Genomic DNA, 57,671 nt, shown 5'->3' on the forward strand with positions numbered 1-57,671 from the left:
ATGATAGTTTACAGTTAAGGCCATTTGGCCAGGTATGCCAAATGGCCTGGAAACAATTATATCATTTGTTTTATGTTGTCAAGGTCGGGTAGTATTTTCTCGCTTACGCTCGAAAATCTCCACCCTTTCCTTGACAACATAAGGTTTTACATTTTAAACAGTAAAAATTTGGATATCTATATCATACTTTCCTTTAAAAAAGTGTTGCATTTAATATTGCAATTTAGAGGCAAAAATAAAATTAAAAGGGTTCTTGACTTAAGAAAGCAAATATCATATAATAATAAGCGTCACTGGGTTGAATATAGGGGAGTAGCTCAATTGGTAGAGTAGCGGTCTCCAAAACCGTTGGTTGCGGGTTCGAGTCCTGCCTCCCCTGCCAAAAAGGAAAGGAGTAACAAAACACTTCTTTCCTTTTTTATTTTTCTAGCGGGAATCGAATGCTAATTTAATGGATTTCCATTACGAACATAAATAGGTATAAACAGCTTTTGACCTACTCTTATATTGCAGCTTTTAAGTCCGTTGGCTTCCCTTATCTGGCGTATGTACTCCCGGATATCGGTGTGCGGCGGCAAGGTGCGCTCAGCAATACGCCAGAGGGTGTCCCCCTCTACTATCTCCACCTCTACCCAATCCATATCGCTGGCAGCTTTTCCTCCGTTCCATACAGCCGCTATGAGCGAAATAAACAGGGCTATAACTGTTGTCAGAAATATGCAAAACCTGGTTTTGGATTTGATCCTGATTTGCCTTGGCACAGCGTTTACCTCCTCATACACGTAAATCCGAACTTATGTTCGTGCTTTTGTCCATATTTTACCCGAACTTATGTTCGTTGTCAAGGAGGTAAAACGCGAATTTGCGAACATGTGTTTGATTTTACGCCACCAGCGTGATATAATAATGACATCCAGCAAACATGGAAAGGGGTTTAGCAACAGTCATGTACCAAAACATCACCGACAAGCAGCGAAAGGTACTGGAGTTTATAAAGAAAGAGCTCAAAACCAAGGGATATCCGCCTTCGGTACGCGAGATATGCGAAGGCTTGGGCATAAGGTCAACATCCACTGTGCATGAATATCTTGAAAGGCTCGAAAAGAACGGTTTTATACGAAGGGATCCCACAAAGCCCAGGGCTATAGAGATCCTGGAGGACACCACCTTTTTATCCAAAAAAGAGGTGGTCAATGTTCCCATTGTAGGCCAGATAACCGCGGGCAGGCCCATACTGGCGGTTGAAAACATCGAGGATACCTTCCCCATTCCAGCAGAAATGCTGCCGAACAGCCATGTCTTTATGCTGAGGGTCAAAGGCCAGAGCATGATTGAGGCGGGGATTTTGGACGGCGATTACGTGATAGTCAAACAGCAGCCGCACGCTGAAAATGGGGATATCGTGGTTGCCTTGATAGGAGACGAAGCCACCGTTAAGAGGTTTTATAAAGAAAAGGACCATATAAGGCTCCAACCCGAGAACCGTTATATGGACCCCATTCTGGTACGTGAATTGACAATCCTGGGCAAAGTAATAGGTGTAATACGATTTTTCAGATGATATCATCAGATGATATATTGAGATACCCACCAATGATATTAAAACGATATCATGTGAGGCTGATAAATCCTTTATGGCACATTTGAGCCAGCACTTTCATCAAGGCAAGTTTTACGTGCTCATAAGTCAAGCCGCCCTGCAGGTACACCACATACGGCGGTACGAGTGGCGCATCTGCGCTCAGTTCAATGGACGCTCCCTGGACAAACGTGCCAGCAGCCATGATTACCTGATGCTGATAGCCAGGCATATCCCAGGGATAAGGGAGCACATGGCTGTCCACCGGCGAAGCCGATTGTATGGCCTGACAGAAAGCGATGAGCTCTTCTGCGCTCCTCAATCGTATTGACTGTATTATGTCGAATCGCGGTTCATCCCAGCTGGGCGATGCCACATAGCCTAGTTGCTGAAACACCTTTGCCGTCAGCACAGCACCTTTTAGTGCTTCTCCCACCACATGGGGAGCAAGAAATAAGCCCTGATAAAACGGCGTATAAGGGGCAGCGTATGAACCCACTTCCCTACCCACTCCCGGGCAGGTTAGGCGATACGACAGTTTCTCAATGGCTTTGCTGGTACCAACTGCATATCCTCCTGTTGGTGCCAGCCCGCCTCCCGGATTTTTTATAAGAGAACCCACAGCCATGTCTGCACCCACATGGCACGGTTCCAGTTCCTCGGTAAACTCACCATAGCAGTTGTCAACCACAACAAAAACGTCGCTTCTCTTGCTCTTTATATCCTGTATGGCCTTTTTGATGTGCTGCACAGACAGCGAAGGCCTCAGGCTGTATCCCCTTGAGCGCTGTATCAAGACCAGCTTAATCTTCTGGTTTTCCAGCAATGACAGCACGGCCGGCATATCGATATTCCCTCCGGGAGTCAAATCAACCTGCTTGTAGCCCACTCCCCACTCAGCCAGTGAACCGTCAGATGGCTGCTTCCCCAGGCCAATGACCTGCTCCAGAGTGTCATATGGCTTTCCGGTAATCGACAGAATGATGTCACCCGGCCTTGTCAGGGCAAACAGGCAGTCGCTTATGACATGGGTTCCAGAAGCCCACTGGGGGCGCACCAAAGCATCCTGACCTCCAAATACTGCCGCGTACAACCTATCCAGCGTATCTCTTCCTTCATCTCCATACCCGTATCCGGTGGAGGGATAAAAGTGCCTCTGGCTGACCTGGCACTCGCCCATAAATTTCAAAATCCTAGCCTGGTGATACTCCCGCAGCGCATCTATTCGTTCAAATATTGCTTTTATCTTGTCATGGGCGTCTTGGACAAATTCGGCCACCTTTTGTGGTATGTCCAGATCATTGTACAGCTGTTGTATCGATTTCAAACTCAAAGCTACAATTCTCCCCCTTTAAAATGCGAAACCCTTTGGCCAAGCCGCAACACGCTGCGCTACAGCTTATAAAGCCAAAGGATTTCGAACCAGACTCACATAAAAACGTCACAAAGCCGATTTTAACCATCAATTTCCAGCTTCAGAAGAATTTGTTTTTTCCTTGCTGACATTGTTAGCGTTATTATTGGACGCATTGTTGTTATTGACGCTCGCAAAGGTAACCTGTCGGGCTGGGGTTACGGTAGAAACAGCATGCTTATATATCATCATCTGTTTGCCTTCGCTCTCAAACAGGATGATGAAATTGTCAAAACCCTTGATCAGCCCTTTGAGCTGAAACCCGTTGATCAGGTGAATAGTAACAGGTATCCGCTCCTTGCGTAGCTGATTGAGATAAGCATCTTGCAAAAGAATCGTAACCTTGTTCGCCATTTCAATTAACCACCCTTCAAAAATAATATGTAAAATTTATACCTTATTTTGTTATTTTGTTAATATTATACACGATTTTTCAATTGTTTAAAAGATGATTTTGGGAATTTATGTTCAACTTTTCTTTTATATAAGCCAAGCACCGCTTGACCAGGGCTTCATGCGATTCAAACTGATCCACATTTACCCATACGATATCCTTTTGGGCCCTGAACCAGGTGAGCTGGCGTTTTGCATACCGACGCGTCTCCCGCTTCAATATGTATATTGCTTCTTCAAGCGATACCTTGCCCTGGAGGTAATCGATCAGCTCTTTATAACCTAGGCCCTGCATGGATATCATATCCCTAGTATAACCCCTGTCAAGCAGCCGCTTTACCTCATCCAGCAACCCCTTTTCTATCATTTCATCCACTCGCTGGTTAATCCTCTCGTACAGCTTTGCCCTGTCCATGGTAAGCCCTATCATGGCCACGTTATATTTATAGTCCATCTTTTCCAGTTCCTGATTGTATTCCGACATGGGCTTCCCTGTCAGATGATATACCTCCAGAGCCCTGATCACCCTGCGCACATCGTTGGGATGAAGCCGTGCTGCCGTTTTGGGATCCACAGCCTGAAGCTTCTTATGAAGGTATTCTTTCCCCATGGTTTCAGCCTGGCGCTGAAGTTCTCTTCTGAACTCTGGATCATAGGAGGCATCGGTAAAATTCATGGGATACAGCAAGGATTTTATGTACAGGCCTGTGCCCCCCACCACTATGGGAAGCTTACTTCTACTGTGTATATCATCAATTGCCTGGATCGCCAATCTCTGGTATTCCGCCACGCTGAACTCCTGACCCGGATCGATGATGTCCATCATGTGATGGGGTATCCCCTGTCGCTCTTCCGCTGTAGGCTTTGCAGTGCCTATATCCATATACCTGTATATCTGCATGGAGTCGGCCGATACGATCTCTCCGTTCAAAGCCTTGGCAAGCTCAATGGACAGCTTGGTCTTTCCTACAGCAGTTGGCCCTACGATCACCACCAAAGGCTTTTTCTCCATCTTTCAATTCCCCCTACTGTATCCTTTTGAACTTCTTTTCCAGCTCGTACTTGGTAATGGTTACTACAATTGGCCTTCCATGCGGACAGGTCAAAGGGATCTTTTTGTCCTGGATATCGTTAAGCAGGGACAGAATTTCCCTGTCTGATAGAGGATCTCGCGCTTTTACAGCGTGCTTGCAGGCTATTTTCATTATATCATGTGGTTTGAATGCGATAGAGAGATGTGCATCTCGCTCCCCCTTCCACTGGTCCAAAACATTGTAAAACAGCTCCTTGATACTCGCCCCACTCACTACAGCCGGTATACCTCTTACGGCCCATGCGTTTCCTCCAAACGGCTCCAGCTCAAATCCCAGCGATTTAAAGGCCTCCAGAGCCTCCTGAAGCAGTATGTGCTCATCGTGTGAAAGCTGGATTACTACGGGAGGCAAAAGCTGCTGGCTGGCCACGTTGTGTTGAGCCATGCTCCTTTTAAGCTGCTCATATATCAGCCGTTCATGGGCCGCGTGCTGGTCTATGAAAAACACGCTGTCTTCACTTTCTACTATGACATAGGTTGAAAAGATCCTTCCAACAATCTTAAAATTTACCAGCCCATTTATATTATGCTCATAAATTTTTCGGTCTAAACCTTCACTGGCATATTTTTTCTCCTGTTGCTCAAAACGGTCGTCATATACATAGACATGCCTGACCTGCTCCGGCCTTGTTAAAAACGATACCTGTTCCTGCTTAAGTTTTAGCTCTTGAGAGCTCACATCAACCTGATCAATTTCCTTGCCATCTTGATTTGGGGCATCAGGATGGCTTGCTTCTTGAATGTCCTCGTGTTTTATATCAGGAATATATGGGTGTGCATCTAGTGCTTCCCTGACCCACTGGAATATGAGCGAGTACACCTCTTCTTCCTGCCTGAACCTTATCTCGGTCTTTGCGGGATGTACGTTTACGTCAACCTGGCTGGCTGGTATGCTTATATGCAGAACAGCCCACGGAAAGTGATGAAGGGGCAGATAAGAGCGATGGGCTTCCTCCAGGCTCCTCGACAGCAGAGGGCTTTTTACGTAGCGCCCATTGACAAAAAACGACTGGTGATTGCGGTTCATCCTGGCAAGCGATGGCCTACCCAGGTACCCATAAATCGATAAACCGCTCTTATCGTCGCTTCTGTCTATCTTGATGACCTGCCCCCTTACTTCCCTTCCATATACCGATATTATGGCCGACAACAAGTCGCCATTTCCCGGGGAATGGTATACAGCCTTGCCGTTGTTTATATAACGAAAGGAAATCTCTGGGTGAGCAAGTATGAGCTTAGCCACCAGATCGCTGATATATGCCGCCTCCGTTCTGGGGGCTTTGAGGAATTTAAGCCGCGCCGGCGCATTGTAGAATATATTTCTAACGATTACTGTGGTGCCCTCAGGGCATCCCACCTCCTGTACCGATATAACGTTGCCACCGTGATTTATGACGTGGGTACCCGACAGGGAGTTGCGCGGCCGTGTGAATATCTCCACCTGCGAAACAGCCGCTATGCTTGCCAGCGCCTCGCCTCTAAACCCCAGAGAATGGATTTCATAAAGGTCGTCGCTAGACTTGATCTTGCTGGTGGCATGGCGTTCAAAGCAGAGCCGGGCATCCTGCTGGTCCATCCCTTCTCCGTTGTCGGTAACCCTGATGAAGGGTATGCCGCCATCTTTTATCTCTATCGTAATGGCAGAGCTGCTGGCGTCTATGGAGTTCTCCACCAGCTCTTTTACTACCGAGGCCGGCCTTTCAACTACCTCGCCCGCCGCTATTTGATTTATGGTAAACTCATCCAGTATGTTGATTTTGGGCAAAGGATCCCCTCCTATTGCTGTTTGGCCTTCTCGACCAGGCGGTACAGAATGTTCATCGCCTCAATGGGAGTGATGTTCAAAACGTCGATGCTTTTAAGCTCCTCTTCAATCTCCGATGGCCTTGGGATAAAAAATGAAAGCTGCTCACCCGTAGGCTTTTTCTCGGCTACATAGGAGGTGGCAGCAGAGCTTTTCCTGGCGATGTCAGATTCTTCAAGCTGGGACAGTATGGCCTTGGCCCTTTCAATGACCGGTTCAGGCAGGCCGGCCAGCCTAGCCACCTGTATCCCAAAGCTCTTGTCAGAACCACCTCTCACGATCTTCCTTAGAAATATGATGTTATCCCCCTGCTCCTTGACGGATACGCAGTAGTTTTTGACGCCCGGCAGCTTGCCCTCCAGCTCGGTGAGCTCGTGATAATGGGTGGCGAACAGGGTCTTACAGCCCAGAGACTTTTGCGTGCAGATATATTCTATCACGGCCCATGCGATGCTGAGGCCATCGAATGTGCTGGTCCCTCGGCCGATCTCATCCAGAATGAGCAGACTGTCTGGAGTGGCGTTGTGCAGTATGTTGGCCACCTCGTTCATCTCAACCATAAAGGTGCTTTGACCGGCAGCCAGGTCGTCCGATGCCCCTATACGCGTGAATATTCTATCTACTATGCCGATTTTGGCCTCACGGGCAGGGACAAAGCTGCCTATCTGGGCCATGAGCACTATGAGGGCCACCTGCCTCATGTAAGTGCTTTTCCCGGCCATATTGGGGCCGGTGATTATCATCAGGCGATGGTCCATCTTGTCAAGGTATGTGTCATTTGGCACAAACATGCCGCTGGATAAGGTCTTTTCCACTACCGGGTGCCGCCCCTCTTTTATGGAAATAACGCCATCGGTGGTAATTTGGGGGCGCACATAATCGTTCTCTATGGCCACCTTTGCCAGGGAACAGAGAACATCCAGAGTCGAGATTATTTGAGCTGTGGCCTGTATCCTGTAAACGTGCCTGGCAATCTCCTCCCTTATTTTCAGAAAGATCTGGTATTCCAGCTGAACGCTCTTTTCCTCTGCACCCAAAATGGTGTCTTCCATCTCTTTAAGCTCGGGAGTGATATATCGTTCGGCATTGGCCAGGGTTTGCTTGCGTATATAGTATTCGGGCACCATATCGTAATATGACTTGGTAACCTCGATATAGTAGCCAAACACTTTATTGAAGCCCACCCTCAAGTTCTTTATGCCGGTTTTCTCCCTTTCCTTCTGCTCGAGAGAAGCGATCCATTCTTTGCCCTCACGCATGGCTCTTCGGTACTGGTCAAGCTGGGCGTCGTATCCGTCCTTTATGATATTGCCATCCTTGATGGTGGGCGGAGGGTCTTCGGCAATGGACTCCTCAATCAAGTTGTATATGTCATCCAAGGTATCCAGGTTAACGTATGCATCTTTGAGTATGGCAGACTTGCAATGCTCCACCAGCTTTTTTATATCGGGTAGATTCTTCACCGACTGCTTGAGGGAGAGCAGGTCCCGTGCGTTGGCAGTGCCGTAAGATATGCGTGCCATCAGCCTCTCAAGGTCGTAGACACGCTTCAGCATGGCGCACAGGTCATCCAGCAAAATCCTGTCGCTGCAAAGCTCCTCAACCCCATCCAGCCGGTACTCTATCTCTTCCTTTTTTATGAGGGGTTGCTGTATCCACTTCCTTATAAGTCGGCCACCCATGGCAGTGCTGGTCTTGTCAAGCAACCACAGCAGCGAACCCCTTTTGTCCTTCTCCCGTATGGTCTCGGTAAGCTCGAGGTTTCTCCTGGTGGCGGCGTCAAGCACCATGTAGGACTCAAGGTAATAGGGCTTAATGCGGGTTATATGGCGCAGGGCGTTTTTTTGCGTCTCGGTCAGGTACTCCATCAGCGCGCCGGCTGCACAGATGCCGTAACCCATGTGCTGACAGCCAAACCCTTCCAGGGAATGCACCGAAAAGTGCTGTATGAGCTTCTGGTATGCGGAATTATAGCTGTATGCCCACTCGTGGTAAAGGGTGATAAAGGGCGAACACCGTTCTTTCAATGTGCCCAGCAGGTGCTGATCAAGCTCGGCGCTCTGGTTTATCAATATCTCTCGTGGAGCGACCCTGGATAGCTCGTCCAACAATTTAGCTTGAGCATTCTGCCCTGTGATCTGGCTAACGTAGAATTCACCAGTTGACACGTCCACTATTGAAAATCCGAAATTCGGTCCGTCCTTGAATATGGATACAAGGTAGTTGTTGTTCTTTTCCTCCAGCATGGAGTCTTCCAGCACCGTACCTGGCGTTATAACCCTTACCACCTGCCGTTCCACCAGGCCCTTGGTCTCTTCAGGATCCTGCATCTGTTCGCATATGGCAATTTTGTAGCCCTTTTCGATTAATCTGGCAATGTACCCCTCAACCGAGTGATAGGGAACGCCGCACATGGGGGCGCGCTCTTTCAAGCCGCAATCCCGGCCGGTCAGCGCTATTTCCAGCTCTCTTGAGGCTATTACGGCATCGTCAAAGAACAGCTCGTAAAAGTCCCCCAGCCTAAAAAAAAGAAGAGCGTCTTTATATTGCTCTTTGATTTTCATGTATTGCTGCATCATGGGAGTAAGGCCAGCCATACAAAAACCTCCCCATCATCAACCACGTAATCGCTTTCAACCATTGTCGCTGCAACCAAGCTTTGATATTCTATCACACTAAAACTCCATCCAGCGTCCAGGCTTTGGGAAGCGTAATCTTCACATTTACAAGCTGTCCTGTCAGCCCTTCATCCCCTTCGAAGTGCACCAGCTTATTTGTACGTGTTCTACCCGACAGCTTTTCGGGATTGTTCTTGCTCACACCTTCCACCAGCACCTCAACAACCCTGTCCAAGTACTGTTGATTTTTGGCTTTGCTTATCTCGGTCTGGAGTTCTATCAGCCTGTTTAGCCTGTCCTTCTTGACATCTTCATCCACCTGATCAGGCATAGTAGCAGCCGGCGTACCCCGCCGCGGAGAGTACATAAAAGTGAACGCCGAATCGTACTGCACCCTTCTCACCATGTCAAGGGTATCTTGAAAGTCCTCTTCGGTCTCTCCCGGGAAACCGACTATTAGGTCCGTGGTAATGGCTATGCCGGGAATCCTCTCGCGAAGCCTGTCCACCAGCTTGAGGTAGTCCTCTCTGGTATAATGCCTGTTCATCTTGCGAAGTATGCGATCGCTCCCAGCCTGAAGCGGCAGGTGAATGTGCTCGCATACCTTTTCGCATTCCGCCATCGTATCTATGAGGTCCTGGGACAGGTCCTTGGGATGGGAGGTAACAAACCTGATCCTCTCAATACCATCAATTTTATTCACGTCCCTCAGCAGGTCGGGGAACAGGTACTCACCGCCCAGGTCCTTGCCATAGGAATTCACGTTCTGCCCCAGCAGGGTAATTTCTTTGTAACCTTGCTGCGCCAGTTCTCTGGCTTCGTCTAATATATCCTGGGGTCTTCGGCTCCTCTCGCGGCCGCGAACATACGGAACGATGCAATAGGTGCAGAAGTTATTGCAGCCGTACATTATGGTGATATAGGCCGATACGCCTGTGGCTCTGCGCGGCCTTAACCTCTCTATTATTCCTCCTTCTTCATCCAGCACTTCCACAACCGGATGTTCAGTTGACAGGGCTTCGTACAGCAGCTTGGGGAAATGGTGCAGGTTATGCGTGCCGAACACCAGATCCACAAACGGAAACTTCTTTATGAGCTCCTCGGCCGCTCCCTTTTGCTGCATCATGCACCCGCAAACGCCAATGACCAGGTTTGGCTTTTTGCGCTTATATGGCTGCAGTGCCCCTACGTTTCCGTAGACCCTCTGTTCGGCATGCTCGCGTACACAGCAGGTATTGAAGAGTATGAGGTCGGCTTCTTCAATGTTGGGCGTCTCCTGGTACCCCATTTCAAGCAGCATGCCGGCCAGCTTTTCGGAATCATGGACGTTCATCTGGCAGCCATATGTCACTATATGGTATTTAAGATTCCTATCATCTGTCAGCTGCCTTACAGCCTCGATGTAATCCAGTTGTTCCACCCTTATCGCCATTTTAGCCTCCCTTGCATCTCCTTTTTACGTTTCATTGATTATTATATCCTGGTACACAGCTTTATGCAAGCTACAACCTCAAGACGCGTCATAACTAGTGCCATCCAGCACATTTTCACGGCCCACCACCGCAATGGCCATGGTATCGGGAGATAGAACTTGGTCTACCACTCTCATCACGTCATCCATTGTGGCATTTTCAATCTTGGCAAGTATCTCCTCGGGGGTCCTTACCACTCCCAGGAGCAATTCAGATTTCCCTATCGCGTTCATCCTGCTACTGCTGCTTTCCAGCCCTAAAATGTAGTTGCCTTTCAGTTGTTCTTTGGCGGTATTGAACTCATCGCGGGAAATACCCTCTGTCTTGACCTTCTGTATCTCCTCCATGATCAAATCTGCCACCTTCTTGGCCTGCGATGGCTTCATGCTGGCATAGATGGTAAACAGGCCACCGCAGGTGTAAAAAGACGGATAGGACATGACGGAATACACCAGCCCCTTGTCCTCCCTTATGTTCTGGAAAAGCCGTGAGCTCATGCCTCCGCCAAAGAGGTTGTTGAATATCATGAGAGGATACGTATCGTCCTGTCCCAGCGGTATCCCTGGATACCCAATGCACATGTGTACCTGCTCTATATCCTTCCATTTAAAGAGGTTCCTCGACTGATAAAGGGGCGCCGGGACGCTACATTGTCCTACAGTATAGTCTGACTGTTTCTTCCAATCCCCAAAAAATTTCTCTAACAAATCGATCAACTGCTGTTCATCAAAGTTGCCAGCTACCGATATCACCGTATTTTGCGGCAAATATTTTTCATCCAAAAAAGAAACCAGCCTCTCACGGTTGAGGTCAAGTATGAATCTTTGGCTGCCCAGTATGGAATTTGCCAGCGGGTGCTTGCCCACCAGGGCTTCGGCCAGCAGGTCATGTACCAGATCCTCTGGCGAATCCTCATACATCAGTATCTCTTCCAGCACGACGCCCTTTTCCTTTTCCATCTCAACGGGGTCCAGCAAGGAATTGATGATCATATCCGACAGGACGTCTATGGCCCGCGGCAGGTGTTCATCGATCACGTTGCTGTAATAGCAGGTACATTCCTTTGCCGTAAAGGCGTTCAGCTGGCCTCCCACAGCATCCATGGCCTGGGCGATCTGCTTGGCAGTACGGTTTTTGGTACCTTTAAAGAGCATGTGCTCGATAAAATGCGGCATACCGCTGCTCTCAAAATCCTCGTAAAGAGAGCCCACCGCAAACCATACACCTATAGATACCGAACGGAAATATGGAATTTTCTCTGTTACGATTCGTATCCCATTGTCGAGTTGATATCTCTTATACATCCATTTCACCTTTCCTGTTTGACTTTTTAATTTCAGAGAGTATTTTATCAAAATATCACGGATGATATGGCTTTTCATTCATTCAGCAAATCGGATATACGCCCAATCTCGTAACCCCTCTGGCGAAGGCCATTTATGATTAGCGGCAGCGCCTTTATGGTGTCTTCCGTCGGGTGCATCAAGATAAAAGCGCCGTTGTGGGGATTTTTAAACACCCTCTTAATGATGCTGTCGACTCCGTCGCCTCTCCAGTCAATGGTATCAATGCTCCACATGATGGTCTTGTACCCCAGGGACCGAGCAGCCTGCAGGGTGGCACTGTTGAAATCCCCGTAAGGCGGTGCAAAAAGGCGGGTCTTAACCCCTGTTATCCTTTCTATCGCCTTTTCGGCCTTCATTATCTCCTCGCGATTTTGTTCTAAGTCGAGCTTGCTGTGGTACTTATGGCTGTACCCGTGGTTGCCCAGCTCATGCCCTTCCTGTACCATTCTCTTCAGCAGCTCGGGATTTTGCTCGGCCCATTGCCCGCCTATAAAAAAGGTGATCTTTATGCCGTGTTGTTTGAATATGTCCAGCATTGCGGGCACATACTCGGTACCCCATACCACGTTGCACTCAAATGCAACCCGGGGCTGAGATTCATCTCCCTTGTATATTGGGTTTCCCGATGAGAGGTAGCTGAGCACGTACAGCGCTTCACCACGCCCTGAAGACAGAATAAAGGCTATTAGTGCGGCCACCGCGAAGCACAGGATCAAAGTCTTTTTCCTTAAGACGATAATCATAAAATCTTTTCACCCCTGAACAAAAATGTTCCATTAAAATAGGTATTCAGCGGGTGAAAAGATATATGATAAAAATAAAATAAAACATAAACTGTTAAAACAGTTTATGTTTTATTTCTGGTTTCTCCTTAAAGAAGAACTACCTGCTTTGCGCTGATGGTGTTGAGGCGATCGCCTGTTCACTTCGCTTTTTGGAGGAGGTGGCAAGACATCCTTTCTTGAGAGGTTGATGCGTCCCAGTTCATCGATGTCGGTTACCTTAACGGTAATCTCATCACCCACCTTTACCACATCTTCAACCCGTCTGACCCTTTCGTGCGCCAGCTTGGAGATGTGAACCAAGCCTTCCTTCCCTGGCAGTATTTCAACAAACGCACCGAAATCAGTAATTCGCAGCACTTTCCCGGAATAGATCTGGCCCACTTCCACATCCCTGGTTATGTTCTCTATCATGGTCAGCGCCTTCTTTGCATCCTCTATGTTGGGAGAGTAAATATACACCCTTCCGTCCTCTCGTATATCGATCTTTACACCCGTTTCGCTTATTATCCTGTTAATGGTCTTACCGCCAGGGCCGATCACCTCCCGGATCTTCTCAGGGCTGATGGTGGTGGAAACAATCTTTGGTGCAAAAGGCGATACCTCTTTTCTCGGCTCGGATATGACCTGCATCATCTTATCCAGTATAAATAAGCGTCCTTCCCGTGCCTGCTCCAGAGCCATTTCCAGTATGTTTCGGTCAATGCCCATTATCTTGATGTCCATCTGTATTGCGGTAATGCCTTTTGCAGTGCCGGCCACTTTAAAGTCCATATCACCTGTAGCATCCTCTAATCCCTGGATATCGGATAGTATCACCACTTGACCGGTTTCTTCGTCCTTTATCAATCCCATGGCTATTCCAGCTACCGGCGCTTTTATGGGTACACCCGCATCCAGGAGAGCCAGTGTACTTCCGCACACGCTGGCCTGAGAGGTGGAACCATTGGAGCTCATCACTTCAGATACCAATCGAATGGTGTATGGGAACTCCTCTTCGCTGGGAATCATGGGTTCCAGCGCCCGTTCTGCCAACGCGCCGTGACCTATCTCGCGCCTACCTGGACCTCTCATTGGCCGCGCCTCGCCTACACTGTAGGGCGGGAAGTTGTAATGGTGCATATAACGCTTGAAGTCCTCTTCCCACAGCCCGTCCAGTACCTGCACATCGCCCAGCGCCCCCAGAGTGCAGGTGGTGAGCACCTGAGTCTGCCCACGCTGGAACAATGCCGAACCATGGGTACGCGGGAGCAACCCCACTTCACAGTGTATGGGGCGGATCTCCTTTGGCGTCCTCCCGTCAGGCCTTATGCCCTCTTTGAGTATCATGGTGCGAACGACTTCTTTGGTTATTATGTTGAGCACTTCCTTGATATCGGCCTCTTTTTCAGGGAAGGTCTCTGCAAAATGCTCCAGCACCTCTTTCTCTACCGCGCTCATCCTTTGTTCGCGTTCACGTTTGTCGGGCGTTCTGACGGCTTCCCTTATCTTTTCGGTGGCATATTCCCTTACCTGCGCTTCAACCTCGGGGTCGGGTGCATACAGCTCAACCTGGCGCTTGGGCTTCCCAACCTCCTGAACGATCTTTTCCTGGAATTCCACCAGCTCCTTGATATACTGGTGAGCAAACATTATTGCATCCAGCATCTCAGCCTCGGTTACTTCATTTGCTCCGGCCTCTACCATGAGTATGGCATCTTTTGTGCCCGAAACGATCAGGTGTAGCTTGCTCTTCTCCCTCTGCTCACTGGTGGGGTTGATGATAAACTGCCCATCGATCATTCCCACAGCCACAGAACCCGTGGGTCCAAAGAAGGGGATATCCGAAATGCTCAATGCAATGGAGGAACCCAGCATGGCAAACACATCAGGTGGATAGTCAGGGTCTACCGATAAAGCCATAGCCACTATGTGTACATCGTTGCGGTACCCTTTGGGGAACAGAGGCCTCAGAGGCCTGTCGATCAGCCTGGCGGTCAATATGGCTTTATCGGTGGGCTTACCTTCCCTCTTTATAAATCCTCCAGGGATGCGCCCTACAGCATACAGCTTTTCCTCGAAATCCACGGTAAGCGGGAAGAAGTCTATCCCTTCCCTGGGTTCGTCGGAAGCTGTAGCCGACACAAACACTACGGTATCGCCGCACTGTACAGTACAAGCACCATTTGCTTGTTCAGCCAGCTTTCCTACCTCAACCGTAATTTTGGCACCTGCTACCTCTGTGGTGTATATCCTGTGTTCCATCCCCAACCATTCATCTCCTTTCATGCTTAAATTCTTGTTATTTGTTATAAGTTTATCCAATCAAAAATTAAACTACATCTAGTTTATCTTATCCGTCAAATTTATATCTTCTTACTTTGAAAAAATCTTTCTATTATCAGTTATCATCGGCGTTATTCCCTAGGTAGCGTGTGAGGACATTACACGCCTCAGCTCAGCCACCATTATTAAACAGATACATAATAAGCAATGGAGCGGGCATCCCCGCTCCACCTTCTATCTCTATTTCCTCAAGTTCAGCTTTGACACAATAGCACGGTAACGCTCAATGTCCTTCTTCATGAGGTAATTGAGCAAAGCGCGTCTCCGGCCTACCATCATGAGAAGTCCTCTACGAGAATGATGGTCCTTTTTGTGTACCTTCAGGTGTTCAGTCAAATGATTGATCCTCTCGGTCAGCAATGCAATCTGCACTTCAGGAGAACCGGTGTCATTCTCATGGAGCTTATAAGCATCGATGATTTGCCTCTTCAATTCCTTGTCCATTTCTTTGTTTCACCTCCATTGCATTCTAATATAATCGCCACAACCTTAGTATTACGCCGGAGGCACGTAAAACCAAGGAAGTGGTTGGTTGCCCGAATGTTATTTTATCACACCTTGAACATTTTGTAAATGAGATTTTTGGCTGCAGCTACATCGCATTCCATCTGCTGCACCAGCTCCTGCTTTGAAGGAAACCGCCTCTCCTCCCTTATATATCTCAAGAAGTATAGCCTGACGTGTTTGCCGTACAGCTCTCCACCATGATAATCTAAGAAAAAGGTCTCTATATGCAATCCAGACTGGTCAAACGTGGGGTTTTGACCCACGTTGGTAACGCCCCAAAAACACTGGCCATCCAGATTACAGCGCGTCAGGTACACACCAAACTTAGGGATCACTATGTTTTTGGGTCCAATATCCAGGTTGGCAGTAGGATGCCCCAGCGTTTTTCCCCGACCGGCCCCGCGAACTATTTGGCCGTTGATGGAATAAGGCCTTCCTAGATACTGCCACGCCTTTGCCACATCTCCCTGCTGTATCATTTTGCGAATTAAACTGCTGCTGACCACCTCTCGGCCCACCTTGACAGGTGGTACCACCACAACTTCAAACCCCATTTCTTTACCCATTCGGATTAAGAGCTGTGCATCACCGCTTCCATTATGGCCAAAACGGTAGTTATATCCTACCACAATGAAGCGTACATCGTATTTTTCAAGCAAGTACCGCTGTATGAACTCCCTGGGCGCTGTGCGCGCAAATCCCTCATCGAAATTGTTGAGGACAAGGATGTCCACTCCCATCCTATGAAACTCCAGTATCTTCTTGTTAAGGTTCATGATCTGCGGCGGAGCTTTACGCGGTGGCAAGCAGCTTAAAGGGTGTTGCTTGAATGTATATACCATCGCAGTATAGCCATAGCGGCGCTTTATCTCTTTTAGACGCCGAATCAGGGCCTTATGCCCCTTATGAATTCCATCAAACATTCCCAGCGCGATGGCTACAGGATATCCCAGCGAATGGTCACTTTTCTCATTAAATATTACCTGCATAGCCGCCCCCTTACACCAGTACTTTGTCCATTTTTATATGGATGTAATCCTCCTCCAACTTGACCATTCCTATTCCTATGAACTCCCCCCTGCAGTATACCCTTATAGGGACCTGGTGGTCCAACTTCTCAAGCTTTAAGGCCCGAACAGCCAATTTAACGGGATTGCCGTTGATCAGCTTTTGATAGTGTGTGGATGGGACATCGACCCTTTCAAACCCCTCGACCGCTTTATCCATGGGTATGACGACTTTATCCAGTTCTCCCTTTAAAAGATGTTTCGCGATTTCGTGTAGCGTATAGGAATCATCGATGGTGTACCTTCCTGTGCGGCACCTCAGCAAAAAGCCCATGTAAGCACCACAACCCAACATGCGTCCTATATCCCGGCATAGAGATCGTATATAGGTACCCTTGGAGCACTCAACCTCAAACAGAACTCTGTTGGGCGGCAGGTATTGCAGTATGGTATTTCGGTAGATGGTCACTTCCCTCTCCAGCCCCGAGATATCCAGCTGCTGGCCCTGCCGCACATATTCATACAGCTTTTTACCCCTGTATTTTATAGACGAATGCATAGGTGGTAACTGCTTGAGGCGCCCCCGAAATTCTTCAAATGCCCTCTTTATATCCTCAAAACTCGGATAATCATTCGAAGTCGAAATGACCCGTCCATACGAATCCAGAGTATCAGTCTCGGCCCCTAAGATTATCTCGCAGCGATAGACCTTGTCCTCCTCAACGATGAGGCTGGCCAGCCTGGTGGCTTTGCCAATGCAGACAGGTAGGACGCCGGCAGCTCCCGGATCTAAAGTGCCGGTATGACCTACCTTCTTGACTTTAAGCAATCTGCGAAGGTATACCACCACATCGCTGGAGGTCATCCCCGGCGGTTTCAAGACATTGATAACACCGTCCAAACCGATGGTACATCAACCCCTTTTCATTCTAGCATGCCTTTTAGTGCTTCCAAGATCTGCCCTTTTGCCTTTTCTATACCTGCGTTTATCAAACATCCAGCTGCCCGTGCATGGCCGCCCCCACCGAATTTTGCGGCCAAAGCGCTTGCATCAACGGTACCTTTGGTACGCAGGCTAACCTTGGTCTTGTCTTTTTCCGCCTCCTTGAACAGTGCTGCACACTCTACCCCCACGATATCTATGCCATAATTGATTATTCCCTCGGTATTGTTTTCGTCAAGCCCGACCTCTTCTAGCATAGCCTTGCTTACCGTCAAAAAGGCCACCCTGCCGTCACAATGCATTTCCAGGGAACCCAGCACCTTTGCCAGCAATCTCACCCTGGCCAGCGTGGTATTTCTAAACAACAACCTGGTCAACCTGTCCACATCAAGACCGTATTCGATGACCTGTGCGGCTATTCGATGGGCTGCAGGGGTGGTATTGCTAAACCCAAAGCCACCTGTGTCGGTGGCAACACCGGTGTATACCGCCTCATGGACCGGCAGGGAAAAATAATTGCCGTCCATCTCCCGTATCAGGTCAAAGACCAGCTCGGCGGTTGAGGAAGCCCCTGGTTCCACGACGTTGATGCAGGCATACATGGTATTGGTTGCATGGTGGTCGATGTTTATGGTACAGGATGTCTGCTTGAGGAGATAGGCTGCATCCCCCAGCCTCCCCTCATCGCTGCAATCCAGGCACACAACCGCATCATAATAGGTGGAATGCGCTTGACTTTCGCCATTTTCGCCTGGCCTCACAAAATTCTGGATACCCTGCAAAAAGGCCAGGCTTTCGGGCGGAGCATCATGGCAGTACAGCTCAACCGTTTTTCCATGGTCCATCAAAAAATTTGCCAGTGCAAGACAAGAACCAATGGTATCGCCATCAGGAGATATGTGGGCTATGATGGCAAACCGCTTGCCCCGTTTTAAAGCTTCGACAACAGGCAACAGCTTAATGGCCCTCATTGGTTCTCATCCTGTTCTTTTTTCTTTAGTTCCTCAATCTTTTGGGCTATGTGTATGCTGTACTCTATCGATTCATCCAGTACAAAGCGTATTTCGGGAACATATCGCAGTCCCAGTCTCTGTCCCAGTTCTTTCCTTATAAATCCGGTTGCGCGATCCAGACCTTCCATGGTTCTCTGCTTTTCTTCCTTGTCCCCCAGCACGCTCACGTATATTTTAGCATGGCGCAAATCTTTGGATACCTCAACCTTTATAACGGACACCATGTCGGTAATACGAGGATCCCTTACATGGTTGCGCAGTATATCGCTAAGCTCCCTTTTGATCTCTTCAGCTATTCTTTTTGCTCTCTGATATGACATATCAATCACCCGCTTATTTCATTCATTTTGAACTTCTTCCTGGGTAAAAGCTTCAATTATATCGCCTTCCTTTATATCATTGAAATTGCTTATGCCTACACCGCATTCGTAACCGGCTGCCACTTCCCTGACGTCATCCTTAAATCGCTTGAGGGAGGCTATTTGCCCCTCGTGAACCACTATGCCATCCCTGATAATGCGCACCTGGGCACTCCTTGCTATTTTCCCGTCTGTCACATAGCAACCGGCAACCGTTCCAACTCCGGATATTCTGAAGGTGGTTCGTACTTCTGCATGCCCAAGCACCACTTCACGGTAAGTCGGCTCAAGCATACCTTTTATGGCAGCCTTCACGTCTTCAATGGCGTCGTATATCACCCGGTACAGCCTTATATCTATCTTCTCCTTTTCAGCCAGCTCCGTTACGCTGCTTGGCGGACGGACGTTAAATCCGATGATTATCGCGTTAGACGCCGATGCCAGCATTACGTCTGACTCGGTGATGGCGCCCACGCCGCTGTGTATGGTCCGTATGCGTACTTTATCAGTTGAAAGGCGTTCAAGCGCCTGTTTAATGGCTTCGGCCGTACCCTGAACATCTGCTTTGATGATAAGCTTCAGCTCTTTTAGCTCGCCCTGTTCAATCTGGTTGAAGAGGTCATCCAGCGATGCCTTGAGGGCAGAACGGGCACTTGCCTCCTTCGTCTTCTCTTTACGCTCCTCAGCCACCTGTCTTGCCAGCTTGTCGTCCTCCACTGCATACAGTATATCTCCAGCTTCGGGCACCTCCGAAAAGCCCAGCACCTCAACCGGCACAGAAGGGCCCGCGCTTTCCAGCCTTCTGCCGTTGTGGTCCATCATGGCCCTCACGCGACCGTAGGCCGTCCCTGCCACGATTGCATCTCCCACGCGAAGGGTTCCATTTTGAACCAACACTGTAGCAACCGGTCCACGACCTTTATCCAGCTTTGCCTCAATGATGGTACCCTTAGCAAGCCTGTTAGGATTGGCTTTAAGCTCCTGCATCTCGGCCACAAGCAGGATCATCTCCAGCAGATTATCAATTCCCTGCTTTTTGAGGGCAGATACAGGTACCGCTATGGTATCGCCGCCCCACTCCTCAACCAGCAAGCCTTGTTCTGCTAGCTCGCGCTTTACGCGTTCAGGATTGGCAGTTGGCAGATCAATTTTATTGATGGCCACTATGATAGGCACATTGGCTTCTCTGGCGTGGTTGATGGCCTCTATGGTCTGCGGCATAACGCCATCATCGGCTGCTACCACCAACACGGCTATATCGGTAACCTTTGCACCCCGCGCCCTCATGGATGTAAATGCTTCGTGACCGGGCGTGTCTATAAATGTAATGTATTTCCCGTTGACCTCCACCATGTAAGCACCGATATGCTGTGTAATCCCCCCGGCCTCCTGTTCGGTCACGCGGGAGTTGCGTATGGCATCCAGCAGCGATGTCTTGCCATGGTCGACGTGGCCCATAACTGTGACCACCGGTGGCCGTTCCTGCAAGCTAGCAGGGTCGTCTTCCACGTCCTCTTGCACCAGCATTTCCTCAAAGGAAACCGTGGGCTTTTTCTCAAGCTCAATGCCAAACTCGCTGGCCACCAGCGCAGCCGTATCGTAATCCAGCTCTTGATTTATTGTAGCTAATACGCCCAGCTTCATAAGGTGCTTTATGATCTCTGCTACCTGTATACCTATGGTCTCAGAAAGCTCCTTTACCGTTATCCTATCTCCGATGGTAATGGCTTTCTTCCTCTCGGCGGTAACAGGAGTCTTTTGCTGAGCTGCCTGCTGCGCATTCTTGTTCTTTTTCTCCTTCTCTCTCAAAAGCTTATTGTAAACCGAAGGATGTTCCTCTTCCCAGTAATCCTTCTTGGTCTTTTGAGCTTTGGCCTTTCCTGTTTCAGCAGAGGTCTTGGCAAAACCTTCCTCTTTCCCTTTAGCAACATCTGCTTTTTTATCTTTGCTTTGAGCAACTGCCTGTTGAGAGAAGAACTCGTCTATTACGTTCTTTGCTGGTTTGTCTTTAGGTCTAGGACGCCGCTTCCTTGACGGTCTACCTTCTTCCTGAACAGCCTGATTATCCTCTTGCCTGCGATTCTCTTCCTGCTTTCGAATATCCTCCTGCCTGCGGCTCTTTTCTTCCTGTCTCCGATTGTCCTCCTGTCTGCGACTATCCTCCTCCTTGCGTCCCTCCTCCTGCCTACGCCTGCCTTCCTGTCTGCGGCTTGCTTTCCTGCTGTCGCCCTCCTGCTGGCTTTGCCTTGCCTTTTCAGCTTTCAATGCCTCAGCCTTCTTCCTTTCCTCCATTTCCTTTGCCTGCTGCTGCAAAGCGTTCTCTATATCCTTTATCTTGTTTAAATAATCATCTATATCCTTGTTGAGCGCTTTTATCTTATCAAGCAGGGACTCAGCATTTTTTCTTACCTTTTTGGTTGTAACATAAACGTTTATATCTGACATTCATATATCACCCCCGCACTGGCATTTCTGAGTTTTGCAGCTGCTTAAGCAACGCCTCTTTCAGTCCCTCATCAGTAACCGCCAGAACCGTTCTGCTCCCCTTACCCACAGCCTTACCCAGTATCTCTTTATTTCCCACTACCACGTAATCGGTTTTGTAGTACTTACACATACTTACAAATTTCTTTAAAGTGTTGGGCGAAGCTTCCTCGCTTATTATCACCAGCTTTGCCTTCCGCATCCTTATCGCTTTTTGGCACAGCGTCTCACCCATCACCAGCTCACCCGCCCTTGCCGACAGGCCCAGCAGCTGGTAAAAGTTTTTAAGATTCTGATTCATGGACTTTGCTCAGCTCACCTCTCAAAGATTGATACACTTCTTCGCTAATTTTTTCATCGAGGGCACGCTCCAGCGATTTGTGCTTTATGGCCTTTTCCAGGCACTCGATGTTATAGCACAGGTAAGCCCCTCTACCCGGAGCCTTGCCCTTTAGATCTATATGAATCTCCCCTTCAGGGCTCCTGACCACCCGTATAAGCTCCTGCTTTGGCTTTGATTCCCTGCATCCCACGCACATCCTCATGGGTATCTTTTTTTTCTTCACCAGCAATCCCCCTTTCAAACTGGCAGGCCTTAAAACTTATTCACCTGTGACTCACTCTTTATATCGATCTTCCAGCCAGTCAATTTGGCGGCAAGCCTGGCGTTCTGGCCTTCCTTGCCAATGGCCAAAGAAAGCTGATGATCAGAAACAACAACCCTGGCCGCCTTTTCTTTTTCATCTATGGTTACGCTCTGTACCTTGGCAGGGCTCAAGGCATTTGCAATGAACTCTGCAGGATTGCTGCTCCACTTCACGATATCTATCTTTTCGCCTTTGACCTCATCCAGCACGTGCTGTACCCGCATACCCCTCTGCCCAACGCAAGCGCCTACTGGATCAAGCCCCGGCACGGTGGAATGCACCGCAATCTTGGTCCTGGAGCCGGCTTCCCTCGCTATGGCCTTTATGATCACCTCTCCCCGCACAATCTCGGGCACCTCGCGCTCAAACAACCTCTTGATCAGGCCGGGATGGGTACGCGATACGATGATCTGCGGCCCCTTGGTGGTCTTCTTAACTTCAAGGATGTACACCCGTATTCTGTCGTTGACGTGATACTCCTCGTTGGGCATCTGTTCGTTTGGAGGTAATATACCTTCAGCGCGGTCAAGGTCTACAAACACCGTCTTTTTCTCTATCCTCTGGACAATCCCCGCCACTATCTCGTTTTCCTTCTCAAGAAACTTTTGATACAGCACCGCTCTCTCGGCCTCACGAATCCGCTGTATCACCACCTGCTTGGCGTTTTGTGCGGCAATTCTGCCAAAGTTTTTGGGGGTCACCTCTATCTCAACGACGTCGTTGAGCTGATAGTTGGGGTTGATCTTCCTGGCTTCCTCCAGGTCAATCTCCAGGTTTTTGTTTGTGGCCTTTTCCACCACCTTTTTAAGGGCAAAGACCTTTACTTGCCCGCTTGCCCTATCTATGTCAATGCGCACATTCTGTGCTGTCCCAAAGTTTTTCTTGTAGGCTGATACCAAAGCGGCATTGATGGCCTCAAACAATATATCGGCATCAATGCCCTTTTCCTTGCCTATCTGTTCAATGGCCTCCAAAAATTCGGCATTCATAAATACTCCTCCTTCACCAGATATTTACATCCAGCCGCACCATAGCAACATTCTCTCGCGGGAACGAGTAGGTACATCCCCCATTCTGTATGACTACGTTGCCGTTTTCAAGTCCTACCAGTTCGCCGTAATAGTTCTTCTCGCCATTGACAGACTTGTACAACTTTACATGAACCCTGTGCCCCTTATAACGCTTGAAATCTTCATCCTTCTTGAGCGGCCTGTCAAGCCCGGGCGAAGATACCTCCAGGTAATAGCGATGCGGAATGGGATCAACCTGGTCCAACAGTTCGCTGATTCGTTCGCTGAATATCTGGCAGTCATCCAGCGTGATTCCGCCGGGCTTATCGAGGTAAAACCTTAAAAACCAGCTTCCACCCTCCTTTTTGTACTCTATGTCCACAAGCTCATATTTGAGATCTTCGAGGATGGGGCGCGCAAGCTCCTCCACCACTTGCTCAACCTTATTATGTGCCATACCACAACCTCCAAAATGAAATTTTCATATTATTAATCTTTCCTAATCGCGTATTTTAATCAATAACAACGAAAGAGTGGGTTTCCCCACTCTACCACACAAACAAGCTATGGTAAATCAAGTTCATTATATCACCACGTTCCAGCAAATGCAAGTTAAAAAAACGAAATTTGACTTGTCTCGGGCAAGTCATTAAGACAGCCGTAATTTTTTAATATTTCAACGACCGCCTTTGAAACCTTTGCCCTTTCACGGAAATCCTCTATAGATACGAATTTGCCCGCTTTTCTGGCCTCGGCAATGCTGGTTGCAGCGCTTATTCCAACTCCCGGCAGGGCATTGAACGGCATCCTTATGCCCTCGGGCGTCACAAGAAACTTCACGGCATCGGATTTATACAGGTCAACAGGAAGCAGCTTTATCCCCCTGGCATACATCTCCAGCGCCACCTCGAGCACCGATAAGGAGTTTTTCTCCTTTACGCTCAGGGCATTGCCCTTTGAGTCCATTTCCTTGATCCTGCGCGCAATGGCCTCTTTCCCTTTCAATATAGTATCGACGTCAAAGTCATCAGCCCTGACTGTAAAGTATGTGGCATAAAAGGCCTCGGGATAGTACACCTTGAAGTAAGCAATCCTGAATGCCATGATCACGTAGGCCACCGCGTGCGCCTTGGGAAACATGTATTTTATCTTCTTGCACGACTCAATATACCATTCCGGCACGTTGTTCTCCCTCATCTTTTGTTCCTGCTCGGGGGTTAAACCCTTCCCTTTGCGCACGTTCTCCATTATCTTGAACGACAGCACGGGTTCAACGCCTTTGTACATGAGATACACCATTATATCGTCCCTGGCCGAGATGACCTCCGAAAGCTGGGCAATCCCGTTCCTTATTAAATCCTGCGCGTTGTTAAGCCACACGTCGGTACCGTGGGAAAGCCCACTTATTCTCACCAGCTCAGAAAAGGTTTTGGGCCTGGTCTCGGTGAGCATCTGCCTGACAAACCGCGTGCCGAATTCAGGTATGCCGAAGGTGCCCACCTCACAATTTATATCTTCCGGCGAGAGCCCCAGCGGTTCGGTGCTGGAGAATATCCTCATGGTCCTCTCCTCGCCAATGGGAATGGTTTTGGCGTTTATGCCGGTTATGTCCTCAAGCATGCGTATGACGGTTGGATCGTCATGCCCCAGTATATCCAGCTTGACCAGCCTGCTGCTTATTGAATGGTAATCAAAATGGGTGGTGATGACCCCCGATTCCCTGTCATCGGCCGGATACTGCAGCGGCGTGAACTGATGGATATCGTACTTGTGTGGCACCACCATAACTCCCCCTGGATGCTGGCCGGTGGTGCGCTTTATGCCGGTACATCCCCTAACAAGGCGCTTAATCTCTGCATTCCGCGCCACCCTGTTGTGCTCCTCAAGATATTTCTTGACAAACCCAAAGGCCGTCTTTTCAGCTACAGTGGCGATTGTACCCGCCCTGAAGACATTTCCACGACCCAGCAGCTCTTCAGCATATTTGTGTGCGGTAGACTGGTACTCGCCTGAAAAGTTGAGGTCGATATCGGGCACCTTATCGCCATTGAAGCCCAAAAACACCTCGAAAGGAATGTCAAAGCCTTCTTTTCTATAAGGCGTACCGCACAGCGGGCAATTTTTGTCAGGTAGGTCAACGCCGCACCCGTATTTAGATGTGTCCACGTCAAAATCCGAGTGCTTGCAGGACGGGCACACATAGTGCGGCGGCAGGGGATTTACCTCTGTAATGCCAGTCATGGTAGCAACAAATGAAGACCCCACCGAACCCCGGGAACCCACCAGGTAGCCATCCTCTAGCGATTTTTTGACCAGCTTGTGTGCAATCCAGTACAGCACCGCATAGCCGTTGTTTATTATGGCGTTTAACTCCTTGTTCAAGCGTTCCTCCACAACAGGAGGGAGGGGGTCGCCGTATATGGCTTTGGCATTGCTTATAGCCATGTTCCGGACGTTTTCTTCGGCACCGGGAATCTCTGGCGTGTAGAGCTCATCGGGTATGGGCTTTATGCTTTCGATGCTGTCGGCAATGGCCCTCGGCGCGTATATCACGACCTCCTTTGCCTTGTCCTCTCCAAGGTATCCAAACTCGTCCAGCATCTCGTCAGTGGTCCTAAAGTACAGCGGCGCCTGCTGCTCAGCATCCTCGTAGCCTTGACAGCTCATGAGTATACGCCTGTAGTACTCATCGTACGGGTCAAGGAAGTGCACATCGCCTGTCGCCACCACAGGCTTGTTGAGCTTTTCCCCCAGCTCCACTATCTTCCTGTTGATCTCTTTCAAGGCATCGATATCCTTCACCTTTCCCTCGCGGATTAAATGTTCATTGTTGCCCAGCGGCTGTATCTCAAGATAATCATAAAAAAGCGCTATATCCCTAAGCTCCTCATCAGGCGCGCCATTCAATATTGCCTGATAAAGCTCTCCGGCCTCGCATCCCGAGCCTACTATTAACCCGTCGCGGTGGTTTACCAGCACGCTCTTTGGAATGCGCGGCTTGCGATAGAAATAATCCAGATGCGATTTGGTAATGAGCCTGTAGAGATTTATCAGCCCATCCTGTGTCTGGGCCAGTATGACAGCATGGTAGCTCTCAAGGCTGTTTAAGTTGCGGGTATGGCTAAACAGGGTATTTATATGGCATAGCTTGCTGGCCCCTTTTTCCTCCAGCATGTTCAGCATATGCACCAGTATATAGGCTGCTGTTTTAGCGTCGTCCAGCGCCCTGTGATGCCGCTGCTGGGGTATATTGAGATGCTGGGCAACAGCGTCCAGGCTGTGGCGCTTGATGTCCTTAAATAGCTCCCTAGCTAACGACAACGTATCCAGAATAGGATTGCTTATCCTTGCACCTATGCGTCTGCATTTCTCCTTTATAAACCCGAGGTCGAACGGTGCGTTATGAGCCACAAGCACTGCATCGCCGAAGAATTCAAGCAGCCTTGGCAAAACCTCCTCAATGGTAGGCGCATCCCTTACCATCTCGTCGGTAATGCCGGTAAGCTTTACAATGTCGCGGGGAATTGGCACTCCAGGATTGACGAAACAGCTGAAGGTATCCACGATCTCCCTGCCCACTATCTTGACAGCCCCGATCTCGGTGATCTCATCCCTTTTAGGATTAAGGCCGGTGGTCTCTATGTCCAGAACCACAAATGGCTGGTTAAAATCCCCGTCATTGGCTTTTATAACTATGGGCTTGCAATCGTTGATCAGATAGGCCTCCACACCGTATATGACCTTTATGCCGTACTGCTGGCTGGCTTCGTGAGCTTCCGGAAACGCCTGTACCACGCCATGATCGGTGATGGCGATGGCCGTATGGCCCCACTGCGCAGCGCGCTGTACCAGCGCCGTCGCAGGAGATACGGCATCCATGGCGCTCATCTGGGTATGCAGATGAAGTTCCACCCTCTTTTCTGGATATGTATCCTGCCTTTGCCTAGGAGAAACCAGCATGATATCGCTGGCCTGCAATACATCTTCCCTCTGAAACGGGTCATAACGGCAATTGCCTTTCACCCGTATCCAGCAGCCGCCCTGTATGCTATTTTCCACATCTGAAACCTTATCCTTGGGGCAGAACACCTTTACTGTAATCGAATCGGTATAATCGGTAACATCCAGGCAAAAGAGCACCTTCTCACCTTTGAGCTCCCTCTTTTCAACGTCGAACACCTCGCCCTCAATGACAGTTGCCTCAATGCCATCCTGAATCTGCGATATGGGCACCGGAGAGTCCTTTATGGCCTTGCCCAGGATAACAGCTTCCTTATCTTCTGCCTTACTCTCCTTACCCTGCTTCCCTGAGGATTTGGAACGCGACTCATTTACTTGCACCGCTTCTTGGACCAAAAGGGAGTCCTCTTTTTCCCTTTTGACAAAATACTCCTCATTCAGCCATTCCTGCTCATCCTCTATAAGCTCCATGCTCACCTTTATGTGCTGGTTAAACGTCTCAAGTAGCCACTTACTTATATACTGGTCTATCTTCTTTATTTTAAACAGTTCTAAGGCTACAGGGTGGTTGATCAAAAGCCTGAGCCCATCGGACGATAGCTGAGGGGTACAATGGTCTATCCATCCGTTCAAAGAAGGAAGTTCATTCTTCATCGATTCAACAATGGCATTCCAAAAATGAGAAAAATGGCGTTTTAGCATTTCCATGCCGCTGTCCCGGTACAATACCTTCAATTTTACCTGTTCCAGTTCTGGAAGCTTTTCTTTGATGTGCTGTTCGAGCAGGCGTATCCTCTCAGGGTCCACAAAAGAATCGGCATTTACGTATATGTCCCATTTTCTCTGGTTTTTGTAGACTATCGTCTTTACCAGGCTGAGGTTATCCAGCCATGTAGAGTACCTATCATCGACTATCTTTACCAGTGGGAACGCTTTTACGCTGTCATTAGCCATATGATTTCCCCCCTTAAAGCGCCCCTTATTTTCCATAATATTTCAGCAGAGACTACATCCTGAGCTGCTTTGCAATCTCCCAGTACATCTTCAGCCGCGCCGCCATACCGCGCATGACGCCCATCTTTTCCTCTTTCATGGCATGGGTTACGCCGTACAGCGGAACCTCCATAACTTTCAAGTCGTATTTGCGTACACAGCGCGTCAATGCCATCTCTATGCCGTAGCCTGTGTTCCACACATTATCGCTTAACATATCCAGCACCCATCTTTTAACAGCCCGTTGCCCTGTCAAAAAGGGCGTCAGCCTCTGGGCAAGGTCGGTCACACCCCTTCCCGAGCAAAACACTCCCAGCGCCATGTCAGCAGCCCCATGGTATACCGGTAGAAGAAGCGCTCGTACGTGATGGGGCTCTATCCCTACCAGGTCAGCATCCAAAAACAGCACTGTAGAAGCTGAGGTGTTATCCAGCCCTGCCTTCATGGCACACCCCTTGCCCATATTCCGGGGCAGCTGGATCACCCTTACGCCAAAGCCATATGCCACCTCTACCGTCCTGTCGGTAGAGCCATCGCTTACCACCACTATGTCGGCAATCTCGCCTACCCTTTTGACGGCAGCCAGGACCTGACCTATGTGCTTTTCCTCGTTATATGCTGGTATTATCGCCGATACGCTCATTGAGCGCTGTTCCCCTTCTTACCTATCATGTTGCGGATTTCGGATATCAGCACCTCCAGAGCCTTGTCCTCAGGGACGGTGCTTACCACCTTGCCTTTTTTGAACAAGGCCACCTTCCCCTTGCCTCCAGCAATCCCTATATCGGCCTCCCGTGCTTCACCCGGGCCATTGACCACGCACCCCATCACCGCCACCTTCAGCGGATAATCGATCCCTTCAAGTTCCTCCTGCAGCCTTTCGGCCAGGCGTATCAAGTCGACATTGCACCGCCCACAGGTGGGGCACGATATTATCTCGATGCCGTATGCCCTCAGCCCAAAGGCCTTCAATATCTCGCGTCCTACCCTTACCTCTTCAACCGGCGAAGCTGTAAGCGAGACCCTCAAGGTATCGCCGATGCCCTCGGCCAGCAAGGTGCCAATCCCGATGGCCGACTTTATGGTCCCCGAGAAGATGGTCCCCGCCTCTGTAACTCCAAGGTGTAGCGGATAATCCGCTCGCTGGCTCATCAGGCGGTAAGCCTCTATGGTCTTCATAACGCTGGAAGCCTTAAGCGAGATTACGATATTTTCGTATCCCAGTTTTTCCAGTATGGCCACGTGCTCCAGAGCGCTTTCCACCATGGCTTGCGGCGTATTGCCGTATCTGTACACTATTTCCCTGCTCAAGGATCCAGAGTTTACGCCAATCCGTATGGGTATGCCTTTTTCCTTGGCGGCCGAAACCACTCTCTGCACCTCGCTGTAACCACCTATATTGCCCGGATTGATCCTCAATTTATCGACGCCCTTTTCGATGGCGGCAAGCGCTAAGCGGTAGTCGAAGTGTATGTCGGCAACCAGAGGGATGTCGGTAACCTTCTTGATCTCTTCGATGGTATTGGCACACGCCTCATCAAACACGGCCAGCCTCACTATGTCGCACCCGGCCGCTTCCAGCTCAAGCACCTGCTTTATGGTGGCATCCACATCCCTGGTATCAGTATTGGTCATGGACTGCACCGAAATGGGGGCATCTCCCCCTATCTCAATCCTTCCTACCTTCACTTTTCTGGTCCTACGCCTTTCCATGCTCTTTCACCGCCAAAACAATATTTGGATATACTACACGCGCAATCCCTGGCTCATCTCATTATGTCCTGATAGGTCACCAATACCATAAGGAGTATGAGCACCACAAATCCTATGAAGTGGATGAACCCTTCCTTCTCGGGCTCAAGGGGTTTGCCCCTTACCCCTTCAATCAAAAGCAGCGCAAGTCGCCCGCCGTCCAGCGCAGGGAAGGGAATCAGGTTTATAATCCCCAGGTTCAAGGTTATGATTACCGCCAGGCTCAAAAGCTGCTGCATCCCGGCTTGAACGGCCTTGCCTATTTCGCCTACAATGCCTACAGGGCCCATGACCTCATTTAGTCCCTGGCCCCTGAATATGAGAGCCCTCAGCATATCCACCATCAAAAACATTATTCTCCCTGCCTGATTAAAAGCCAGGCCTATGGATGGCATCAGGCCGTAACGCCTAATCCGCCCAAAAACTATTCCTATCACATACGAATCGCTTTGGTCGCTGTACTCTGGTACCAGCTTCACGCTTATATTTTCCCCATCTCTGCGCACGACTATTTCTAGCTCATTGCCGCCTTTTTGCCTTATGGCATTACGTATAGCTTCAACCGCTTCCTGTGCTTGGAGGCCTTCCACCGATACGTCATCTACCTCTATAATCCTGTCGCCCGGCATGAGTCCTGCCCTGTCGGCTGGGCTGTCTTCTACCACTTCCAAAATCTCGGGTACCACCTCATATATACCGTAGCTCATATAAAACACGGCGAGAAGCACCACAGCCAGCAGTATATTCATGGCCGGCCCTGCTACTATGACCGCCATACGCCTCCACAGGCTGGCATTATTGAAGGCCCGCGGATCATCCGACTTTTCATCTTCGCCGAGAAATTTCACGTATCCACCTATTGGCAGGGCCCTTACCGAGAACTGTGTGCCTTTTCTGGAAAAACCAAACAATTTAGGGCCCATACCAATTGAAAATTCTTCGGCGTGTATGCCTACCAGGCGTCCAGCCAAAAAATGGCCCAGCTCATGGACCATTATGAGAACGCCAAAGAAAATCAGGGCAACCAATAACGTTAACATTCTTCCATCTACCTCTTTTTCACATCAATTGTCTGCGTACGCTGTGGTCCACCCTCAAGATTGTATTGAGGTCAGGGTTTTGAATGGCCTTATGGGACTTCATGGCCTGCTCTATCATTACAGGAATTTCTATGAAGGAAATCTCACCTTTTAAGAATTTTTCTACCGCCACCTCATCGGCAGCGTTCAATACAGCAGGCATGGTACCCCCTATCTCCAACGCTTTATAGGCCAGTGCAAGGCATGGGAATCTGTCAAAATCGGGCATCTCGAAGGTAAGGGGTTCCATGGCGGTAAGGTCCAAGCTTCCAACGCTAGATTTGATGCGCTCAGGCCAGGATAAGGCGTACAGTATGGGCAGGCGCATGTCGGTCTTGCCCATATGGGCTATTATGCTGCCATCAATATATTCCACCATCGAATGTACAATGCTCTGAGGATGGATGACCACCTGGATCTGCCCTATGGATAGGCCAAACAGCCAATGCGCCTCCATGACCTCAAGCCCCTTGTTCATCAAAGTGGCACTGTCTATGGTCACCTTTTTGCCCATCTTCCAGTTAGGATGATTCAATGCCTCCTCGACTGTAACGTGCCGCAGCTCATCCTTTGTATAATTTCTAAACGGCCCTCCCGACGCCGTGAGGTACACCCTGTTTATCCTGGCCGGGTCATCACAGCCGGCCAGGCACTGAAATATGGCTGAATGCTCGCTGTCCACTGGTATGATTTTACTTCCCGACCTTCGAGCAGCTTCCATTACTAGATGTCCACCAGCCACCAGTGACTCCTTGTTTGCCAGCGCAACGTTTTTGCCGGCTTCCAGAGCCGCTATAGTGGGCTCAAGTCCTGCAATCCCCACCACTGCCACCAGTACCAAATCAACCTCAGGCAGCGTAGCCAGTTTAACCAGACAATCCTTGCCCGATACAAGCTCCAGGTCGGCCAAACCATAATTTTTAAACTCTTCAGCGCTTTCAGCATCCACTATCCCAACATAAGAGGGGCGAAAGGCCTCGACCTGTTGCGCTAGAAGCCAGACATTTCGGTTGGTGGTCAAAGCAACGACCTGGTAATTATCGGCATGTTGATGTATTACGTCCAGAGCTTGCCGGCCTATAGACCCAGTCGATCCCAGTATTGCTATCCTCTTCTTCATCTTTGACCTCCGTATATCATCCTCTGTACTCTTAAGTTTTGCCATAAGTGCATACATTATGTAAACATGGGCAATTTAGCTTAAAAATAGGAGATAATAGAAGTATACAACCGGCACGGTAAATAAAATGCTGTCAAACCGATCCAGTATTCCGCCATGCCCTGGCAGAATATGTCCAAAATCCTTTATATTGCAAAACCTCTTGATGCTAGAGGCTGCTAAATCTCCCATTTGCGACGTTATACCGCACAACAGGCTGATGATGGCATAATGAAGATATCCCATCTCAAGCTTATAAAAACGGGTGAAAACCATCCACACCAAAATGCCTGTTACCAGGCTTCCCAAGACGCCACCTATGCTTCCTTCAACGGTTTTTTTGGGGCTAACCCTAGGACACAGCTTATTCTTTCCCAGCGCAAGCCCAGTGAAATAAGCAAATGTGTCTGTAGCCCATGTGGCAAACAGCGTAAATATAAGCAGATATTTACCATATATTTCAACATCATATAATAAAATCAATGACATAAAAGCCATGCCTGGATATATACATCCAAAAACTGTCAAACAGGCATCCAACAAATTCAAGCGCTGGGATACCACAGTAAGGAATAAACAAAAAAAAGCAGCCAGAAGGGCACTCAGCAGAATAGCATGAAAGTAACTTAAATGCAGGGCAATAGACCAGAACAGCCAAAAAATAAACAAATAACCTACCCAGGAAAGGGGATTGTATCCTCGATGGCGTACAGCGGTATAGAACTCGTGCATCCCGATCAATGATATACCTAAGACCGACAGGTCTAAAAACCAACCTCCTATGTAAAAAGCCAGTATCAAATACACAATGCCTATTGCCGCGCTCGCTATTCTTAAAATAAGCATTTTCAATCCGTCCTCTCATCCGTTGAGGCCGCCATACCGCCTTTGACGCCTCTGATACTCCATGATCGCTTCGAGGTAGGCCTTTTTATCAAAATCTGGCCAGAGAACATCGGGAGCTGTGAACACCAATTCGGTATATGCGATCTGATACAGCAAAAAATTACTCAACCTGAATTCTCCGCTGGTCCGAATCAAAAGGTCGGGATCAGGGATATTTGCCGTATACAGGTAGTTGCTGAAAAGCCGTTCGTCAATGTCATCTATTGAAATCTTTTTGTCCAGCACATCCCTTGCTATGGCTTTGGCTGCTCGTACGATCTCGGCCCTTCCGCCGTAGTTCAAGGCTATATTCACGTTCAATCCGGTGTTGTTCTTTGTAAGCTCTACCGCATTGGCGATTTCCCTCTGAGCAACAGTGGGAAACACCTCAACCTGTCCCAATACGGAGATTTTGACGTTGTTTGAATTAAGTTCCCTGATCTCCTTTCTTAAATACTCTACCAGCAGCGACATTAAAGCATCGATTTCCGCTGCAGGCCTTTTCCAGTTTTCGGTTGAAAAAGCATACAGCGTCAGATACTTTATCCCCAGCTCATCGCTGGTCCTTATTACCTCCCTAAGAGCCTCCACTCCCTGCCTGTGGCCGGCCACTCGGGGAAGCCCCCTTCTTGTGGCCCATCTGCCATTCCCGTCCATGATTATGGCCACATGCTGCGGCAGCGGCTTGCTCTTTACCTGCTCTATCAAGGCAGATAAATCCGACCCATTGGCATTCTTCTTGCTTCTAAACATTTAACGCTTTATCCTTCCTCCTCATGCACGGGCTTATATGATTCAAAATCAAGGGGGCAGTGTCTGAAAGAGGAAACAACCAGCTCAATCTGCCCATCTTCCACAATTCTTTGGCGAATGACCCTCTCTTCCAGATTATAGCCCTGCTTAAGGCCTTTTGATGCTGGTGGAAAATACCTCACTATCCTGGGAGTAGTACACAGGTCGCTCTTCTCCAGAATCTGAAGCGCATCCTGGAGCTTTAAACCTACCAAATCAGGTATGCCCATCTATACCTCCATGATCTCCTGTTCCTTCTCTTTGACTATATCGTCGATCTTCTTTACGTATTGATCGGTCAACTTCTGAATCATTTCCTCTCCGCTCTTTAAATCGTCCTCGCTTATCTCGGCGTTCTTCTTCATCTTCTTTAGCTGTTCATTAGCTTCGCGCCTTACCGAACGCACAGCCACCTTGGCCTCTTCTCCGTACTTTCTAACCAGTTTTACCAGTTCCTTCCTGCGCTCCTCGGTGAGCTCAGGAAAGATAAGGCGTATAACCTTGCCGTCGTTGTTAGGCGTAACTCCCAAATCCGATTTCAATATCTCCTTTTCCACTGCAGGAATCATCTTGGTATCCCACAGCGATATGACCAGCATTCGGGGCTCGGGTGCCGAGATATTTCCAAGCTGATTGATGGGAGTGGGCACGCCATAGTAATCCACCACTATGCGCTCGAGGAGCTTTGGATTGGCTCGCCCTGCTCGTATCCCTATGAGTTCCTTTTTTAACACTTCCACCGATTTGGCCATCTTGGAGCTGGCCTGGTCATGCACCTCTTTTATACTGGGGTTCATACTATCTACCTCCTTAACTCACCTATTATTGTACCTACTTTCTTGCCCAAAACAGCAGCTTTTATGTTTTCCTGGTTCTCCAGTCCGAATACTATAATCGGGATTTTATTATCCATGCAAAGCGAGATAGCAGTAGTATCCATAACGCCCAGCCCTTGATTCAGCACATCAATGTAGCAGATCTCATCGATCTTCTTGGCATTGGGATTTTTCTTAGGGTCGTCATCGTACACCCCATCGACGTTTTTAGCCAGCAATATGACTTCGGCTTCTATCTCAGCTGCCCGCAGCGCAGCTGTGGTATCGGTAGAAAAATATGGGTTGCCTGTACCGCAGGCAAATATCACTATCCTGCCCTTCTCCAGATGCCTTATTGCCCTCCTGCGTATATATGGCTCGGCTATCTGCCTCATCTCAATGGCGGTCTGAACCCTGGTCTGCACGTTTTTGCTCTCCAGCACGTCTTGAAGCGCCAGTGCGTTTATAACTGTTGCCAGCATCCCCATGTGGTCGGCCGTCGTCCTGTCCATGCCCATACCCACGCCTTCTCTGCCTCTCCATATGTTGCCGCCGCCGACCACGATGGCTACTTCTACCCCCATCTTTTGTATCTCTATTACCTGATCAGCTATCAGATTCAAAATATCACGGTCAATGCCGTACCCCTTTTTGCCGGCTAACGCTTCTCCGCTGAGCTTTAGAACAACCCTTTTAAATATCGGCTTTTCCATTAGAGTACCTCCATCTTTTAATATATTTCTACACTCATGCGGCATATCCTCTTTTTTGGAACAACAAAGTTCAAATTAATTTTCCCAAAAAAAGAGAACACGTATGTGTTCTCTTTTTTAATTGCCTTTCATCTGTTTTGCAACCTCTTGTGCGAAATTGTCTTCCCGCTTTTGAAGGCCTTCGCCTAATTCAAACCTTACAAACCGTCGAATCCTGATATTTTCGCCCAGCTTGGATATCATCTCCATGACCAGGTCCTGAATGGTCTTATCAGGATCTTTCACAAAGGGCTGCTCCAAAAGGCATACCTCTTTATAGAACTTGCTGATCCTGCCTTCTATTATTTTTTCTACTACTTTTTCTGGCTTACCCTCATTTAAAGCCTGGGCCCTCAGTATCTCCTTTTCCTTATCTATAACTTCCTGTGGTACTTCTTCCCTCGACAGGTACTGTGGATTAGACGCTGCTATATGCATTGCGATATCGCGCACAAAAACCCTAAACTCGTCAGTCTTTGCCACAAAATCAGTTTCGCAGTTTACCTCGACCAGCACGCCGATCCTTCCGCCAAAATGGATATACGCATCCACCAAGCCTTCAGCAGCAATTCGTCCAGCTTTTTTAGCAGCAGCTGCAAGGCCTCTCTCCCTGAGCAGCTCAATGGCCTTCTCCATATCGCCGTTTGCATCCTGCAAGGCCTTCTTGCAGTCCATCATTCCACATCCGGTCCGCTCCCTCAGCTCTTTTACCATCGAAGCAGTTATTTCCATACTAATTCCTCCGTTTCTTGTATAGTGTAGCTTTGGACTATCTCCTCATAGAAGTAACTTTACCCAAACCACCAAAAAACTCTATGTAGATCATCGAAAAGAAAGGGAAAGATAACGGTAACCCCTTCTCTTCCCCTTTTTTTATTCCTCTTGAGCAGTAAATTGTTCGCCCTGACGCCCTTCCAGGACTGCGTCGGCTATCTTGGACGTTATCAACTTGATGGCCCTTATGGCATCATCATTGCCAGGAATTACATAGTCTATCTCGTCAGGGTCGCAGTTGGTGTCTACGATAGCCACAATGGGAATACCCAAAATTCTAGCCTCTCTCACAGCAATGTGTTCCTTTTTGGGATCAACGATGAATACGGCACCCGGTAGCTCCCTCATTTCCTTTATGCCGCCCAGGTTCTTCTCCAGCTTCTCCTTTTCTGCACGAAGCTTTATGACCTCTTTTTTGGGAAGCACGTCAAACATACCATTGGTTTCCATCTCTTCAAGCTCTTTAAGTCGCCTTATCCTCTGGCTGATGGTAGCGAAATTGGTCAACATACCACCCAGCCATCTGTGGTTTACATAGAACATGCCGCACCGTTTGGCTTCGGTCTCAATTGACTCCTGGGCTTGCTTTTTGGTACCTACAAACAGCACACCTTTTCCTTCGGCAGCCACATCACGGACAAAATTATAGGCTTGCTCCAGCAATTTGACGGTCTTCTGCAGGTCCAGGATATATATGCCGTTTCTCTCAGTGAAGATATAAGGAGCCATCTTTGGATTCCAGCGCCGGGTCTGATGCCCAAAGTGAACACCTGCTTCCAAGAGTTGCTTCATGTTGACAACTGCCATAACTTTCACCTCCTCAAAGTTATGCCTCCCCATCCCTCATCTCAATTGACAACCAGCTTCACTGGCACCAGCCAATTGATCAGGAAGGGTGTGTATTGCACCACCTTTAGTAGTATAGCATAAGCCGTTTTTCAATTCAACAACAAATTTGCGCGGAACCTCAATTATCCTTAAGCCCCAGGATCAGCTTTACCTCTCCCTTCCCAATACCCAGCTTCCTGGCTATTTCCTCCTCAGTGCTCCCGCTCTTGTGCATGAGTATGACAGCCTTGCGCTTTTCATTATAACCTACATCAATATTTTGCCTCAAACTTTCGCCTGAATTTTGTAGTTGAGCTTCATGGTTGATCACACCATTATGGAGCAGCGCATTTTCTGCCTCGGGAAATGCATTGCGAATTATGTCTTCCACCGCATGATACAATTCATATAACCTTTTTTCCTTCTCTTCCAAGCGCTTTTCCAGCTCAAAGAGGTATAGCCTGTCCTTCCTTGTTTGCCAAAAGATCACAAATAAAAACATTAAGCCCGACAAGAGGAACATCAAACCCTCGCTCATACTCTTCCCCCTTGATATATTGCCAAATTTCTAAATTCTGATATCGATGTTGAACCCCTTATCCCTTTCCTTTATTTCAACCTTATTGCTTAAAACAGCTTGATCACATTTTTTATCTTTAACTTGATCAGATTTGGCATACCTTGAATGACGATGTCGTCTGTCATGTTCTTTGTCAATCCTTTTATGATATATATGTCCCGTTGGTATCACCTGACGCTGAGCATTATCGATGACCTGTTGAAACTCTCGGGTATTGGTAAACTGGTTTATGTTGACTTTCTGGTTTTGAAGGTCAGCCTCTTTTGTGTATTCGTTTGTCCTTTGTATGCTAATTTGGATATCTATCGGCCGCACCGACACATGTCCTTCTCCTCTCATCCTTCATATGTTACAAAACGTACTTCTCCTTCATCCCGCAAAAAGGTTACGTAATTGATGGGGTCCTTTATGTTAAGGGTTGACTGGCCAATGGTTATAGATACGCCAGGATAAATCACCTTTTTCACATGGACCTTGCCCTGTGCACCCCTTAAAAACGCCTCTTCCAGCTCAAAAATCCGTGCCTTGATGGCAGGAATCTTCACGCTGTACTCATCTCTCGCCCTCAACGCCTTCTGCTTGGTGATCAGCTTATCCGGAGGCAGTCTACCGCTTGATTCCATTCTACTCAAGACCGCCATCACCTGTTCGATCTTATGCTGTTCCTTTTCCAGCCTCTGCAGCTCCTCCTTGAGCTGCTCGTATTCCTGCCTGATTTCAGGGCTTATTCCCACCTCAAGAATGGTAGCAGTTGCCATAGGTGAGCCTATGGTGGAAGCCGATATGCCCAACGCCGCATGCACCCTGCCGCCCACTATCAACGCCCGTTTGCCTATCAGCCTAACGTGTTGGCCGCTTACAATGTTGCTGTGCATTATGGCCTCTGCGGTAACATCTCCTTTGGCGTACACACTGCCGTTTTCTATAAACCGCGCGGTTACACTGCCTCCTGCCTGAACTACTCCCTTCTTCATCCCCTGCAAGCCCTTTCTCAACACAACATCTCCTTCAGCAATCAGCGTTGCCCCTTCCACCACGCCCCTTACTTCTATGCTTCCACCAGCTCTCACCTCAAACCCCGACAGAACATTCCCATGTATGATGACGCTGCCCACAAAATTTATATTTCCTGTGGAGTTGTCTACATTGTTTTTTACCTCGTGTACGCTATACACGTGCACTCTGCCGCCTATCATCTCTACCTTTCCGTCTATGGCTGCCACAAGCTTTAACCCATCGTCCGAGACTACTACATTCTTACCTGCTGGTAAAATCAAAGGTTTGCCGGGTTTAGCATGCACCGCCGTTCCGCACACCGTCTTCCCGTCAACGCCCGGCGTAGGAGGGATTAGCGTCACCAGCACCTGGCCCTTGGTTACATTCTCTATATTGTCCAGCGAATGATAATTTACCGTTCCATCCTCCCTGATTTCGGGCTTTGATTTCCTGTCCGGTTTAAAATGGTAGGTAAGCCTGGCATCCTCTCCATCCTGTGGCGGCTGTCCATGGGCAACGATTACCTCCTGACCGTACCTGCGGCTGTTCAGCGCCTGGCGTATGGCATCCTCGTCAATGCCGTACACCACCCCCTTATCCTTCAAAGCCTGTATCACATCCTGGTACGTCAGCAACCTTCCCCCTTCGGGCGGCAGCAGCATGATGGTGGCCTGCATCCCATCCTGCGAGATATACACCAGCACCTCTTCATCCACCGGTAGCTCGGGCTGTGGCTCTGCAACCTTAACTGGACGGCCGGGATTTTTATACATTGCCTGGGCAGCGGCGTCTACCATTAACCCCTCAATCCTTTTTCTCCTCAAATGATGCATAATGGTCTCCTCGTCCGATTTTGTAAACTTTGAAGGGGGAATAAACACCGTAAGGTATACCCCATCTTCTTTGTATTCCAGAGCAAAGCTTTGGGGAAGCTGTTTGTCCTGGCTCTCCCCTGCCTGTCGGCTTTCCTCCTCTACATAAAGCAGGAGCCTGTACGGCTTGATCACTATGCCCATCATGGTCCTGCCTTCCTGAATGACCTCAACCTTTGCCTTTCCTGGTTCTACGCCAAGGGCCTTGAGGCCTTTCTCCAGAGCAGCGTTATAGGTGTTTCCCTCTACTATAACCTCCCGTCTCACGCCAATTCCCCTTCCAATAAATCGCTTTTAATCCTGCTTAGCTTATTTTTAAGCTTAAGCAGCGCCCTGGTATGAAGCTGTGAAACCCTTGACTCCGAAATGCCAAGGACCATGCCAATCTCTTTCAAAGTTAGCTCCTCAAAATAGTACAGGCTTATGACCATTTTTTCCCTTTCAGGCAGTTCCTCGATGGCCTTTGCCAGATAGCGTTTAAGCTCGTTTGCCTGAACCACATGCTCGGGATCGTCATAGCGGCTGGGGACTGCCAGGGAACTGGCAATCTCATAGAGCTGTTCTTCCAGCGAAACCACAGCAAAAGAGTGTACCTCTACCATCGTCTTTCTAAGCTCTTCAACCGAAATTCCTAAGGTCTGGGCTATCTCCTGATCGCTTGCGGACCTACCCATCTCTTTTTCGACCGCGTCAATGGCCTCGCTGAGCTGTTTAGTCTTTGTGCGCAGAGAGCGAGGAACCCAATCCTGCTTGCGCAGCTGATCTATGATAGCGCCTTTTATTCTAAATGTCGCATATGTCTCAAACTTAACGTTCCTCGATGGGTCATACTTTTCAATCGCATCGATCAATCCAAGTATTCCATAGCTTATCAAATCTTCCATATCCAAGGAAGGATTGGAGGGATTGTTTATATAGGTCAGCCTGGAGACCACACGCTTTACCAGATAGCTGTATTTGAGTATGAGTTCATTCCTCGATTCTATTGTATTATGCTTTTTATACTCGGTCCACAGGTTCTGAAGTTCGGTCACAGCCACTCTTTTCGACATGTCCCTCTCCTCATCTTCATAGTATCTTTACGCCGTGGCCGATAGTCTTAACCACCAAAATGCCATTGGCTGCATGAAGTTCAATGGTCCTCCCATAATTGCCGCCGGTATCCTGGGCAACAATGGGTATATCGTGCTGCCGTAACACTTCAATGGTGGCCTGTACGTTCCTCTCGCCGATATTCAAAACCTCGCTTGTACTGCCTTTGAACGAAAACATCTGTGCCCCTCCTGCTATTTTGGCGGTTATCCACTCCCTTTGAGCGTTCATCTTCATCATCAGTTCAAGAAGGTACTCAACGGCTGTATCGGCAAACTTTGCCCTGTTTTGATTGTGTTTTATCAGCTTACTTGAAGGCAGCATTATATGCGCCAGCCCAGCTGTCCTGGTGGTCCTGTCATACAGCGCAATTCCCACGCACGAGCCCAAACCCAGAGTGACAAGAACGCCATTCCCTGCAATAACCTTTAAATCAGCCATACCAACCTTGATTACCCGGTCCATTTACACAACCCCTAAAGCCTTTAGAATAACGGGAAAAGATTCCATATCAGGTATGACTATAAAATGGCTTCTGAACCGCTCTGTACCATTTATCAGGTCGGTTTCAATAAACATTGCCTTATCGCTGGTCTGACCGAATTGAATCATGGGAACGCTGAGTATGGCACCCAGCATATCGCACGCAAAATACGGAACAGATGGCTTCATGGTGAGCCCGGTAAACGACGATATGGCTCCCAGATAGGCAGCCGTGAGTATGTTTCCAAGCTCCTCCAGCGCCGATACTTCAATCTCCGAAAAGTCCTCCCACAAGCCATCGCAGTAGACATTCCCCAGCAACAAGGCGGTGATGTGCTTGGCTGAGATAACATCCAGCACCAATAGGACGGTGCCGCTTATATCGCCTCTGAACTCCAGATATATGCCTACCACCGGAGTTTCTGCCCCACCCATTATGTCTTCCACATCTCTGAATTCGGCTATCTTTATCTCGGGAACGTTCATGTCGATTCGCCTGTCAAGCATCTTTGAAAGGGATGTAGCGGCATTGCCTGCACCAATTGTGCCTATCTCCTTCAATATGTCCAAATGCAGAGAACTCAAGCTATCAAAGGAAAATGACATATTGCACCCCTGCTCTCCTTTCAGTTTAACAGCAATTCCAAAGTACGGGGTATATCCATCACCATAACGGGCTTATCTCCAAGGTTTATAAGTCCAGAGATGACCCCTTTTCTTTTTCCATCTAAAGCTTCCACACCCCATTGTACCTTATCATGGGGTATGTTCAATATTTCGGTTACCCGGTCAACTATCATCCCTATCCGATACTCATCGTACCGAACTATTGCCACCCGTGTCGCATCGGTAGAAGGCATTTCTTCATAGCCCAGCACACGCCTCGCACTCATCACCGGTATTACATCGCCCCTCAAGTTGATAATCCCCAACACCTCATAGGGGCTGTGTGGAACTCTGGTTATCTGTGCCATCCTCTCTATCGACTCCACAAACAGTACATCCACGGCATATATCTCATTGCCTATCTCAAAGGCTATGTACTGCTTAAGCTCGCTGCTTTTAGGCAACTTTATAACCCCCTCTTCAAACCAGATGGTTTATATCCAGGATGAGCACCACCCTCCCGTCACCCAGGATGGTGGCCCCTGACATAATCTTGATTTTTGACAGCGCTTTGCCCAGCGGCTTGATCACTATTTCCTGTTGGCCTATCAGCCCATCCACAGACAGTGCCGCCAGCCTCTCCCCCTTCTTTACTATCACCACAGTGACCAGCTCCCCCGATTTAGCCTCATCAGGGCATTCAAGTGCCTTTGCCAGTCGAATGAAAGGTATCAACAAACCACGATAATCGATGAATTCTTTTTGTCGTACCATCTTTATAGCCCCGGCCGGCACTTCTAGTATTTCCTTTATGGAACCTATAGGTATGGCGTAAACCTCCTGCCCCATGGAGACAAGCAAAGCCTGGATGATGGACAGGGTGAGCGGCAAGCGGATTATAAACCGCGTCCCCTGGTTTGGCCGGCTGTCTATATCAACCACACCGCCCATGGACTCGATTTTGGTTTTGACCACATCCATTCCAACGCCGCGCCCCGAGATATCAGTTACCTTTTCTGCCGTGCTGAACCCGGGTTCAAATATAAACTGCAATATCTCCTGCTGGGTTAAGCTTTCGGCTTCCTCGCGGGATACCAAATTTTGCTGTACGGCACGCTTTAAAACCTTATCGATATCTATACCTCTCCCATCGTCGCTGACCTCTATCACCACGTTATCACCATCGTGGTAGGCTTTAAGTTCGACAGCCCCAACAGGAGGTTTGCCAAGAGCTACGCGCTCTTGAGGAGCCTCTATACCGTGGTCAATGGCATTTCTGATAAGGTGTATAAGCGGTTCACCGATTTCATCGATGATGGTCCGATCAATCTCGGTTTCGGCTCCCAATATGTTGAGCTTAACTTCTTTACCCGTACTCCTGGACAGCTCTCGAACCGTTCTGGGAAACCGCTCAAACACGGTCTGTATGGGGATCATCCTTACTTTCATAACGGCATCATGGAGCTCGCTGGTCACCCGGCCCAGATACTCAACCGATTCGGCCATTGCCGCTGTATCGTTATACCGCTGCAAGTCCTGGATGCGATTTTTAATGATGATCAGCTCACTGACCAGGTTCATAAGCCTGTCCAGCCTTTCGATGTCAACCCTTATGCTCCTGCCGGCCGTTTTGGATAGCCTGTCCTTTACTTCTGGTATAGTCCCCCTGTCTGTACCCTGCGGTTGAGGTTTCCTGTTCTCGCTCTGGTTACGGCTTTTTATGTCATGTGGCTGAATCTCCCTTATATTGATGTTTTCTATCTCTGAAATGCTGTCCAGCTCTTTCTTTATGGTATCAAGCTCGGCTTTGCATACTGCCACCACAGAGAAAGACAGACCAAACTTTTCCTCCTCGATGTCCTGAGCCGACGGATGGGAATGAATTATGTGGCCAAAGTTTTCGATGGCTTTAAAGACTATGTACGCCCGGGCTGCCTTCATAAGGCAGGTCTCCTTGAGCTTGACCTCTATGTAATAAGGAGTAAAGCCGTTTTTCACAGCCTCGTCTATCACATGAAAATGATGCTCGTCGAGGGACAAACCTTCTTTATCGGGCTTCTGTGCACTCTGGCCTAAATCCTTGTTGTTTGTGCCATTAATAACTCCTTCAAGTTTTGATTTTATACCACTTATATCCTGCGGGTTTTCCATGCCAACTTGTATGACGTCTTGAATCAGCCCATCTAGGATATCAAGAGCCTCAAACAGCACATCCATAATCTCTACATTGACGCCCATATTACCCTTTCTAATTCTGTCCAGCACGTTTTCCATGGCGTGGGCCAGGTCTGCTATAGTCTTGAAGCCCATGCTGCCAGCCATGCCCTTCAAGGTATGGGCCGATCGAAATATCTCGTTTATCACTTCGGTATTATCTGGCTGCTGCTCCAGCACAAGAAGGTTGTTATTCAGGTTTTGAAGATGCTCTTTGCTCTCCTCTATGAATAGTTTCATATACTGTGCGTTATCCATTGAATTAACACCTCCAATCCTTTCGCTTTGTACAAGGTCTTGCCACTAAACGCGCCCTTTTACGGCATATACCCCCAATAAAACTATATGAGCCCTTTAGCCTTTAACCTGCGCTGCTGCTGAAATATGAATTGAATCAGCCTGTCTCGCTCGGCCTCCAAAATATCGACAAATTTAACCCCCACTTCAAATTTGTAGTTCCCCTCAACACAGGGAACAACCCTCACCACCAGGCCTTTTAACTCAAGAAAACCCCTCTCTCCGATTGGAATCCGGCATTCCACCTGCTGACCGGGCTCAAGCTTTTTATCGGTCAAAAGCCGCATTCCACCACCGCTTATATCTGCGGTATAAGCTTTCATATAATCCGGCTGCTCGGGACCCTGCTCAATCAACCTAAAAAGGACAGGCAGACTTATCTTCAACCTGTAAAAGCTGCGCCTCTGAAGCCTGTGTATCGGTGAGGTTTGCTTTAGGCGTATAAGGTACACTGTCTCTGTCCGTTGACGGTCAATAACCTCAGCCTCAAAGTAAAACTGCCCTCGCTCGCGGAAGAAATTTATCCTTATCCTCTGCCCAATGCTCAGCACAACAGGCTCCCCTTTTAGCATCGGCATGGTGATCAACAATTCATCATCTTGGGGGACATCCTGTACCATGCTGAAACAAGCTTTTTCGTCGGCATTTAAACGTTCCTGCACCACTACCTCGATCTTCTCGCCGATGTTGATGATCTCCTTTACAAGCATGACGTCTCTACCATCCCCCTAAAGCGCCTTTCGTTTAGAATCGAACAGCTTAAGAAGCTGGTTTACGTACCCTTTAAGCCCCTGCACCCTGCCATCGTCTTGTCGTCCTCCTGCCATTATGGCCTGGGCCATGCTGTACACCTGTCTGGATGCATAGCTCCTGGGATATTCCAGCACAAACGGCTTTTGCCGCTTGGTGGACCTTACCACCGCATCGTCATACAGTATATACCCCAGAGGTTCCAGCGTTACATCCAAGAACCTTTGAGCTACCCTGATAAGCTTGTCCATCACGTCCCTTGCCTCCTGGGCGCTCTCGGCCCTGTTGACCACCAGCCTCAAGCTCATATCCCTCTTTATGTTTACCACCGACTTTACTAGAGCATATGCATCGGTTACCGATGTGGGTTCGGGCGTGGTGATTACAATAGCTTCGTTGGCAGCTAGAATCATCTGAATGACCCTTTCAGAAACGCCGGCTCCGGTATCAATCATTATTATATCTGCCAGATCATCCAACCGCTCAAGCTGCTTCATCAAGACTTCCATATCCTGAGTGGAAAGGTTGATGAGCTCCCATATACCCGACCCCCCTGCTATAAATTTAATACCACAGGGGCCCTCGGTTATAACCTCTTCAATCCTCTTTTTGTGGGTGATTACGTGGAACAAGTTGTACTTGGGGATCATCCCCAGCATCACGTCTATGTTTGACAGTCCGAAGTCAGCATCTATGATGAGCGTCCTGTATCCCATGCTGTTTAAAGCAATGGCACAGTTGAGTGTGAAATTGGTCTTGCCCACACCACCCTTGCCGCTGGTTACAGTTATGATACGCGCCTTTTGAGTATAGGCACGCTGTTTTTCTTTTAAGTCCTTTACAATCTGCCTTAACCTTTCGGCCTGATCCATCAAACTTCCACCCTTTTCATAATGCAGGATAACAGCTTGTTTGGATCTGCCACCTCTATATCATCGGGAACGCTCTGGCCGGTAGCTATATACGACAGCGGCTTACCGCTGATATACCGGCAGTTCAATATGACCCCATAGTTGGAGGCCTCGTCCATTTTTGTGAAGAGCAGCTTGTAATCGGGCAGAAAGCTGTAGCTCTTTATTATATTTAAACACCCGGAATAGCTGGTGTTGCAGCTCAGCACCAGATAGACCTCATCGGCCTTGCTCAGGGAAATGAGCTCCAGTATCTCCTTTTCCTGTGCCCTGTCCCTGATGCTCTTGCCAGCCGTATCTACAAATATGACATCTTTATCCCTGTGTTCTTCCAGAGCCGCCAACATCTCCCTGGGCGAATACAGGATGCTCAAGGGAATCTCCATGATTTCAGCGTATATCTTCAGCTGGTCCACCGCTGCAATCCTGTATGTATCGGCGGTTATAAGCCCCACTTTCATCTGCTTTTGTATGGAAAATATGGCCGCCAGCTTTGCCAGAGAGGTGGTCTTGCCGACTCCCGTAGGGCCTACAAATACGACTACTTTGCGGCTGCCGGGGGACACCTCCAGAGGCCGTGAAGGGCCAATATGCTCCATAAGCACCCGCTTTAAGCACCGCTCAAAATCAACGGAGCTTCTCTCATGAATCAATCCTGCCTTTTCGATGATATCCTTTGCGATGCCCTCATTCACCTCGTTTTTGACCAGCATTTCATAATAGGGAACATACTCCTGTTTTATGCCCGGCCCTGCGTGATTTTCCATTATCTTAAAGCCACTTGTCAATTTATTTAAAATTTCTCCCATATTTGAGATCTGAGCCTCTAGCTTCTCCAAAACCTTGCTAGTATCATCCTGCCTTACCGGTGAAGCATAGTTTGTTGCATTAGCAGGCACTATCCTGCGGGGGGTGAAATTTCCTTCATTTGACTCATCTGCAGCTGCCACCACCTCAATCAGCGGCCTCTTAAACCAGCCGGTTATCCCCTTTTGCCGTATCTTGCGGGTGCTAAGTATGAGGGCATCTTTGCCCATTTCATCCTTAACCTTTTGCATGGCTTCCTGAGCGGTATGACCGATGTACCTCTTTACTTTCATATGTTTAAGCTCTCACCACCCCTACTGACTGTATCTCTACTGAGCTGTCCAGCTCGTTATACGATAAAACCACCAAATCCGGCGCTATCTGCTCGGTCAGCTTCTTGAAATACATCCTCACAACCGGCGCAGTCAGCACTATGGGCTGCAGCCCCAGAGAAGTAAACTTCTCCAGCTCCTTGGTGAGGTTTTTAAATATGGCTTGCATCTTATTTGGTTCCAATGTCAAATAAGATCCGTGCTCGGTTTGCTGAACGCTATCCATTATGGCCTTTTCAAGCTCGGGAGCAAGCGTTAAAACCTTTGCCTTCTTCTCGGGCACAAACCTCAAGGTAATGGTACGGGACAGGGCCTGGCGCACGTATTCGGTCAGCATATCAGGGTCTTTGGTTATATTGCCGTAATCGGCCAGCGTCTCGAGTATGGTGACCATGTCCCGTATTGGCACATTCTCCTTTATCAGGTTGGCCAGAACTTTTTGAACCTCGCCAAGCGTCAAAGTCTTGGGCACCACTTCTTCCACCAGCGCAGGATATTTCTCTTTTAAGTTGTCCAATAAAGTCTGCACATCCTGACGATTGATCAGCTCATGCCCATGCTTTCTTATAACCTCGGTGAGGTGAGTAGATATAACCGAAGGAGGGTCCACCACCGTATAACCCAGCATCTCAGCCTTTTCCCTCTGATGTTCTTTAATCCATTTAGCAGGCAAGCCAAAGGCGGGTTCCACGGTATCGATGCCTTCTATGGGCTGCTCAACGGTGCCCGGGTCCATGGCAAGCAGGTGGTCGGGCAACACCTGCCCCCTGGCCACTTCCACTCCTTTCACCTTTATGACGTATTCGTTTGGTTCAAGCTGTATGTTGTCCCTCAACCTTATTACCGGAACGATGAGCCCCACGTCAAGGGCCATCTGCCTTCGTATCATGACTATTCTGTCCAGCAAATCTCCGCCCTGATTCACGTCCGCTAGGGGTATAAGGCCATAACCAAACTCCACTTCCAGCGGATCGACTTCCAAAAGCCGTATTACGTTTTCGGGCTTTCGCATCTCCTCCAGCACGCTTTCGGGAGCAACCTCCTGCCCAGCAGACACCGACGACACCTTGGAAGCCTGGATCAGGGTATAACCCATATAAGCCATGCCAGCCCCCATTATAAACAGTATCCAGCGCGGAAACCCCGGGAAAAACCCCATTATAAACAGAAGAACTGAAGCCAGTATAAGCACAAGGGGCTGACCGGTTATCTGCTTAAGCAGGTCCCGCCCCAGATTGGATTCGGAAGCTGCCCTGGTGACGATGATGCCGGTGGCGGTGGAGATGAGCAAAGCGGGAATCTGGCTCACTAGCCCATCGCCTATGGTCAATATGGTGTAGCGCTCAAGTACCTGTTCAATTGGCATCCTCATCCTGGTCGAGCCAATTATAATACCGCCCACTATATTGATGATGGTAATCAGAATTCCAACTATGGCATCGCCTTTGACGAACTTGCTGGCACCGTCCATAGCACCGTAAAAGTCGGCCTCCTGCTGTATCCTCTGCCGGCGCCTTTTAGCCTCGTTTTCATCGATCAGCCCCGAATTTAGATCAGCGTCGATGGCCATCTGCTTTCCAGGCATAGCATCCAGGGTAAAGCGCGCCGCAACTTCTGCCACCCTCTCGGCCCCTTTTGTTATGACGATGAACTGCACGATTATTATGATCAGAAACACGATGGCCCCTACCACCAGGTTGCTCTGCACTACAAAATGGCCAAAGGTTTCGATCACCCTTCCGGCCGAGCCCTTACCCAGGATGAGCTTGGTGGACGATATGTTGAGCGCCAGGCGGAAAAGGGTAGTAATCAGGAGCACCGAAGGAAATACCGCAAAATCCAGCGGTTCCTTTACGTAAAGGGTAACAAACAATATGACCAGCGACAATGAAAGATTTATGGTGAGGAGTATGTCCATCATCACTTCATTCAGCGGAAGGATGATGAGAAGAACGACGGCTACGATTATAAAAGCGATGAAGACGTCTGCAAACTTCAACCCCAAACCTCCCCCTCAAATACGTTTCCCCCTCATACTGTACACAAAGGCCAGGACTTCTGCTACTGCACGGAACAGCTCGGGCGGTATGGCTTGCCCTATCTCGGTGGATTTGTATAGCATCTGAGCCAGAGGCTTGTTCTCCACTATATACACCCCGTGCTTTTTAGCCACCTCCTTGATCTTCAACGCGAGATAATCCTGCCCCTTGGCCACCACCACAGGTGCGTCGTGCTCCTTTGGGTCATAGCGCAAAGCCACCGCGAAATGTACAGGGTTGGTTATGACCACATCCGCCCTGGGTATTTCCTGCATCATCCTGCGCAGCCCAATCTGCCTCTGCCGCTCGCGTATCCGCGAGCGGATCAAAGGATGCCCTTCCACTTCCTTGTATTCATCCTTCAGCTCCTGTTTTGTCATCCTGAGGCTCTTTTCATACTCCCACCACTGGTAAAAATAGTCAAACACCGCAAGTATAATAAATACCACTGCCATCTTTATTCCGATGTTAAAGGCCATATCGGCCACGGCAATAAAGCTCCTTTTCACGTCCCATTTGGCCAGCTGGGCCAGAGACTTTATGTCTGCCATAAATTCTTGGTAGGAGATTAACACCACTATAGCCAGCTTCAGCAATGACTTCAAAAGCTCAACAAGAGTCCTCTTTGAAAATATCCTCTTCAGCCCTTCCAGCGGGTTTATGCGGCTCAAATTGGGTATCACCGGCCTGGTGGTAAATATGAACCCCACCTGCCAGTAGTTGATGGCCAGCCCGGCCAGCATGACCAGCCCGCACAGCGGCAGCGCCACCAGTGCCACTGTATACATTATCTCCTTGGCCATGGCCACAATGCCGGTATATGTATAAAGCTGATCAAAAAGGGCATTAGCTTGAAGATATCGATCATATGCCCAGCACAGCTTCTCCATCATAAAGGAGGACGTAAATTTTAGGGCCAACAACCCCACTATAAGGGTCACGGCTGAATTGAGCTCAACGCTTTTGAATACCTGACCTCTTTCCCTGGCCTCCCTCCTCTTTTTGGGGGTGGCCTTCTCGGTCCTTTCCTCGGCAAAAAGCTGAAGGTTCATGCGCATCATTGCAGGCTCAACCCTTGTATTACACTCCTTATCCCTTTGAACATGGACATGAAGGTGCCATCCATCACGCTTATCAATACAGGTATCGTCAAGAACAGCACCAGTAACCCTATCAGTATTTTAAAGGGCAACCCGATCACGAATATGTTCATCTGCGGTATCACCCTCACCAGCATGCCGAATATCACCTCGGCCAGCAAGGCCGAAGCTATAACTGGCACGGCCATCTTGAGTCCCAGCACGAAAAACTCCACAAACATATTGAACAGTGGAAGCGCTATATCCCCCGTCAGCGCCGCCTTCCCCAGGGGTAATGCTTCAAAGCTGTACATGAGCAGCCTGATGAGGTTATGGTGCCCATCCATGGCAAAGAACAGTACCATGGCAAGCACGTTGTTGAAATTGCCCACCAGCGGAATCTGAACATTGGTATGCGGGTCCAGTACATGCACAACGCCAAATCCAATCTGGGTATCTATGAGCTGGCCTGCCAGCAAAAAGGCCGAGAAAGCCAGCAGTACCACATAGCCCATGATGATGCCTATGATAAGTTCTTTGATAATATAAAAAGCCAGCTCTACATACGAACTTACATCAATTGCCTGTCCATAAACAGGATAATAAGCCACTGTAATATAAGTCAGCGCCAGTATAAGGCCTATGGCAAAGATGGCGGGGACGTTTCTTCTTCCAAACACCGGCGACATAAAGAACATGCCAGATATCCTGGCCAGCACCAGAAGTACAGTGTCAAGGTTTAAGAAAACCTTCACAAGTGCATCCAGCATTTTCAGTTCACAATCCCAGCATGGTATTTATGCTGTTATACAGCCTCAGCGTAAAATTGACTATGGTCTCCAAAAGCCATGGGCCAAATATGATAAGGGCAACAGCCACCGCCAGAATTTTGGGGATGAAAACCAGGGTATGCTCGTTTATCTGCGTAATGGCCTGGAATATGGCCATGATTAGCCCCACCACCAGGCCCAGCCCCAGCATGGGTGCCGACAGCAGTATTCCCGTGTATATTGCATGTTGTGCCAGCGTTATTATTTCCCTCTGGCTCACTGCACTACTCCTCCTTCATCTGAATCCCGTCACCAGATTTTTAATCACCAGGTCCCACCCATCCACCATCACAAACAGCAGAATCTTGAGCGGCAATGAGATCATAACTGGAGGCAACATCATCATACCCATGGACATAAGAGTGCTGGCAACCACCATATCCACGATGATAAAGGGGATGTATATCAAAAACCCGATCTGAAAAGCCGTCTTAAGCTCGCTGGTTATAAACGCTGGTATGAGTACATGGGTGGCAATATCGTCATAGGTTTCGGGCTGCTTTTGCCCCGAAAGCTCTAGGAACAACAGCAGGTCCTTCTCCCTGGTCTGTTTTAGCATGAACTCCCGGATGGGCTTGATAGCCTGTTGGGCAGCGGTTTGCTGGTCTATGCTCCCCTCCAGATAGGGTTGAATCGCCTTCTCATTTATCTGCGTCACAATGGGCGCCATCACAAAAAAGGTTAGGAAAAGGGCAAGCCCTATCAAAACCTGGTTAGGCGGCGTCTGCTGTGTCCCCAGGGCATTTCTCACAAACGCCAGCACGATTACTATACGGGTAAAGGCGGTCATCATGATGAGGATGGAAGGCGCCAGCGCCAATACCGTCAGGATGCCCAGTATTTCCAGGCTGTCCACCACATCCTGAGGAGATTGTGCGGCTTCCACCTCCAAGCGGGGAATGGGGATAGAGGGCTGTGCAAAAGCCCTATAAGCGCATACAAGCGATGATAAAGATATCAGTGTAGCAAATGCCACAACCATAAAAAACCGCCTTTTAACCATCCCCATCTGCCTCACCTTTGAGCTTTTTCAGATAATTTCCCAACAAATTGGCAAACAAACCGTTTTTCCCTTCGGAATGAAGAGGTATCAACTCCTGCTGGGATATTTGCCCCAAAAACTCCATATTCTGGCTGGTAATCCCCACTATGTAGTATTGACTGCCCACCTGTATGATGCACACCCACTTATCCTTTCCCAAAAAGATTCGATCAATTATTCTTATGTACTTCCCGCTTGTATAGCCGGCAAACTTTGTACCCACAAACCGCGCCGTCAGATAGGCTAGGACCAAGACGACTATAAACGCTATTAAAATACCTATAGCACGGAGGATCTCTTCCATCGTTTCGCTCATCCAATGATCTTTTTAACTGCTTCAATGACCCTGTCGGCCTGGAAGGGTTTGACCACAAAGTCCCGTGCCCCCGCCTGTATGGATTCGATCACCATGGCCTGCTGCCCCATAGCAGAGCACATCATTATCTTTGCATCAGGATTTATCTTTTTGATCTCTCGAACCGCCTGGATGCCGTCCATCTCAGGCATGGTAATATCCATAATGACCAGGTCGGGTTGAAGCTCCTTATACTTTTCCACGGCCCTTAACCCGTTCTCGGCTTCACCGGCTATTTCATACCCATTTTTGGTCAGTATATCCTTGAGCATCATGCGCATGAATGCGGCATCATCAACCACCAGAATTCTCTTTCCCATAACCATCCTCCCTTTTTGTCATGAATATTATCACAATGTAAAGCTCATTTAAGGCTTGATATCCTTTTGGCAGGGCTTATTATATCGGTTATCCTGACGCCAAAGCTGTCGTCGATTACCACTACTTCACCTTTAGCGATCACCTTTCCATTCACCAGGACGTCTACCGGCTCACCGGCCATCTTATCAAGCTCTATCACCGAACCGGTGGTGAGCTCAAGAATTTCCTTGACAAGCTTACGCGTCCTTCCCAGTTCCACCGATACCTGCAAAGGCACGTCCAATATCAGATCAAGGTTGCTCTTGCCTCCACTTGTCGGCTTTTCTTCCAGAGGCTGAAACGAAACAGGCTGGACATTTATAGGCTTAGCCTTAGGGGTATCATAAGAATCTCGTTGCTCCTGTAACCTGCTAGAATTTTGCGGGGTTTGTGATAGCTCACTATACAAAGAAACAGCACTTGATTGCTGCTCGACTGTTTGGTGCGTTGTTTGCTGATCGTATCCCCCCAGCAAATTGCTCAGCAGCTCCTTCGCAAAGTCAATGGGCAACAGCTGCATTATGTAGCTATCGATAAGCCCCTCGACCACCATCTTAAAGTTGATCCGGACTATGGGCTCATCGGATTTAAAAAGGGTATACGGGAAATCGCTGGTAAAATCCATAACAAACGTGTTGGGCGGCGATATCAAAATGCTCTTGTTGAACATGGTGGACAATGAAGTACAAGCAGAGCCCATCATCTGATTCATCACTTCACCTATAGCGCTTAAATGCAGGTCACTGATCTCGCCCTCAATATTGGTACCGTCTCCACCCATCATCAGATCAGTGATAATCTTGACGTCCCTCTCCTGCATGATCAGGATGTTGGTCCCTTCCAGCCCCTCGGTGTACTGTACCTCTGCCGCTATAAAAGGAATGGGATACTGCTTTGCAAGCTCTCGAATAGTGGTTATGGTGACCTCAGGGGTGGTGATTATCACTTTCTTGCCAATCAGAGTCGAAAGGGTGGTTGCGGCCGTGCCCATGCTGATATTACCTATTTCTCCCAAAGCGTCGATCTCTTCCGGGGCAAGCTGCTGTGATGGCTGCATTACAATAGCCTGATCCCTCAACAGAGCGTCTATTTCTTCCTGAGACAGCATATCGTTCATGTCCATGGTTCAAACCTTTCCCCCTTCTTTACATATACTGGTGATTTGAATAGCCAAGTTGTTCTTTTTCAAGCCCACAACCCCCCAAAATTTTTTGACACCGCCAACATAGACATCGATATCCTCGTCGACCTTCTTGTCCAGCTTGATCACATCCCCTTTCTGAAGCTCTATGAGGTCTCTGATGGTAATGCTGGTCTCCCCCAGTACCGCCTTTAACTCAACCGGGGTGGTCTCTATCTGAGAAGCCAGCAACTCATAGAATTTTCGCTCGTTTTCTTCAGCAAGCTTTGTAGAAAACCAGTGCTTGGAGCTCAACTGCTGTATGATAGGCTCAATCACTAAGTAAGGGATGCATATGTTCATCATTCCCTCGACGTCTCCGATGTGCGCATCAAGGGTTACTATGGCAATGGACTCGTTTGGCGAAACCAACTGCGCAAACTGGGCGTTTGTTTCTATGTGCTCCAGGGTGAACTCAGCATTGACGATGTTGGCCCACGAGCTGTTCATTATAGGCAAAAGCTGTTTTATTATCCTTTCGATCAGCACGATCTCGATCTCGGTAAAATCCCTGACTTTCTCAGGAGCCAGTCCCAGCCCGCCCAGCATGCGATCAATTATGGCATACACGACATTGGGCGAAAACTCCAGTATTATAGAGCCTTTCAGTGGCCTGAATTCGATGATTCCCAGGACAACAGGGTCAGGGAGTGAATTGATGAACTCGCCGTATGTCTGCGGTTCCACCGACACCAAATCTATCTGGCAGTATGTACGCAGAATTCCCGAGAAATACGATCCCATAAGCCGTGCAAAGTTCTCGTGTATGATCTGGAGGGTACGAAGCTGATCTTTGGCAAACTTCTTGGGCCTTCTGAAGTCGTATACGCTTATCTTTTTTCCGGGCGTTTCTTCTTTGATCTCGTTTATGTTTACCGCTCCCGCCATAAAAGCTGCCAGGAGCTCGTCAATCTCTCGTTGCGACAGTACTTCAGCCACCAAAACGTACCTCCCTTATCCCTTACTGCATCACAAACTCGTTGAAATATATGCCAGTGATGGTATCGATCTTCAAACTTTCCCGTAAATCCTGTTTTATTCGATCTTTCAAAATTTCCTGGATATCGCTGCGCTTCATGTCTTCCTCTGAAACATTTCTCAGTATCGATATGATCCTGTCCCTTACCTTGTGCAAATTCTTGTTTAAGACCTCCACGTCCTTCTGGTTTTCAACCTCTATGGATATATCTGCCTTTAAATAGGAATCGCTGTCTTTTAAATTGGTAATAAAAGGCTGGTCATCGTGAAACACGAAAACCTCTTTCTTTATATCGTCCTTATCATCCTTTTGAGCGCCATTGGCTGGATTTGATGGATTCAGCATCAAATACAATATAAACCCCATTCCAACAAATGAAATCGCAAAGAGTGGTACAATGATTGCCAGCAATTTCTTCATATTCATAGCACCACTTAACCCCTTTACTCTATAGTTTGTGCATTGTTTACGTTGATGGCCTTTACAATCTGTACATCCACTCGCCTGTTTTTGGCCCGTCCTTCTTCGGTCTCATTGGAGGCTATGGGATAATACTCTCCGTAACCCTCACCCGACAGCTTATTGCCGGGAAAACCATGCTTTTCCTGAAAATACCTTACCACTTTTATGGCCCTGTCCACCGAAAGTTCCCAGTTTGTAGGATAAAACACCGTGTTTATCGGCTGAGTATCGGTATGCCCCTCGATGCGCACCCTATCAATCTGGTCAACGTAATTGAGCAGTATCTTAGCAATCCTGTCAAGTATTTCCTTGGCTTCAGGTTTGAGCTCGGCCTTGCCTACATCAAACAGCACATAATCCTTGAAGCGGATGAGGATTTCGGTCTGAGTCGGCGAAAGCTCCAGCTGTGCTGGAATTTTATTTTGAGCTATATACTGGCTCATCTGCTCATAAAGCTTTAAAAACGGGTCAACCTGCCCAGTATTTTTCTGATTTTCATTGTTCTCTTCCATCTTATCCCCAATTAGCTCTGACAGGTCGACAGGTGAGGTACCTTCTTTGTCCACCTTAGGCACATCGTCGATACTGGAACCACCTTCTAAAACCCCAATGCCTTCCCTCAACGACTCAACCAGAGCTTCCCACTTTTGCATGTCTATTATCGAAAAAGAATACAGCATTACGAAAAACGTCAGAAGAAGAGTCACCATATCCGAATACGTAACAAACCATTCAGCGATTCCGCCGCTTGACTTTTTTCTCCTTCGTTCTCTTTTCATTTCATTCCTCACCTGCGGTTGAATTGTCGTTTAAAGCCTTCCTCTCCTGGGGCGATAAAAACGCTTTAAGCTTTTCTTCAATAATCCTGGGATTTTCTCCTGCCTGTATGGAAAGTATGCCCTCCAGCATGATCTCCTTGTAGAGCATCTCCTGCGCGCTCCTGTGCTTAAGCTTATTGGCAGTCGGGGTAAAAAATAGATTTGCCAGTATGGAACCATAAAATGTGGTAACCAGCGCCACCGCCATATTGGGTCCTACCGAAGAAGGGTCATCCAGCATCTTTAGCATGTTTATGAGGCCTATAAGGGTTCCAATCATTCCAAACGCTGGTGCCAGCGAGGCCATGGTTTCAAAAATAGCCTGGCCCTGGCTGTGACGCTCTTCAATAAAGGTGAGCTCGGTTTCCATTATGTTTCTGACAAGTTCGGGGTCAGTGCCATCAACGATGAGCAGTATCCCCTTCTGCATGAAGGGCTCATCCAGTTTATAGGCAGCCTCTTCAAGTGCCAGCAGCCCTTCTTTCCTAGCAATATTAGCCAGATCTATGATCTGGCGTATGATTTCGTTGGGGTCCTTGGCCTTGGTAAAAAATAAATTTTTGGTAACCTTTAAAACCCCTATGATGTTCTTTATAGGGTAGGATATAAGCGTCGCAGCAAAGGTCCCGCCCAACGTGATCATTATGGAGGGCGCATCATAAAAATTGCCCAAGTCCCCCGACATCAAAATTCCTGCAACGATAAACGATATACCGGCTATAATTCCTGCCAGAGTAGCTATGTCCATATTCATCATTCACCTGCCAATTCCTCATTCCTTTGAACAAAACCGAAAATTTGCCGTTTAAAGGTTACAATGCGCTGAATTACCTCTTCCACTTCTTCCCTGACCACTACTTTTTTGTCGTTTGTCAGGGTTATTACCGTATCGGGCGTCTTTTCAATATATTGGATCAAATCGGGGTTTATGTAGAATTCCTCACCGTTCAAACGCGTCACCTTAATCAAGAGCATACCCCCATTCAAAGGTTCAGGTTCACAGCCAGAAGCCAATACCCGGCTGTGAACCTAAACTAGCTTTACCTCTTCATATTAACCAACTCCTGCAGCATCTCGTCTGCCACAGTAATAATCCTCGAGTTGGCCTGAAATCCCCTTTGCGCTACTATCATATCGGTAAATTCCTTAGCAAGGTCCACATTAGACATCTCCAGCGCACCTGCAATAATTGTACCTCTACCGCCAACGCCCGCTCTTCCATATACTGGATATCCGGAATTGGTGGATTGCTGGTACAGATTATTGCCCACTTTGTTCAATCCTCCCGGATTATTGAAAGTGGCGATGGCCAGCACGGCATCCTCCCTGGACTGGCCGTTAGTGTAGTACCCTATCACGCGGCCTTCAGAATCGATGCTTATCGAATTCAATATCCCGGCAGCATATCCCGTCTTCGTAGCCTTGACAGTGGTGGCATCCGCATACTGCGTAAATTTCATTGGGTCAAACTGAATATTTTCTCTCCTCAAAAAGATGTCAGCCGCGCCAGAAACCGCGGGGTTCATTACTATGGTGATATCGGAATTCATCAAGGATTGCACCAGTCTACCGTCTTCGCCAAATATCAGAACGCCATGGGCTTGGCCGGCAGGGATATCTTCAACCCCATTATTGTCCCAGTCATACCCAGGAGCTCTGCCAGGCACGCTTGCATCTACATCCACCATGGGAACGACATGGCTTACAGCAAAATCGTTGTATTCAATGTAAACCGTATTTCCGGCTGCCAGGTCATCGCCAAATGCTACCTGCACTGAGGTGCTGCCGTCCACCAGAATCACAGCCTGACCCGAACCTAGAGTAGTCCTGAGATTATTAAACTCGACTGGATCATTGACAATCGTGAACTGATACTGGTTTATGCCACTTGGCGTCTCAACTGATAATGACCTGATATCATGCGCATATAAAATAGGCCTGTTTGCTCCTCCAATAGTAACAGGGTCGCCTGCCAATGTATCCCCTACAACCTGATTAACGG

The 57,671-nt window shown here is 48.5% G+C and carries 58 protein-coding genes and 1 tRNA gene (1 of these 59 running past the window's edge); 2 read left to right on the forward strand and 57 right to left on the reverse strand.

What is annotated here, in order from left to right; all coding sequences use genetic code 11:
* Positions 1 to 306: 306 nt before the first annotated feature.
* Positions 307 to 382, forward strand: a tRNA-Trp gene (locus KVG29_RS08055).
* A gap of 61 nt (positions 383 to 443) precedes the next feature.
* Here KVG29_RS08055 and KVG29_RS12510 read toward each other — a convergent pair.
* Positions 444 to 761, reverse strand: coding sequence for a LysM peptidoglycan-binding domain-containing protein (locus KVG29_RS12510; RefSeq protein ID WP_252227724.1), 318 nt, complete (start codon positions 759 to 761; stop codon positions 444 to 446).
* A 185-nt stretch (positions 762 to 946) separates the two neighbouring features.
* Here KVG29_RS12510 and lexA point away from each other — a divergent pair, with 185 nt between their 5' ends.
* Complete coding sequence (gene lexA, locus KVG29_RS08065) at positions 947 to 1,561, forward strand: transcriptional repressor LexA (protein WP_338084633.1); 615 nt, start codon at positions 947 to 949, stop codon at positions 1,559 to 1,561.
* Between the two features lie 49 nt (positions 1,562 to 1,610).
* On the opposite strand, the gene KVG29_RS08070 is transcribed toward lexA, so the two are convergent.
* The 56 genes from KVG29_RS08070 to KVG29_RS08345 form a co-directional block, all read right to left on the reverse strand.
* Positions 1,611 to 2,912, reverse strand: coding sequence for a methionine gamma-lyase family protein (locus KVG29_RS08070; RefSeq protein WP_252227726.1), 1,302 nt, complete (start codon positions 2,910 to 2,912; stop codon positions 1,611 to 1,613).
* 129 nt (positions 2,913 to 3,041) lie between these two features.
* Complete coding sequence (hfq, locus tag KVG29_RS08075) at positions 3,042 to 3,347, reverse strand: RNA chaperone Hfq (RefSeq protein ID WP_252227727.1); 306 nt, start codon at positions 3,345 to 3,347, stop codon at positions 3,042 to 3,044.
* Positions 3,348 to 3,426: 79 nt separating this feature from the next.
* On the reverse strand, positions 3,427 to 4,398 hold the full coding sequence (gene miaA / locus KVG29_RS08080; RefSeq protein ID WP_252227728.1) for a tRNA (adenosine(37)-N6)-dimethylallyltransferase MiaA: 972 nt from the start codon (positions 4,396 to 4,398) through the stop codon (positions 3,427 to 3,429).
* Positions 4,399 to 4,411: 13 nt separating this feature from the next.
* Entirely contained in the window at positions 4,412 to 6,244 is a 1,833-nt protein-coding gene (gene mutL / locus KVG29_RS08085; protein ID WP_252227729.1) for a DNA mismatch repair endonuclease MutL, read from the reverse strand.
* A gap of 11 nt (positions 6,245 to 6,255) precedes the next feature.
* On the reverse strand, positions 6,256 to 8,880 hold the full coding sequence (gene mutS / locus KVG29_RS08090; RefSeq protein WP_252227730.1) for a DNA mismatch repair protein MutS: 2,625 nt from the start codon (positions 8,878 to 8,880) through the stop codon (positions 6,256 to 6,258).
* Positions 8,881 to 8,953: 73 nt separating this feature from the next.
* On the reverse strand, positions 8,954 to 10,333 hold the full coding sequence (miaB, locus tag KVG29_RS08095; RefSeq protein ID WP_252227731.1) for a tRNA (N6-isopentenyl adenosine(37)-C2)-methylthiotransferase MiaB: 1,380 nt from the start codon (positions 10,331 to 10,333) through the stop codon (positions 8,954 to 8,956).
* Positions 10,334 to 10,411: 78 nt separating this feature from the next.
* Entirely contained in the window at positions 10,412 to 11,677 is a 1,266-nt protein-coding gene (locus KVG29_RS08100; RefSeq protein ID WP_252227732.1) for a M16 family metallopeptidase, read from the reverse strand.
* Between the two features lie 74 nt (positions 11,678 to 11,751).
* Positions 11,752 to 12,462 carry a polysaccharide deacetylase family protein gene (locus KVG29_RS08105; RefSeq protein WP_252227733.1) on the reverse strand — a complete coding sequence of 237 codons (711 nt, stop codon included), beginning with the start codon at positions 12,460 to 12,462 and terminating at the stop codon, positions 11,752 to 11,754.
* A gap of 111 nt (positions 12,463 to 12,573) precedes the next feature.
* Entirely contained in the window at positions 12,574 to 14,745 is a 2,172-nt protein-coding gene (locus KVG29_RS08110) for a polyribonucleotide nucleotidyltransferase (protein ID WP_252227805.1), read from the reverse strand.
* Positions 14,746 to 15,006: 261 nt separating this feature from the next.
* Positions 15,007 to 15,270 carry a 30S ribosomal protein S15 gene (rpsO, locus tag KVG29_RS08115; RefSeq protein WP_025746638.1) on the reverse strand — a complete coding sequence of 88 codons (264 nt, stop codon included), beginning with the start codon at positions 15,268 to 15,270 and terminating at the stop codon, positions 15,007 to 15,009.
* A gap of 107 nt (positions 15,271 to 15,377) precedes the next feature.
* Positions 15,378 to 16,322, reverse strand: a complete 945-nt coding sequence (locus KVG29_RS08120; protein WP_252227734.1) for a bifunctional riboflavin kinase/FAD synthetase — start codon at positions 16,320 to 16,322, stop codon at positions 15,378 to 15,380.
* Positions 16,323 to 16,332: 10 nt separating this feature from the next.
* Entirely contained in the window at positions 16,333 to 17,241 is a 909-nt protein-coding gene (truB, locus tag KVG29_RS08125; RefSeq protein ID WP_252227735.1) for a tRNA pseudouridine(55) synthase TruB, read from the reverse strand.
* A 23-nt stretch (positions 17,242 to 17,264) separates the two neighbouring features.
* The gene (locus KVG29_RS08130; protein WP_252227736.1) at positions 17,265 to 18,254 is read right to left on the reverse strand and encodes a DHH family phosphoesterase; all 990 of its coding nucleotides are present in this window, start codon (positions 18,252 to 18,254) and stop codon (positions 17,265 to 17,267) included.
* Positions 18,251 to 18,616, reverse strand: coding sequence for a 30S ribosome-binding factor RbfA (gene rbfA / locus KVG29_RS08135; protein ID WP_252227737.1), 366 nt, complete (start codon positions 18,614 to 18,616; stop codon positions 18,251 to 18,253). The genes KVG29_RS08130 and rbfA overlap by 4 nt, the downstream gene beginning before the upstream one ends.
* A gap of 18 nt (positions 18,617 to 18,634) precedes the next feature.
* Entirely contained in the window at positions 18,635 to 21,100 is a 2,466-nt protein-coding gene (gene infB, locus KVG29_RS08140; RefSeq protein WP_252227738.1) for a translation initiation factor IF-2, read from the reverse strand.
* A 7-nt stretch (positions 21,101 to 21,107) separates the two neighbouring features.
* Positions 21,108 to 21,440 (reverse strand): L7Ae/L30e/S12e/Gadd45 family ribosomal protein, encoded by a 333-nt coding sequence (locus KVG29_RS08145; protein WP_252227739.1) that lies wholly within the window; start codon positions 21,438 to 21,440, stop codon positions 21,108 to 21,110.
* Positions 21,424 to 21,705: an RNase P modulator RnpM gene (gene rnpM / locus KVG29_RS08150; RefSeq protein ID WP_338084631.1), complete on the reverse strand. Its 282-nt coding sequence runs from the start codon at positions 21,703 to 21,705 to the stop codon at positions 21,424 to 21,426. Before rnpM ends, KVG29_RS08145 begins: the two co-directional genes overlap by 17 nt.
* Positions 21,706 to 21,734: 29 nt before the next feature.
* Positions 21,735 to 22,775, reverse strand: coding sequence for a transcription termination factor NusA (gene nusA / locus KVG29_RS08155; RefSeq protein WP_252227740.1), 1,041 nt, complete (start codon positions 22,773 to 22,775; stop codon positions 21,735 to 21,737).
* 13 nt (positions 22,776 to 22,788) lie between these two features.
* Positions 22,789 to 23,253 (reverse strand): ribosome maturation factor RimP, encoded by a 465-nt coding sequence (rimP, locus tag KVG29_RS08160; RefSeq protein ID WP_252227741.1) that lies wholly within the window; start codon positions 23,251 to 23,253, stop codon positions 22,789 to 22,791.
* A gap of 155 nt (positions 23,254 to 23,408) precedes the next feature.
* Positions 23,409 to 27,710: a PolC-type DNA polymerase III gene (locus tag KVG29_RS08165; RefSeq protein WP_252227742.1), complete on the reverse strand. Its 4,302-nt coding sequence runs from the start codon at positions 27,708 to 27,710 to the stop codon at positions 23,409 to 23,411.
* A 52-nt stretch (positions 27,711 to 27,762) separates the two neighbouring features.
* Positions 27,763 to 28,392 (reverse strand): glycosyltransferase family 2 protein, encoded by a 630-nt coding sequence (locus KVG29_RS08170; protein ID WP_252227743.1) that lies wholly within the window; start codon positions 28,390 to 28,392, stop codon positions 27,763 to 27,765.
* Complete coding sequence (gene ispG, locus KVG29_RS08175; protein ID WP_252227744.1) at positions 28,389 to 29,462, reverse strand: flavodoxin-dependent (E)-4-hydroxy-3-methylbut-2-enyl-diphosphate synthase; 1,074 nt, start codon at positions 29,460 to 29,462, stop codon at positions 28,389 to 28,391. Before ispG ends, KVG29_RS08170 begins: the two co-directional genes overlap by 4 nt.
* 53 nt (positions 29,463 to 29,515) lie before the next feature.
* Entirely contained in the window at positions 29,516 to 30,541 is a 1,026-nt protein-coding gene (rseP, locus tag KVG29_RS08180; RefSeq protein ID WP_252227745.1) for an RIP metalloprotease RseP, read from the reverse strand.
* 19 nt (positions 30,542 to 30,560) lie between these two features.
* Entirely contained in the window at positions 30,561 to 31,700 is a 1,140-nt protein-coding gene (locus KVG29_RS08185; protein WP_252227746.1) for a 1-deoxy-D-xylulose-5-phosphate reductoisomerase, read from the reverse strand.
* Between the two features lie 75 nt (positions 31,701 to 31,775).
* Positions 31,776 to 32,585, reverse strand: a complete 810-nt coding sequence (locus tag KVG29_RS08190) for a phosphatidate cytidylyltransferase (RefSeq protein WP_252227747.1) — start codon at positions 32,583 to 32,585, stop codon at positions 31,776 to 31,778.
* 15 nt (positions 32,586 to 32,600) lie between these two features.
* The gene (locus KVG29_RS08195) at positions 32,601 to 33,377 is read right to left on the reverse strand and encodes an isoprenyl transferase (RefSeq protein ID WP_252227748.1); all 777 of its coding nucleotides are present in this window, start codon (positions 33,375 to 33,377) and stop codon (positions 32,601 to 32,603) included.
* Positions 33,378 to 33,385: 8 nt separating this feature from the next.
* The gene (locus KVG29_RS08200; RefSeq protein WP_252227749.1) at positions 33,386 to 33,646 is read right to left on the reverse strand and encodes a PASTA domain-containing protein; all 261 of its coding nucleotides are present in this window, start codon (positions 33,644 to 33,646) and stop codon (positions 33,386 to 33,388) included.
* On the reverse strand, positions 33,647 to 34,213 hold the full coding sequence (frr, locus tag KVG29_RS08205) for a ribosome recycling factor (protein WP_252227750.1): 567 nt from the start codon (positions 34,211 to 34,213) through the stop codon (positions 33,647 to 33,649).
* A gap of 5 nt (positions 34,214 to 34,218) precedes the next feature.
* Entirely contained in the window at positions 34,219 to 34,944 is a 726-nt protein-coding gene (gene pyrH, locus KVG29_RS08210; RefSeq protein WP_252227751.1) for a UMP kinase, read from the reverse strand.
* A gap of 117 nt (positions 34,945 to 35,061) precedes the next feature.
* Entirely contained in the window at positions 35,062 to 35,715 is a 654-nt protein-coding gene (tsf, locus tag KVG29_RS08215) for a translation elongation factor Ts (protein WP_252227752.1), read from the reverse strand.
* A gap of 141 nt (positions 35,716 to 35,856) precedes the next feature.
* Entirely contained in the window at positions 35,857 to 36,564 is a 708-nt protein-coding gene (gene rpsB / locus KVG29_RS08220) for a 30S ribosomal protein S2 (RefSeq protein ID WP_252227753.1), read from the reverse strand.
* Between the two features lie 160 nt (positions 36,565 to 36,724).
* Positions 36,725 to 37,123 (reverse strand): DUF6115 domain-containing protein, encoded by a 399-nt coding sequence (locus KVG29_RS08225; protein WP_252227754.1) that lies wholly within the window; start codon positions 37,121 to 37,123, stop codon positions 36,725 to 36,727.
* A 30-nt stretch (positions 37,124 to 37,153) separates the two neighbouring features.
* Positions 37,154 to 37,486 (reverse strand): hypothetical protein, encoded by a 333-nt coding sequence (locus tag KVG29_RS08230; protein ID WP_252227755.1) that lies wholly within the window; start codon positions 37,484 to 37,486, stop codon positions 37,154 to 37,156.
* 14 nt (positions 37,487 to 37,500) lie between these two features.
* Entirely contained in the window at positions 37,501 to 39,300 is a 1,800-nt protein-coding gene (locus KVG29_RS08235) for a FapA family protein (RefSeq protein ID WP_252227756.1), read from the reverse strand.
* Entirely contained in the window at positions 39,297 to 40,085 is a 789-nt protein-coding gene (locus tag KVG29_RS08240; protein WP_252227757.1) for a sigma-70 family RNA polymerase sigma factor, read from the reverse strand. Before KVG29_RS08240 ends, KVG29_RS08235 begins: the two co-directional genes overlap by 4 nt.
* 16 nt (positions 40,086 to 40,101) lie before the next feature.
* Complete coding sequence (locus tag KVG29_RS08245; protein ID WP_252227758.1) at positions 40,102 to 40,590, reverse strand: chemotaxis protein CheD; 489 nt, start codon at positions 40,588 to 40,590, stop codon at positions 40,102 to 40,104.
* On the reverse strand, positions 40,591 to 41,214 hold the full coding sequence (locus KVG29_RS08250; protein ID WP_252227759.1) for a chemotaxis protein CheC: 624 nt from the start codon (positions 41,212 to 41,214) through the stop codon (positions 40,591 to 40,593).
* 20 nt (positions 41,215 to 41,234) lie between these two features.
* Complete coding sequence (locus tag KVG29_RS08255) at positions 41,235 to 41,678, reverse strand: chemotaxis protein CheW (protein WP_252227760.1); 444 nt, start codon at positions 41,676 to 41,678, stop codon at positions 41,235 to 41,237.
* Positions 41,679 to 41,694: 16 nt separating this feature from the next.
* Positions 41,695 to 43,686: a chemotaxis protein CheA gene (locus KVG29_RS08260; RefSeq protein WP_252227761.1), complete on the reverse strand. Its 1,992-nt coding sequence runs from the start codon at positions 43,684 to 43,686 to the stop codon at positions 41,695 to 41,697.
* 83 nt (positions 43,687 to 43,769) lie between these two features.
* The gene (locus tag KVG29_RS08265) at positions 43,770 to 44,435 is read right to left on the reverse strand and encodes a flagellar brake protein (RefSeq protein ID WP_252227762.1); all 666 of its coding nucleotides are present in this window, start codon (positions 44,433 to 44,435) and stop codon (positions 43,770 to 43,772) included.
* An 18-nt stretch (positions 44,436 to 44,453) separates the two neighbouring features.
* Positions 44,454 to 45,347, reverse strand: a complete 894-nt coding sequence (locus KVG29_RS08270) for a MinD/ParA family protein (protein ID WP_252227763.1) — start codon at positions 45,345 to 45,347, stop codon at positions 44,454 to 44,456.
* On the reverse strand, positions 45,347 to 46,486 hold the full coding sequence (gene flhF / locus KVG29_RS08275; RefSeq protein ID WP_252227764.1) for a flagellar biosynthesis GTPase FlhF: 1,140 nt from the start codon (positions 46,484 to 46,486) through the stop codon (positions 45,347 to 45,349). Before flhF ends, KVG29_RS08270 begins: the two co-directional genes overlap by 1 nt.
* Positions 46,487 to 46,490: 4 nt before the next feature.
* Positions 46,491 to 48,524, reverse strand: a complete 2,034-nt coding sequence (gene flhA, locus KVG29_RS08280) for a flagellar biosynthesis protein FlhA (RefSeq protein ID WP_252227765.1) — start codon at positions 48,522 to 48,524, stop codon at positions 46,491 to 46,493.
* A gap of 15 nt (positions 48,525 to 48,539) precedes the next feature.
* Positions 48,540 to 49,625, reverse strand: coding sequence for a flagellar biosynthesis protein FlhB (flhB, locus tag KVG29_RS08285; RefSeq protein WP_252227766.1), 1,086 nt, complete (start codon positions 49,623 to 49,625; stop codon positions 48,540 to 48,542).
* Positions 49,622 to 50,413 carry a flagellar biosynthetic protein FliR gene (gene fliR, locus KVG29_RS08290; RefSeq protein ID WP_252227767.1) on the reverse strand — a complete coding sequence of 264 codons (792 nt, stop codon included), beginning with the start codon at positions 50,411 to 50,413 and terminating at the stop codon, positions 49,622 to 49,624. Before fliR ends, flhB begins: the two co-directional genes overlap by 4 nt.
* 7 nt (positions 50,414 to 50,420) lie before the next feature.
* Positions 50,421 to 50,693 carry a flagellar biosynthesis protein FliQ gene (gene fliQ, locus KVG29_RS08295; RefSeq protein ID WP_252227768.1) on the reverse strand — a complete coding sequence of 91 codons (273 nt, stop codon included), beginning with the start codon at positions 50,691 to 50,693 and terminating at the stop codon, positions 50,421 to 50,423.
* Between the two features lie 15 nt (positions 50,694 to 50,708).
* Positions 50,709 to 51,482: a flagellar type III secretion system pore protein FliP gene (gene fliP, locus KVG29_RS08300; protein ID WP_420840542.1), complete on the reverse strand. Its 774-nt coding sequence runs from the start codon at positions 51,480 to 51,482 to the stop codon at positions 50,709 to 50,711.
* Positions 51,469 to 51,831: a FliO/MopB family protein gene (locus tag KVG29_RS08305; RefSeq protein ID WP_252227769.1), complete on the reverse strand. Its 363-nt coding sequence runs from the start codon at positions 51,829 to 51,831 to the stop codon at positions 51,469 to 51,471. Before KVG29_RS08305 ends, fliP begins: the two co-directional genes overlap by 14 nt.
* Positions 51,828 to 52,190 carry a response regulator gene (locus KVG29_RS08310; RefSeq protein WP_252227770.1) on the reverse strand — a complete coding sequence of 121 codons (363 nt, stop codon included), beginning with the start codon at positions 52,188 to 52,190 and terminating at the stop codon, positions 51,828 to 51,830. The genes KVG29_RS08305 and KVG29_RS08310 overlap by 4 nt, the downstream gene beginning before the upstream one ends.
* Positions 52,191 to 52,234: 44 nt before the next feature.
* On the reverse strand, positions 52,235 to 53,347 hold the full coding sequence (fliY, locus tag KVG29_RS08315; protein ID WP_252227814.1) for a flagellar motor switch phosphatase FliY: 1,113 nt from the start codon (positions 53,345 to 53,347) through the stop codon (positions 52,235 to 52,237).
* A 9-nt stretch (positions 53,348 to 53,356) separates the two neighbouring features.
* Positions 53,357 to 54,349 carry a flagellar motor switch protein FliM gene (gene fliM / locus KVG29_RS08320; RefSeq protein WP_252227771.1) on the reverse strand — a complete coding sequence of 331 codons (993 nt, stop codon included), beginning with the start codon at positions 54,347 to 54,349 and terminating at the stop codon, positions 53,357 to 53,359.
* Between the two features lie 22 nt (positions 54,350 to 54,371).
* Positions 54,372 to 54,809 carry a flagellar basal body-associated FliL family protein gene (locus tag KVG29_RS08325; RefSeq protein WP_252227772.1) on the reverse strand — a complete coding sequence of 146 codons (438 nt, stop codon included), beginning with the start codon at positions 54,807 to 54,809 and terminating at the stop codon, positions 54,372 to 54,374.
* Between the two features lie 23 nt (positions 54,810 to 54,832).
* Complete coding sequence (locus KVG29_RS08330) at positions 54,833 to 55,630, reverse strand: OmpA/MotB family protein (RefSeq protein WP_252227773.1); 798 nt, start codon at positions 55,628 to 55,630, stop codon at positions 54,833 to 54,835.
* A 1-nt stretch (position 55,631) separates the two neighbouring features.
* On the reverse strand, positions 55,632 to 56,417 hold the full coding sequence (locus KVG29_RS08335; protein WP_252227774.1) for a motility protein A: 786 nt from the start codon (positions 56,415 to 56,417) through the stop codon (positions 55,632 to 55,634).
* A 5-nt stretch (positions 56,418 to 56,422) separates the two neighbouring features.
* The gene (locus KVG29_RS08340; RefSeq protein WP_252227775.1) at positions 56,423 to 56,638 is read right to left on the reverse strand and encodes a flagellar FlbD family protein; all 216 of its coding nucleotides are present in this window, start codon (positions 56,636 to 56,638) and stop codon (positions 56,423 to 56,425) included.
* Positions 56,639 to 56,709: 71 nt separating this feature from the next.
* Positions 56,710 to 57,671 carry the 3' portion of a flagellar hook protein FlgE gene (locus tag KVG29_RS08345; RefSeq protein WP_252227776.1) on the reverse strand. It continues 709 nt past the right edge of the window, so only the last 962 of its 1,671 coding nucleotides appear in the window; its start codon lies beyond the right edge, outside the window; its stop codon occupies positions 56,710 to 56,712.

Source organism: Caldicoprobacter algeriensis, assembly GCF_023838525.1.
GTDB lineage: Bacteria > Bacillota > Clostridia > Caldicoprobacterales > Caldicoprobacteraceae > Caldicoprobacter > Caldicoprobacter algeriensis.

Coding starts and splice junctions, on each gene's coding strand:
- lexA (WP_338084633.1), top strand. CDS start 947: ATGTACCAAAACATCACCGACAAGCAGCGAAAGGTACTGGAGTTTATA.
- hfq (WP_252227727.1), bottom strand. CDS start 3,347: ATGGCGAACAAGGTTACGATTCTTTTGCAAGATGCTTATCTCAATCAG.
- miaA (WP_252227728.1), bottom strand. CDS start 4,398: ATGGAGAAAAAGCCTTTGGTGGTGATCGTAGGGCCAACTGCTGTAGGA.
- mutS (WP_252227730.1), bottom strand. CDS start 8,880: ATGGCTGGCCTTACTCCCATGATGCAGCAATACATGAAAATCAAAGAG.
- miaB (WP_252227731.1), bottom strand. CDS start 10,333: ATGGCGATAAGGGTGGAACAACTGGATTACATCGAGGCTGTAAGGCAG.
- KVG29_RS08100 (WP_252227732.1), bottom strand. CDS start 11,677: ATGTATAAGAGATATCAACTCGACAATGGGATACGAATCGTAACAGAG.
- KVG29_RS08105 (WP_252227733.1), bottom strand. CDS start 12,462: ATGATTATCGTCTTAAGGAAAAAGACTTTGATCCTGTGCTTCGCGGTG.
- KVG29_RS08110 (WP_252227805.1), bottom strand. CDS start 14,745: ATGGAACACAGGATATACACCACAGAGGTAGCAGGTGCCAAAATTACG.
- rpsO (WP_025746638.1), bottom strand. CDS start 15,270: ATGGACAAGGAATTGAAGAGGCAAATCATCGATGCTTATAAGCTCCAT.
- KVG29_RS08120 (WP_252227734.1), bottom strand. CDS start 16,322: ATGCAGGTAATATTTAATGAGAAAAGTGACCATTCGCTGGGATATCCT.
- KVG29_RS08130 (WP_252227736.1), bottom strand. CDS start 18,254: ATGAGGGCCATTAAGCTGTTGCCTGTTGTCGAAGCTTTAAAACGGGGC.
- rbfA (WP_252227737.1), bottom strand. CDS start 18,616: ATGTCATATCAGAGAGCAAAAAGAATAGCTGAAGAGATCAAAAGGGAG.
- infB (WP_252227738.1), bottom strand. CDS start 21,100: ATGTCAGATATAAACGTTTATGTTACAACCAAAAAGGTAAGAAAAAAT.
- KVG29_RS08145 (WP_252227739.1), bottom strand. CDS start 21,440: ATGAATCAGAATCTTAAAAACTTTTACCAGCTGCTGGGCCTGTCGGCA.
- nusA (WP_252227740.1), bottom strand. CDS start 22,775: ATGAATGCCGAATTTTTGGAGGCCATTGAACAGATAGGCAAGGAAAAG.
- rimP (WP_252227741.1), bottom strand. CDS start 23,253: ATGGCACATAATAAGGTTGAGCAAGTGGTGGAGGAGCTTGCGCGCCCC.
- KVG29_RS08165 (WP_252227742.1), bottom strand. CDS start 27,710: ATGGCTAATGACAGCGTAAAAGCGTTCCCACTGGTAAAGATAGTCGAT.
- KVG29_RS08170 (WP_252227743.1), bottom strand. CDS start 28,392: ATGAGCGTATCGGCGATAATACCAGCATATAACGAGGAAAAGCACATA.
- ispG (WP_252227744.1), bottom strand. CDS start 29,462: ATGGAAAGGCGTAGGACCAGAAAAGTGAAGGTAGGAAGGATTGAGATA.
- rseP (WP_252227745.1), bottom strand. CDS start 30,541: ATGTTAACGTTATTGGTTGCCCTGATTTTCTTTGGCGTTCTCATAATG.
- KVG29_RS08185 (WP_252227746.1), bottom strand. CDS start 31,700: ATGAAGAAGAGGATAGCAATACTGGGATCGACTGGGTCTATAGGCCGG.
- KVG29_RS08190 (WP_252227747.1), bottom strand. CDS start 32,585: ATGCTTATTTTAAGAATAGCGAGCGCGGCAATAGGCATTGTGTATTTG.
- KVG29_RS08195 (WP_252227748.1), bottom strand. CDS start 33,377: ATGTTTAGAAGCAAGAAGAATGCCAATGGGTCGGATTTATCTGCCTTG.
- KVG29_RS08200 (WP_252227749.1), bottom strand. CDS start 33,646: ATGGGCATACCTGATTTGGTAGGTTTAAAGCTCCAGGATGCGCTTCAG.
- frr (WP_252227750.1), bottom strand. CDS start 34,213: ATGAACCCCAGTATAAAAGAGGTGCATGACCAGGCCAGCTCCAAGATG.
- pyrH (WP_252227751.1), bottom strand. CDS start 34,944: ATGGAAAAGCCGATATTTAAAAGGGTTGTTCTAAAGCTCAGCGGAGAA.
- tsf (WP_252227752.1), bottom strand. CDS start 35,715: ATGGAAATAACTGCTTCGATGGTAAAAGAGCTGAGGGAGCGGACCGGA.
- rpsB (WP_252227753.1), bottom strand. CDS start 36,564: ATGGCAGTTGTCAACATGAAGCAACTCTTGGAAGCAGGTGTTCACTTT.
- KVG29_RS08225 (WP_252227754.1), bottom strand. CDS start 37,123: ATGAGCGAGGGTTTGATGTTCCTCTTGTCGGGCTTAATGTTTTTATTT.
- KVG29_RS08240 (WP_252227757.1), bottom strand. CDS start 40,085: ATGTCGAAAAGAGTGGCTGTGACCGAACTTCAGAACCTGTGGACCGAG.
- KVG29_RS08245 (WP_252227758.1), bottom strand. CDS start 40,590: ATGGACCGGGTAATCAAGGTTGGTATGGCTGATTTAAAGGTTATTGCA.
- KVG29_RS08250 (WP_252227759.1), bottom strand. CDS start 41,214: ATGTCATTTTCCTTTGATAGCTTGAGTTCTCTGCATTTGGACATATTG.
- KVG29_RS08260 (WP_252227761.1), bottom strand. CDS start 43,686: ATGGATAACGCACAGTATATGAAACTATTCATAGAGGAGAGCAAAGAG.
- KVG29_RS08265 (WP_252227762.1), bottom strand. CDS start 44,435: ATGCTTGTAAAGGAGATCATCAACATCGGCGAGAAGATCGAGGTAGTG.
- KVG29_RS08270 (WP_252227763.1), bottom strand. CDS start 45,347: ATGGATCAGGCCGAAAGGTTAAGGCAGATTGTAAAGGACTTAAAAGAA.
- flhF (WP_252227764.1), bottom strand. CDS start 46,486: ATGAAAGTAAAGAGGTACATCGGTCATACCGCTCAGGAAGCCATGCAA.
- flhB (WP_252227766.1), bottom strand. CDS start 49,625: ATGATGCGCATGAACCTTCAGCTTTTTGCCGAGGAAAGGACCGAGAAG.
- fliR (WP_252227767.1), bottom strand. CDS start 50,413: ATGCTGGATGCACTTGTGAAGGTTTTCTTAAACCTTGACACTGTACTT.
- fliP (WP_420840542.1), bottom strand. CDS start 51,482: ATGGGGATGGTTAAAAGGCGGTTTTTTATGGTTGTGGCATTTGCTACA.
- KVG29_RS08305 (WP_252227769.1), bottom strand. CDS start 51,831: ATGAGCGAAACGATGGAAGAGATCCTCCGTGCTATAGGTATTTTAATA.
- KVG29_RS08310 (WP_252227770.1), bottom strand. CDS start 52,190: ATGGGAAAGAGAATTCTGGTGGTTGATGATGCCGCATTCATGCGCATG.
- fliY (WP_252227814.1), bottom strand. CDS start 53,347: ATGAACGATATGCTGTCTCAGGAAGAAATAGACGCTCTGTTGAGGGAT.
- KVG29_RS08325 (WP_252227772.1), bottom strand. CDS start 54,809: ATGAAGAAATTGCTGGCAATCATTGTACCACTCTTTGCGATTTCATTT.
- KVG29_RS08330 (WP_252227773.1), bottom strand. CDS start 55,630: ATGAAAAGAGAACGAAGGAGAAAAAAGTCAAGCGGCGGAATCGCTGAA.
- KVG29_RS08335 (WP_252227774.1), bottom strand. CDS start 56,417: ATGGACATAGCTACTCTGGCAGGAATTATAGCCGGTATATCGTTTATC.